This window comes from Paenibacillus sp. FSL M7-1455, from assembly GCF_038004655.1.
In the GTDB taxonomy this organism is placed as follows: domain Bacteria; phylum Bacillota; class Bacilli; order Paenibacillales; family Paenibacillaceae; genus Paenibacillus_AQ; species Paenibacillus_AQ cookii.
On record NZ_JBBORO010000001.1, the window covers coordinates 2601835 to 2659505 of the forward strand.

Consider the following 57671-nt stretch of genomic DNA (forward strand, 5'->3'; position numbering starts at 1 on the left):
CGTACCTGTTCGCGGAGGTCGACGGGCTTGCCGTCGCCGGTCTGGACGGTCAAGTCGCTTCGGTGATGAAGCTGAAAGACGGCCAGGACGTCATCAAAGTGGAAGCGGTCCCCGACCCGAAAGATCCCAACCGGTTCACGGGGTATTTCATAGACAGGGACAGCAGCGTTTACAAGCTGCGGATCGTGATCGAAGAGTCGCGGTTTCCGAAAGCGGAAGGGAAACCCGAGCTGATTCGGACCCGTGCGGCCGATTTTTCGGTATCGCCGGACGGTTCCCGGCTTGCCGTCGCCGAAGAAACCGGGGACCATGCCAATACGCTTGAGCTTGTCGGGACGGGCGCAACCGAAAAGCCGACCCGGCTGACGGAAGGACGGCTCATCAGGCAAATCTCCTGGTCGCCGGACGGCTCCAAGCTGGCCTATTCGATGTTCAACCTGGAGCGGGGCGGCTCGGGCCTTTATGTGATGGACGCGAAGACGGGCCATACGACCCTCGTGTCGTTATACCCGAACCTGCAGAGCATCCTGATTTGGAGCCCTGACGGGGATCGGCTGATGATGAGCCAGGAACATCCCGAGATGAACCTGACGACGGAAAGAACCAAACTGATGACAGAGATATATCGGTTTAAGTGACTAGAGATATGGAAAGGGGCGAAGGGGGTTGAAACGGAAACGCGTTCACCTGCTGCTGGGGATATCCTTGATGATCGCCGTCAGCGGCTGCGGCAGTCCCCAAAAGGTTACGGTTCAAACGCCTGCCGGGCAGCATGAACAACAGCAGCCTCCCGCCGGGGAGGCGGCCGAAACGAAAGAAGACGTGCTGGAACAATTCAAACTGCTGGCATCGCAGGCGAAGGATGCGGAAGAGACGATTCGATTTTTGGACGACAACATGCCGCAAACGACGCCCGAGCAGGCGGATCGGCTTATTTTGGAGCTCGAGCATTTTTATGACCGGTACCTGCCGAGCTTGAACGACAACTTCGATACGATGCTGTCAAAGCCCGAAACGGCGCAAAAAATGAACGAAATCGGTTACCCGATGAACGTAGACAACATCAAAGGCGACGATACGCTTAAGCAATGGCTTTTGGACCAAATGGCGGGAGGGCTGGCCCTCGGCAATACCGAAGGCATGTTTTACTGGAAGGTCGATTACAAAAAGCTGCAACGATACAGCCGTTATGTCTCCGGTGATATCCGAAGCTACCTGGCGTTGAAAGCCATGGACTCGGAGAAAAACTATATCGAAGACGGGGCGATCGCGGTCTCGAGGGAAGAGCTCGGCAACCGGATCCTCAAAGCGGAATATTATTTGGTCGAGCACCCGCAAGGGCTCCGGGCGAAAGAAGTTTTGCAGATGTACAAATCCTATCTGGATACGTATCTGACCGACTTCCGCTATGACGCCGTCGATGACCGGACGTTAAAGCTGCTGCCGGACGTGAAAAAAAGCTACCGAACCTTCGTCAGCGACCATCCCGAGTCCAAGACGGCGATTATCGTGGAAAAGTACCTCGACGCCATAAACCGGAACAACGACGTGATTTACGAACAAGGAACCGGCGGCATGCAGGGACCGCTCAAAAAAGACATCCAGTCCTTCTGGGATTCCATCGATTTGAAAGTCAACAGCTTGTTCGTATCCTGAAACGAAGGCGCGGAAAATGGTCCGCGTCTTTTTGCTTTTGCCTGAAAACCCGCGGATTCGACACGCGCCCCGAAATATGACTTCATCAGGAAATATATGTATAATCGGATTGGGATCATAAAAAGAAAATACACGGATAGGGGAAATCGTCCTATGAAAGAAGGTTATCAAAAGGGAAACTGGAAAGCGTTCGTCCGTTTGGTCCGTGAAACCAAACCTTCCGTTTGGATGCTTTCCGTGGCGGTGCTGCTTAGCGTCATTTCGACTTTGGTCAGCCTCGTGGTTCCGCTGTTTACGAAAGGGCTTGTCGACAGTTTTACGGCCGACAGCATTAAACCGTCCCAGATCGCCATGCTGATCGCCAGCTTCGTCGCTTCCGCCATCTCGGGCGGGATATCGATTTATTTGTTGAACCGGCTTGGACAGGAGGTCGTCGCCAAACTGCGGGAGCGGCTGTGGAAAAAGCTGCTGAAGCTGACGATTCCCTATTACGACAATCACCGCACGGGCGATACGATCAGCCGGATGACCAACGATACGGCCGTGCTCAAAGGGCTGGTGTCCGAGCATGTCACGGGATTTTTTAACGGGGTCATTTCGATGGTCGGGGCGATCGTCATTTTGCTCCTTCTCGATTGGAAAATGACGCTGATCATCCTGGCGGCGATTCCCGTGACCGCGGCCGTGCTCGTGCCGCTTGGACGGGTCATGCTCAATATTTCGCGCCGGCTGCAGGACGAAACGGCCGATTTTACGACGATTCTGAATCAGGTGTTGTCCGAAATCCGCCTCGTCAAAGCTTCGAACGCCGAGGAACGGGAAAACGCCATGGGAGCGAAGGCGATTGCGGGCTTGCTGAAACTCGGGATCCGCGAAGGAAAAATCCAGGCTTTCATCGGGCCGATCATTTCGTTCGTCATGATGGGCCTGATGGTGCTCATCATCGGATACGGGGGAATGAGGGTTTCCAGCGGCGCCCTTTCCGCGGGCGACCTGGTGGCGTTTATTCTGTACCTGGTGCAGATCATCATGCCGATGAACCAGATTACGATGTTTTTCACGCAGCTCCAAAAATCGGTCGGGGCGACGGAACGCATCGTCGGCATTCTCGAAGACCGCCAGGAAAACGTCAAGGTCGGCAAGGCGTTGACCGGCCCGATCCAAACGATTCAGCTGGAGCATGTTTATTTTTCGTACGAAAAAGGCGACACCGTCCTTCATGATATCAGCTTCACGCTGGAGCCGGGGAAGGTGACGGCCGTCGTCGGCCCGAGCGGAGGCGGCAAAACGACGCTGTTTTCGATCATCGAGCGTTTTTATCTCCCGGACAGCGGCATGATCCGCGTCGGCGGGCAGGATGTCAGCGAATTTTCGCTGGAGTCCTGGCGCAAACAGATCGGATACGTTCCCCAGGAAAGTCCGATCGTCGCGGGGACGATCCGCGATAACATATGTTACGGCATGGACCGGGACGTGAGCGATGAGGAGCTTAAACAAGCAGCCCATATGGCTTACGCCGATATTTTTATCGACGAGCTGCCCGAAGGGTACGAAACGGAAGTCGGGGAACGCGGGATCAAATTGTCCGGCGGCCAACGCCAGCGGATTTCCATCGCCCGGGCGCTTTTGCGGAACCCGCAGATTTTGATGCTGGACGAGGCGACGTCAAGCCTGGACAGCCAGTCGGAGGTATTCGTGCAAAAAGCGCTGCAAAACCTGATGAAAGGACGCACGACGCTGGTCATTGCCCACCGGCTGTCGACGGTCGTGGATGCGGACCAGATCCTTTTTATCGAAAAAGGACGCATTACGGGCAGGGGAACGCATCAGGAACTCGTCGAAAGCCATCCGATGTACAGGGAGTTTGCCAACCAGCAGCTCCGGATCGCGGAAACGGTCCTTCAGGAAGAGGTTTGATCATGATTGACTTTTGCCAAGATGGATTTTATAATCGGTCTATACCCCAAAGGGTATGGTTAACGAGCTGAAATATTTCCGCGCAAATGCGGTCTTTCTGCATAAATCGGGCCACCACAGGGACGGCGCCCGGTTTATTTTGACGATGAACATATACGGTAAAAGGAGGAACATGTATCGATGCTGTGGGTATTGTTCGCTGTTCTTGCCGCAGCGTTTGGCTTATGGGCCTTAAGAGAGCTGCGGCCGGTGAACGGATTGACCTTCATCAGTCCCGAAGAACTGCAGGCGCAACGAGAGAACCGGCAGGACCTGCAAATGCTTGACGTGAGAGACGCGGCCGATTATATCAAGCACCATGTTCCCGGATCGATCAACATTTCCATCGGAAGATTGCCTTACGTTCACCATTCGCAATTAACGTCCGATGAACCGGTGCTGATTTTGGCGGAAAACAGCCGCCAGATCAAAAAAGCGGCGCGCATGCTGAAGCGGTACGGCTTTTTGCGGATCTATGCGCCGAGCAACGACAAAGCCGTTTGGAACTGCGGCGTTTGCTGCCGCTCGTAAGGCCGATGCAGATGACCTGGCGTCTCCGCCGGGTTTTTTCTTTGACGTGCCGGACAAGTCGATGCCTTACGCACGCCCGGTTTTATTTTCCATACGGGAGGGAGCATTCCATTGCAAGTTGTCATGATCGGCCCCTTCATGCTGAAATTTTCGCTGCTCATGCTGGCAGCCTCCGCCGTTTTAGGCTATTTGGCGCCTTTTTTGCTCGCCAGACGCGTGGATCCTGCCGTTCGCAAGCCCGTGATGGACGATCTTACGACGGCCCTCCTGATCGGCATCCTGGTCTGGAAGTTCAGCTTCATCGTGTTTGATATCCAAAGCGTCATTCGTTCGCCGTTGTCTCTCCTGTATTACACGGGCGGGACGGAAGGGATGGCGTTGGCCGCGGCGGTCGCCTTCCTCATTCCGGCGTACAAATGCCTGAAATACCGCAGGCCATGGGCGGTTTACGCCAATACCGCATTGGCTTGGCTAGCCGCGGGAGATGGGATATGGAACTTGCTCCGTGTCTTTTCCGGCCGGGGCGGAGCGGTAGACATCGTTTCGGGGGCCGTTGCCGCCCTCATCGTCGCCTACCAGTTCCGGCAGCGGGAACGGTTGTTCAGCGGATATCATTTCATCGTTTCGGTCCTGTGGCTGGCGATCGGCATGTTTGCCGCTTCGCTGCTTGGCGCAGCCCGGGATGAAGCTTTTTGGCTGGGGTTTACCGGTTGGCAGCTGTCGCTGATGTTCATCATGGTCCTTTCCCTTGCCGTTAAAATCATGTTTGACTTCAAAAGCAAATCGAATCGCACTTAAACCCGGATATGATTCTATTTTTCTGCATGAGCCGCGTATGAACGCGGCTTTTTTGGTTCATGCTAGCTATTTTAGGTTCGATTTCATTGACATCGTCCCGGCGGAGTGAATATAATGTGCTTAACAAGTTTAATACATGAACATATGCTCATATTATATTTGCAGATTGGATCGGAGGCATTGCGATGGCTGAAGCAACCGGAAGAGTGAAAAGGGAACTCGTGCTGGACGGCTTGGATTGCGCGAACTGTGCCATGAAAATCGAAGACGGCGTGAAAAAGATGGAGGGAATCGCCTCCTGCTCCGTTAATTTCGTCAAGCAAACGCTGACCTATGAAGCCGACGGCGAAGACGATGAGCTGGCGTCCAAGGTGAAACATAAGATCAAAAAGCTTGAGCCGCACATCAACGTCTTGGATCCCCAAACGAAGCAGGGCGCATCTTCAGGCGTCAGCCGCGGACACGGTCATCCTCACGAACACGGGCACCATCACGCACATGGGCATGACCATGCGGAAGCGCACGGGGAGGAAGGACATTCCCACGGTCACGACCATGGCCGCGGCGGAACCAAGGTCATGGCTGCGCGGTTGCTCGTCGGTGCGGCGCTGACGGCTGCCGGGATGCTGCTGCAGACGAATGCTTATATCGAACTGGCGATTTTTTTGGTCGCCTATGTCGTTGCCGGCGGGGACATCGTCCTTCAAGCGGTGAAAAATATGTTGCGGGGACAGGTATTCGACGAATATTTTCTCATGTCGCTTGCGACGATCGGCGCTTTTGGCGTCGGGCAATATCCCGAAGGCGTCGCCGTCATGCTGTTCTACCAGCTGGGCGAGATGTTCCAAGGGATTGCGGTAAACCGTTCCCGGAAATCGATCAGCGCCATGATGGACCTGCGGCCTGATTATGCGAACGTAAAAACGGGCGGCGATACGAGACGCGTGTCTCCCGAGGAAGTGCAGGTCGGAGATCATATCGTGGTGAAGCCCGGAGAGAAGGTTCCGCTGGACGGGATCGTCGTCGAAGGCAGCTCGATGGTGGATACGTCGGCATTAACCGGGGAATCGGTTCCGCGCGGCGTTGGGGCCGGCCAAGAGGTGCTGAGCGGGTTCATCAACAAAAACGGCGTTTTGACGATTGAAGTCTCCAAGGATTTCGGGGAATCGACGGTTTCGAAAATTTTGGATCTCGTCCAAAACGCGAGCAGCAAAAAGGCGGCTACCGAAAAATTCATCACCAAATTCGCCAGATATTATACGCCCGTGGTCGTCATCGTAGCGCTGCTGCTGGCGCTGGTTCCGCCGCTTTTCATCCAGGGGGCGAGCTTTGCCGAATGGATCTACCGGGCGCTGATTTTTCTGGTCATTTCCTGTCCTTGCGCGCTGGTGGTATCGATTCCCCTCGGCTTTTTCGGCGGCATCGGGGCAGCATCGAAATCCGGCATTTTGGTGAAAGGAAGCAACTATCTCGAGGCGTTGAACGACGTCAAATATGTCGTATTCGATAAAACCGGAACGCTGACCAAAGGGGCGTTCAAGGTAACGAACATCCATCCGGCGCTCGAAGGGCTGGACGAAGCGGCGCTGCTGGAAATAGCGGCGCATGCCGAATACCATTCCACCCATCCGATCGCGGAATCGATCCGTGCGGCGTACGGAAAGGAATTGGATGAGACGCGGATTGAAGGCTACGACGAAATTTCCGGCCATGGCGTTCAAGTGAAGGTCGGCGGCAAGGAAGTATGGGCAGGGAATGCGAAGCTTATGGAGCGGGAAGCCCTTCCCTATGAAAAGCCGGAAACGGCGGGCACGATCGTTCATATCGGCCTAGACGGGCAATATGCCGGGTATATCACGATTTCGGACGAGGTGAAGGAGGACGCGGCGGAGGCGGTCCGTACCTTGAAGGAGATGGGAAAAACGACCGTGATGCTGACGGGAGATGCCCGATCCGTCGGCGATGCCGTCGGCCGTTCGCTTGGCTTGGACGAAATCCATGCCGAACTTTTGCCGCAACATAAGGTCGAAGAGATCGAAAAGCTGGACGCCCGGAAATCCCCGAAAGAAAAAATCGTGTTCGTCGGCGACGGCATCAACGATACGCCGGTGCTCGCCCGCGCGGATATCGGCGTGGCCATGGGCGGCCTCGGCTCGGATGCGGCGATCGAAGCGGCGGACGTCGTGATCATGACGGATGAGCCTTCCAAGGTGGCAGCCGCCATCCGGATTGCCAAACGCACGCGCGCCATCGTATGGCAAAACATCATTTTTGCGTTAGGCGTAAAAGCGATCTTCCTGCTGCTCGGCGCCTTCGGAATCGCAACGATGTGGGAAGCCGTATTTTCCGACGTCGGGGTTACGCTCCTGGCGGTGCTGAACGCGATGCGGGTGCTGAAAACAAAAGCTTAATAGTCAAACAAGGCCGTTTTTAAATCATTCGAAGATCGCAGAAAGGACGCTTCGTCTCTCCAAGGGAGACCGGCGTTCTTTTTTTTACTGTTGCCAAATGCCCCCTTTTATTGATCCGAATCCCCCTATTTTCAGGAAGGGCTTTCATGAATAATAAAGGTGTTCGAATCGCATGAACCTGAAAAAGGAAGATGGGAAAGGGGAACATCGCAATGAACCAAACCGCAAATCCGGAATGGAAGGCCCAGTGGATCTGGGGAAGCGGGGAACCGAGTCCGAGGAATGAATGGCGCTGCTTCCGGCGCGCCTTCAAGGCGCGGCATTCCGTGCAATCCGCCAGCATCCGCATTAGCGCCGATTCCCGATACGTACTGTACATCGACGGCAAGCCGCTTGGACGGGGGCCCGTGCGTTCCTGGCCTTTCGCCTGGTCCTACGACGAATATGAGATCGGTCATCTGCTGGAGCCGGGAAAAGAAACGGTCATCGCCGTGCTGGTCATGCATTACGGCATATCCACGTTCCAATACCTCCGCGGGCGCGGCGGACTTTTGGTCCAACTGGACATTCTGAATGCGGAGTCCGGCTTGGATTCCGGCCTGGATTCCGGCGATCCGCATCCGCAGGAATGGAGCATCGTCACCGATTCCTCTTGGAAAACGGCAATCCACCGGGGGCATGACCCGAATTCCTCGCGCATTTCCTGCCAAATGGCTTTTACGGAAATCATCGATGCCGCAAAATGGGATGATCGGTGGATCACGGCCGCGTATGACGACAGTGACTGGGAGCAGGCTTCGGTCATTGGCCCCGTGGGCATGGAGCCGTGGACGAAGCTGGTGCCGAGGGACATTCCTTATTTAACGGAGGAGCCCGTTCATCCGTCTCGGGTGGAAAGCATGAGCGGCGTGCGTCCGCCCGCTTGGAGCGCGGTCATCGATTTATACGGCATGATGTCGCCGAACAGCGGGGAGCATGCCAACAATGCCGCTTTTTGCGGCTATTTGGCCACACGGGTCATCCTGAACGAAGCGGCTTCCTTTACGATCGGCCTTCCCGATTCGGGCCGCATCGATCCGGTCATTCGCGTCGACGGACAAGTGTACGCCCCGGAGGATTTTACCGGCGAGGCTCCCGAGCGTTATTTGACGATAGCCTTGGAAGCGGGGGAACATCTCCTCCTGATGGACGTTACCGGCGTGAGCCACGGGCATGGCTTCCATCTCGGCTTCGACTGCGCTTCGCCATTTAGGCTTGAGGCCGTAAACGTGCCGAAGGCAGGGAAATCCACGGCAGATCAAAATGCGGGTGAAGCCATGAAGGCCGGGGGAGCAGCGGCCGGAGGATCAGTTGCGCAACCGGAGCTGTCCGAGTTCAGCTTGATCGGCCCGTTTGATGCGGTGGCTATGATCGATCACCGGCCAACGAGACCCTTGAACCGCGAGCATCCGGACTATCAAGCGGTTCGGACGGCCGCGTCCGCTTCCGACCTGCAGACGTACGCAGCCTGGATTCGGCCGGTGGAACCTCCGTTCATAAACCGAAACGACGTTTTTGCTTCTTGCGTATGGAAAAGGGACGAAGCGGTCCAGAGGATGCCTGCTTCGTTGCAGTTCGCCGCGATTGCAGGCCCGGACGCCGCCGTTCTTCCCGTGCTTCCGGGTTGGGATACCGAAATAGTCATCGATTTCGGAAGGGAATTGTCGGGCTACATCTCGTTCGAGCTGGACGCCGCAAGCGGCACCGTGATCGATTTGTACGGTTTCGAGTTCATGAAGGACGGCTGGCGTCAGCACACCTACCAGCTGGATAATACGCTCCGTTACCGCTGCCGCGAAGGCAGGCAGGCTTACACGTCTTTGATCCGCCGGGGGCTGCGTTATCTGGCGCTGACCGTGCGGGGAGCCGGCCGGCCCGTCCGCCTGTTCGAGGTGAAAATGATCCAAAGCAACTATCCGGTGGCGAACATCGGCAGCTTCCGCAGCAGCGATACGCCGCTCAATGAAATATGGAGGATCAGCCGCGATACGACCCGCTTATGCATGGAGGACACGTTCGTGGATTGCCCGGCGTACGAGCAGGCCTATTGGGTCGGGGATGCCCGAAATGAAGCGCTGGTCGGCTACTATGCCTTCGGCGCCAAAGAAATCGTCGAGCGCTGCCTGAAGCTCGTGCCGGGTTCGGAGTTCCAAACGCCGCTGTACGCAGATCAAGTGCCGAGCGGCTGGAACAGCGTCATTCCGAACTGGACCTTTTTTTGGGTGACGGCGTGCCTCGAATATTACCGGTACGATGGCCGTGAGGAATTCCTGCACGGGATCTGGCCTCATGTCAAACTTGCGATGGAGCAATATTTGAAGCATATCGACGGGAACGGGCTGTTTTCGTTTGACGGCTGGAATCTTCTGGACTGGGCGCCGTTCGAGCAGCCGAACGAAGGGGTGGTCGCCCCGCAAAACATGTTTTTGTGCCGGACGTTGAACCATGCGGCCGAAATAGGGGCCGTTGCCGGCGACCAGGAGGGCTCCGCGCGTTTCCGGAAGGAAGCCGACAAGCTGAAAACCTCGATCAATATCCGCCTTTGGGATGAGGCGCGGCAGGCGTATGCCGACTGCATCCGCCGGGATGGCGGCTTCTCCGGGACGTTAAGCGCCCAGACACATGTCGTGGCTTATTTATGCGATATCGCGGATGGGGAAAGGCTGGAAAAAATTTCGTCCCATATCCTGCAGCCGCCGCCGTCCTTCGTCAACATCGGCAGCCCGTTCATGTCTTTCTTTTATTACGAAGCCTTGGCCCGGATGGGACGGCTGGATGTCATGGTCGACGATATGCGCGCGAGTTATGGGATCATGATCGAAAACGGCGCGACGGCATGCTGGGAGATGTACCCGTGGAGCGGATTTTATAAGGATCCGAGAATATTGACCCGGAGCCACTGCCATGCGTGGTCCGCCGGACCGGCCTATTTCCTCGGAGCCTATATCCTTGGCGTTCAAGGCGCGAACCCCGGCTGGTCCACGGTAAGGGTGGCACCGCAGCCATGCGGGCTGGAACGCGCCTCGGGTTCCGTGCCGCTGCCGGATGGCGGGCGCATCGACGTTTCCTGGCGGATCGAAGGAACGGATCGGTTGATTCTTGCCGTTTCGGCGCCGCTGCATATTGAAATCCGGACGGCTGCGCCGGAAGGATACGACATGAAGGTCGAGTTTCGTTGAATCGGGTGTCCGGGGCGGCAAGAGTTGCGTTCTTTTACCGATTCCGCATAGCCGATCCGTCTGATGCATGAAAAAACCGCCTCCCGTTAGCGTCGGGAGGCGGTTTTTTGCCGAGGATATCCGTTTATTTGATGTCGTACGGCAGCTCGAACGTCCAGAGGTCGGTTCCGTTTTCCGGCGAGCCGGGGTCATTGACGCCGAAATCATTATCGTTGACGATGACCAGCTTATGTCCGTCCACGAGGGAGATGCCTTCGATTTTTTCGTTCGGGTACTTGAACTCCACGGCATCCAGCACCGTCCGTTTGACCGGCGTTTGGACGCCCATTTGCCGCAGCTCGGTCAAGCTGAGCTGTTCCAGCGTTTTGCCTGCTTGGGAGGCGTCATCGTATTTGCCCAGAACGTTCGTGGCGTTGCTTAGGTCGATGGCGAAGATTTTTTTCAGCTGGGCGGCGTCCCCGGCGTTTTTGTCGCGTTCGTCGATGAGGAGCGTATGCTCATTGACCGCAACCAGGTCGGAAATGACGATGTCAGATTGCTTCAAATCTTTGAATTGTCCCGCATCCTCCGTGATGTAGGCATATTCGGCGACCGGTTTCAATGTTGCGAGATCGATTTTCAAAATCCGGAGCGTACGCGAATTGTCCACGCTTTTGTCCGGATTGCGGAGCGGACTCTGCATGGCCATGAACATCCATTTCCCGTCCGGCGTAATCCCTACGGCTTCCGCGCCGCGGTTTTGGCGGCGGTTCAAATATACGTCAGGCAGGTTGTCCTTAAGCGGCAGCGCGGCCGTGTTTAATGCCGGGTCGATCCCTTTCGGGGCGATCCGCTGCAGCAGGGTGCCGTCGCGTTTGACCTGCACGAGGTAGGGGCCGTATTCGTCGGAAATCCAAAACGTGCCGTCCTGCGGATTATAAGCCAACCCCTCGACGTCGAGGCCGTACGGATCGTATTGAATGACGTTTTGGGCGGCCTTATCGTACGGTACTTCGTCGCGGGATTTCAAGTTAGGCAGGCCCGTAATTTTGTCCGTTCCGTTCACCGGATCTTTGCCGCTTATTTTCAGCGGAATGGTTTCAAGGATGAGGATCTTCCCTTGCTCCAACTGGATTTTGTAGATGGAAGGCGTGTAATTCGGAAGCGGGAAGGTGCGCCGCGTTTTGCCGTCAACGTCGATTTCGCCGTTTGGGCCGCGGTCGGCCGTGGTGTAAAAGACGTTGTCCGGGTCGCCCGGAATATGGGTCAGTGAGGAGCCGACGCCGAATTTGACGCCTTCCGCCAAATCTTTTTCATGAAGCGTGTATTTCCCCGTCAGTTTCGGTTTATCGGAAAACAAAGCCGTTTTGCTTGCGTCATCCCAATCCACGTATTTCCCAAGCAGATCGGCGACGTGGCGCAAAGGCAGGAAAAGGCGATCGTCCTGCAGAACGGCCGGCGTCGATGGCGTGAAGGTTTGTCCGTTGGCGGAATATTTGATTTCCGGTGCGGCCGCATGGGCGGAAGGAAGCAGCGCCGAACCGACCGCCAAGGCAGCGATGGCGGAAACGAACCATTTTTTTGTCATGAAAGTGACCCCTTTCGAATGATGGCTGAAATATATGTATCATGGTCATTGTATTGAAGTTTTGTTAACGAGGCGTTATCCGGAGATGATCGGAGGGTAAAATGTGACCTGCTCCCATTACGCAGGCATTGCAATTGATTTTTTGATACAATGTAGACATTGAGAAAGATTCTTAATTGGAGAGAGGGAACGCATAGATGAACATTTCTGAGGCCATTCGCACGCGCCAGAGCATCGGGAAAGTCACCGAAGAAGAGATTCCGGTTTCGAAAATCGAGCAAATTTTGGAGGCGGGCACCTGGGCCCCCAACCACAAAATGACCGAACCTTGGCGCTTTTTCGTGCTGAGGGGCGAAGGACGGAAGGTGCTCGGGGAAGCTTTGGCGGACGTGGCGCTCGCAACCGCAGCCGATCCGTCTTCGCCGGAAGCCGCGGCCGCGGCTGAAGCGGCCAGAGCCAAACCGTTTCGGGCGCCGGTGATCATTACCGTAGCCGTGACGCCTGCCGAGCATGAAAAAGTGATCGAGCTGGAAGAATACGGCGCGGTATTCGCCGCCATTCAAAACATGCTGCTTGAAGCCCACGGATTGGGCCTTGGCGCCATCTGGAGAACCGGAGCACCGACATACCACGCCAAGATGAACGAGCATTTCGGGCTTGGCGCGAAAGATAAAGTGCTGGGTTTCATTTATTTGGGAATACCTGCCGAAAAACAGGCGCCACAAGGAAAACGCAAGCCGTTCGGAGAACTCACGGTATGGGTCGACGAGGCCGGTCCGCTTCGAAAGTAACGTGGGAGCATCAAACCCTAAAGCCATAAAAAAAAATCCGCGCCGAAGCGCGGATTTTTGGCGTTTTACCCCAACGGAAGAGGGGCGAATCTTTCTGGAACTCCACGGACCGCACGTCTTTGCAATCGATCCGAAAGATGTCTCCGTCCGAATCGCGTTGCCGTTTGGCGTCGATGATCATGTTCTCCTTCCGCAATCTTCATCCGCTTCATCAGAACAAGCCGACGAGCAAAATGGTTCGGATAAAGCAACGATGGCTGAAAATGTGTAGCAAATGTGAAGACGAAATCCCATCTTTCTACATATTTGCTGGATATACTAGGGAAGAGCATGAAGATGAAGGAGGAGTGTTCGGCATGAACACATTTGCAGCAATCAAAAAAACGTTATTTGCCGGGACGTTCGCCTTGCCGCTGATCCTTGCAGGCTGCTTTGAAGGCAAACAAGCGGACATGCACGGTGCTCACGCTTCCGATCAACCGGCAGCAGGGACGGCGTTGACCCAAGGTGCGGCCGAGACGGTGAAGCCAAGCCCGGCGGACGGACGGGAAGTCACGTTGACGGCGCAGGAAAGCACGCTGGATGCGGGACAGGGCCGCAAGCTGCCGGTATGGACGTTCAACAATTCGGTGCCGGGTCCCCAAATCCGGGTGAAGCAGGGGGAGATGGTCAAGATTACGGTCAAAAATACGCTGAAGGTTCCCGTTTCCCTGCATGTGCACGGATATCCCTTGCCTTTCGAGATGGACGGAATCCCCGGCGTCAGCCAAAATGCCATCGCTCCCGGCAAAAGCTTTACGTACGCCTTTAAAGCGACGGTACCGGGAACCTACTGGTATCATTCGCATCAGAATAGCGTCAAGCAGGTGGATATGGGGCTTTACGGTTCCTTTGTCGTCGAAAGCGAAGAGGATGTCATCGACCGGGATTACACGCTGGTGCTGGATGAATGGATGAGCGGCGGCATGGATGCGGAAAGCGGCGGCCATGAGGCGGAGTCGCCGGGACATGATGAGCGCGGAATGGACATGCCGGGCATGGACATGAACGACCACGATATGCAGGGAATGGACATGGGTGCGGGGAACGAAAGCGGCGCATCGGCGGGACATGACATGAGCGGCGGCCATGATGGCGATGCATCCATGGGACACGACATGAGCATGTACGATTTGTATACGATCAACGGCAAAACGTACCCGGCATCCGAGCCGCTGATCGTCAAGGAAGGCGACATCGTGCGGCTGCGGCTGGTTAACGCCGGTTATATGAGCCATTCCCTGCATCTGCAAGGACATCGTTACCGGATCGTCGCAACCGACGGCAACCGGATAGCGAATCCGGAATGGGTCGAAAACAAACTGCTGGCCATCGCTCCCGGGGAGCGGTACGATATCGAATTCGAAGCGAACCATCCCGGAACGTGGCTGCTCGACGAGCATAGCGATAACCCGGTTGCCAACAACATGAAAATCGCGATCCAATACGAAAACGCGCCATCTTCGCAGAAAGAACAGGAGCAGGACGATTCGGCCCAAATGCTGGAAACGGTCGACATGACGAAATACGGGAAGCCGGAGAAAGGCAAATTTTCGCTAAACGATCAGTACAATCTCGAATATACGATGGACTTGGGCACGAGCCGCCGCAACGGGGAGATGGTGTATACCATCAACGGCAAAGTGTTTCCGGACACCGATCCGGTTAAAGTGAAAACGGGGGATAAGGTCAAGGTCCATTTCGTAAACTCTTCGGCCGGCGAAGACCATCCGATGCATCTGCACGGGCATACGTTCCAGGTGCTGAGCAAAAACGGAACGCCGCTCGGCGGAGCGGCGGAATATAAAGACACGCTGAACGTCAAACCCGGCGAAGATTACGTCGTGGCATTCGAAGCCAACAATCCCGGCGACTGGATGTTCCATTGCCATGACCTGCATCATGCGGCGGCAGGCATGGTGACGGAGCTGAAATACACGGATTTTAACAACACGTTCGAACCGGATCCGAATGCCGGAAATATGCCGGAATAAGACAAAGCAGCCGGGTTCCCGAAAGCGGCGTCGTTCATGCCCCCAAGCCAGGAATCAGGCTGCTTTTTCTTCCAAACCTTGCGGAAAAATATCGCGAAAAATTCAAGATTGCGCCATATCATTTTTACCGATTTCGCTTATAATAGGGCGGAACGGCGCATTTTTTGGCAAAATCTGCAGCAAAAAAAGCCCTCGCCGATCCCGGGAGGGCCTTTCTTTGAAGTTTACCCGTGCTGGGTGTGCTGCAGCGTTTGCACGAAAATTTGTTCGATATGCGTATCGTCAAGCGAATAATAGACGGTTTTCCCCTCTTTGCGGCGTTTAACGATGCGCAAATTTCGCAAATAACGCAGCTGGTGGGATACGGCGGATTGTCCCATGCCGAGCAGCACCGTAAGGTCATGCACGCACAATTCCCGCTGCAGAAGCGCATCGATAAGCTTCACGCGGGTGGGATCGCTAAATGCCTTAAACCAGTCCGCGACCTGCGAGGCGGCCTGATCATCGATCAGTCCTTCCTTGATCCGGTTCAGTTCGGCTTCCGAGCCCATGCAGGTTGCATCGCATTCTTCGATCGGGTTGATGGACGGTTCCATTGGATAATCACCTTTCTATCGGCTTGCGTGTTAAGCTTATGATCCCAATTATAGCAAAAGAAATGCTTAAACGAAATGATTACAATCAAGCGTAATCGCTGCGCCGTCTTTAAAAGGCGGAGATTCCGGTTTCGCGAAAGGCGAAATATGAGCCCGGTTACGAGGTTCAAAGATCGGCTTTTGCGAGAACCAAAAACGAGGAGAGATGATGTTGGGCAAAAAAACACGTATTACCGTTCTTGGCGTCGTCATTTCAAGCATGCTGCTGGCCGGTTGCGGAGCCAAAGAAGCCGAGCCGCAGGATCGTCATGCAGGCGCGCATCAGATCGTGGCCGCAAACGGGGACCTGCAGGAGCAAACGGCGGGATTGGACAAGCTTCCGACGTTTTTGGACCCGCTTGATCCGATGCTGAAAACGGCATACAGCACGGCGGGCGAGGTCAAGGAAATATTGAAGTCGATTCCTTGTTATTGCGGCTGCGGCGACAGCGCCGGGCATCAAAGCAACTTAAACTGTTTTATCAAAGAAGTGAACCCGGACGACGGCAGCGTCGTATGGGACGATCACGGCACCCGTTGCGGGGTATGCGTGGAGACGGCCATGACCGTGTCGGAGCTGAGCAAGCAGGGGAAATCGGTAAAGGAAATCCGTTCGATCATCGACCAAACCTACTCAACGGGTCAATATGCCCCGCCGACGCCAACCCCCGAAGTGATGTAATGGAATCGAGTTGTCATGCGACGCAGGCGAAAAGCCTGCGTTTTTTTGTTAACAATATATTGAATATAACAAATATATATTATATTATAATTCCAAAGTCTGTAAATGGCAGCGCAGAAACGGCGGCAAAAACAGACGGCTATCGAGAGGTAACGGAAATATGCGGGACCGCGGCTGCGGCGGATTAGAAGCGAACCGCAAGCGGTACCCGAGACAGCAGCGCGAAGGGGGGAACGAGGGTCCATCGGGAATCAGGCATATGCACATAATGCAAACGCTTACATATTCTTTTGGCTGGTTCTTTTACCATCAAGAAGAGAGGTGAGGTTCATGAAATCATCTTTGCTTTGGAAAAGGGTATGGCGCCACAAATTGTTTTATCTGTTTATGCTGCCCGGCATCGCTTGGTTTTTCATTTTTTCTTACGTGCCTTTGTACGGGCTTCAAGTCGCGTTCCGGGACTTTACGTTCGTCGGCGGCTTTACGGGCAGTCCCTGGGCGGGACTGAAATATTTCGAGCAGTTTTTCGATTACTACCAATCCGGGGCGATCATTCGGAACACCATCGTCATCAGCTTGCTGAAGCTGCTGGTCGGTTTTCCGATGCCGATCATTTTGGCCCTTCTCCTCAATGAAATCCGCAATTTGAAGTTCAAGAAAACGATCCAAACGCTATCTTACCTCCCTTATTTCGTGTCCTGGATCGTCGTCGTCACGTTGATGCAGCGCCTGCTGTCGATGTACGGGGGACCGGTCAACGATCTTTTAACCTCCATGGGCATGCAGCCCGTGCAATTCATGTATAACACCACCTGGTTTTATCAACTGATCCTAGGCTCCGACATTTGGAAAAACATCGGCTGGAACTCCATCATCTACATGGCCGCCATCGCGGGCATCGACCAGCAGCTATACGAAGCCGCCAAAATCGACGGCGCGGGCCGCTTCCGCCAAATTTGGCACGTCACGCTTCCGGGCATTCGCAACATCGCGGTGATCCTGTTCATTCTCGCGACGGGAAGCTTGATGAGCGCAGGGTTCGAGCAGCTGCTTCTCCTGAACGGACCGGCGACCGCGAATATCGGCAGCGTCCTGGACGTGCATGTCATTACGTCGGGGATTCAGCAGGGAAGATTGAGTTATGCGGCGGCCGTCGGATTGTTCCAGAGCGGCATCGCGCTGGTGCTGATCGTCACCGTCAACTGGATTGCCCGCAAAGTCAGCGACGTCTCGCTGTTTTAAGGAAGGGGGAGCCGTATGCAAACGCATCGTTTTTCCGTATTCAATTTGTTGAATTACATCCTCTTGACCCTGTTCGGTTTTTTGATGATTTATCCGTTTATTTACATCCTCATTTATTCGCTGAACGACGGCAAAGACTCGATGGTGGGCGCATTGTACTTTTTCCCGCGGAAATTCACCCTGGACAACTACGCCCAGGTTTTTGACAACAAGCAAATCTGGCAGGCCTACAAAATCACGATTTTGCGGACGGTGACCGGAACGGTGCTGCACGTGCTTTTATGCACGCTGATGGCCTATGCTTTATCGAAAAAAACGCTGCCGGGACGCACCTTCTTTACTTTCTACATCTTTTTGCCGACCATCTTCAGCGCCGGGTTCATTCCTTATTTCATTACGCTTCAAAAGCTTCACCTGATCAACACGTTCTGGGTGTACGTGATCCCGATGCTGTTCAATTTCATGCATATCGTCATAATCCGGACGTTCCTGCAGGGCATCCCCGAAGAGATCGAGGAGTCGGCGCGGATCGACGGGTTAAACGACTTCCAGATTTTCATGCGCATCATCATTCCTTTGTCCGGTCCCGTCATCGCGACGATATCGCTTTTCATCGGGGTCGCGCACTGGAACGACTGGTTTACGGGAACCTATTACGTTTCGGACAAAAACCTCATTCCGGTGCAAACGCTGCTGCAGCAGATGCTGACCGAAGCCGAGGCGCTGTCTTCCTCGATGCAAAGAGCGGCCCAGCAGGGCGGACAAACCGTCAACGTCAACATGGCCGGCGCGACGCCGGAATCGCTGCGCATGGCGCTGCTCGTCATTACCGTGTTCCCGATTTTATGCGTCTATCCGTTCCTGCAAAAGTACTTCGTCAAAGGCGTCATGATCGGTTCGGTAAAAGGCTGATGCAGGTTCCTTCATGGAACTTGATCATATCAAATCATTTTCAGGGAGGGTCTATATGGCGAAATTTCGTATGAAAACGGTAGGTTCACTGTTGTCGGCCATGATGCTTGCAAGCTTGCTTTACGGATGCGGAGGAGGAGGCGGCGGGGATTCCGCGGACGGGGACGCCGTGTCGCTGACGATCCTGAACAACTGGAACGGTTCGTCCGGACCGGACACCGATACGACGCCCGTCACGAAAGCCATCGAAGAAAAAACGGGGATCAAAATCAAGATCGACTATACGAAAGGCAGCGAGGTGGAGAAGGTCAACCAGATTTTCGCGACGCAGGATTTACCCGACATTTATACCGGACCCGCATGGGGAGGCGAATTGGACGGGATCATCAAAGCCGCCAAGGAAGGACAATTGGTGGATCTGACCGACAAAATCGACAAGTACCCGAACCTCGCCAAGGCGATCGCCAAGGAAAACGTTCCGCCGGCGCTTTACGAAAAAGCGATCGGAGGCATCGACGGCAAAAAATACATGCTGTATCAGAACCATCCGGCGACGGGGGATGACGTCAACGATTGGCTTTACGGCTTTTACGTGCGCAAGGACATCGCGGAAAAGGTCGGGGTCGATCCGCAATCGGTCAAAACGAAAGAGGACTTGTACCAGTTCCTGAAAAAAATCAAGGACGCGAACCTTACCGAAAACGGCATGCCGGTACTGCCGCTGGGCGGCTTCCATGACGGATGGGCCGTGGGCATCGGGAGCACCATGTTTTACGGCACCAGCTACGTCGACAAAGGCGACGGATCGCTCGAAAACGTCTTTTTCACCAAAGCCTATGAAGATTACACGTTGTACTACCGCAAGCTGATCGCCGAAGGCCTGCTCGATCCGGAAGCGTTCACCCAAACGGACCCGATCGCGAACGAAAAAATCAAACAGGGCCGCATCGCGGTATTGGCCGCGCATTATCCTGCCATTCTCGATGCGTCCAAGGATTACGTGAAGTCCCATCCGGGCTCGGATTACGTGCCGGTCGGTCCGCTCGAAAGAGCCGGGGCGGAGCCGAACCGTCCGGTGGATCTTTCGATCCAGGGCAACAACGTGACGGTCATCACGAAAAAGGCCAAAAACGTCGACGCCGCCCTCAAGCTGCTGGACTTCCTGGCTTCGGACGAAGGGTTCATGCTCGTAAGATACGGTGTCGAAGGGGTGCATTGGGAAAAGGTCGACGGCAAACCGGCAGCCAAAAAGGAATGGTTCGACAAGTTTTACGAAGATACGACCGGGAAAGTGAAGAAAAACGAAGGCATCGGCATCGGCCTCGAAAACATGACGGGAATGGACCGCATCAACTCGGTGGGCGGCGGTGACATCTGGGCGGATCAGGAACGCTTGAAAGCGATGGACAACGCGCGTAAAATTTTGCGGCCGAACGGCATCAGCGTCATCTCCGCGTTTAATCCCGGCGACGTCATCACGAAAGCGCCGGGTTGGGAAGCGCTCAAACCTTCCATGGACCAAGTGGGCGACGTGTGGAAGCAGGCGATTTTCGCCAAATCGGACGATGCGGCGCTGAAGGTCATTAACGATCTTCGCGATCAGATCAAAAAAACCGGATATGACGACGCGATGAAGTTCGTGAACGAGGAGCTGAAAGGGAAGGAAGTCGTCAAACTCGCCATGCCGAACTAAGGAGGAAAACGGTGGTGAAACGATCAGCCAAGGCTGCTCCGGAATGGACGGGATTCCAGGAAGCCAGGCCCTACGGGCCGAAATACGACCTGCGGACCGATTTCGTGATGGTGTACGGGATTTCGGACGATTTGCCCGAACGCATCGCCGGCTGGAAGCAAGCCGGATATGCCGTACATTTGATGACGGGCGTGGCTTGGGGCGATTACCAGGATTATTTGTACGGCCGGTTCGACGGACGGAATCATTGGGACGAAGCCCAGACGGACCGCGCCGGGAAGCATCTGCTTCATAACGTGGACGTTCCCTACATGGTGCCGACCGTTTCTTTTGCGGATTATCTGTCCACGCATATCAAAAAGGCGATCGATGCCGGCGTGGAGGCGATCCATATGGAGGAGCCGGAATTTTGGGCGGCGGCCGGCTATTCCGAAGCGTTCAAGCGGGAGTGGCTGAACGTCTACGGGGAAGAATGGATTCCGCCCCATGCCTCCCATGACGCGCAGTACCGGGCTTCCAAGCTGAAAGCGGCGATGTATTACCGGGCGATGGACCGGATTTGCAGCGCCATGAAGGAATACGCGCTTGCGACCTATGGCCGGACCGTGCGCTTTTACATCCCGACGCATAGCCTGATCAACTATGCCCAGTGGAGGATCGTCAGCCCCGAAGCGCTGTTTGTGTCGATGCCGGCCTGCGACGGTTTTATCGCCCAAATCTGGACGGGAACGAGCCGGACGCCGAACGTCTACCGGGGCGTGCGCCGCGAGCGGACGTTTGAAACGGCTTATATGGAATACGGCATGATGCAGGAGCTGACCCGGGGGACGGGACGCGAAATGTGGTTCCTTCATGATCCGATCGAAGACAACCCGCGGCATACGTGGGCCGATTACGAGCAAAATTATTTGGCGACCGTCACGGCTTCGCTGCTGCATCCGGGCGTAAGCCAATACGAGGTTTGCCCCTGGCCGCGCCGCGTGTTCGAAGGAACTTATCCGAAGGAAGACGGCACCGGTAAGGAGCCGATCCCGGGCCGGTATGCGACGAAGCTGCTAAGCGTCATGCACATGCTTGGCGAAATGCATCGATACCCGGCGGACGCGGCCGAACGTCCGGGTACAGGCATTGGGTTATGCCTTGCCAATTCGGCGATGTTTCAGCGGGGCAGCGTGGATGCGAGCCCGGATGGGCAGGAAGTTTCGAATTCGCGTTATGACGGTACCGAAACGGATGACCCGTTAAGCATGGAGGAGCGGAAGCTGCTGGATTGGTCGCCTTTTTACGGGCTTGCGCTCCCGCTGCTTAAATTCGGGGTGCCGGTGAGACCGCTGCAATACGATAATTTGCTTCATTTTCCCGGGTATCTTGATGAGTACAAGGTATTGTTTTTAAGCTATGAATTCATGAAGCCTGAGCATCCCGGCATCCATCAGGTACTGGCGCAGTGGATCCGGGGGGGCGGCGTGCTGATTTATGTCGGGGACGGGAGCGACCCTTACCATCGGGTCCGGGAATGGTGGAACCGGGAAACGCGGCGCGGCGCATATGAACGTCCGGAGGAGCATCTTTTCGAAACGCTTGGGCTTGGGCGCCGCCCGAAAGAAGGACTGCATCCGGCCGGCGCCGGGGCGGTCGTGGTTCGTCGGAAACATCCGGCTGCGTTCGCGGAAACGGCCGAAGGCGCGGACAGCGTCCTGGACAGCCTGAGGGAAGCGCTGGCTTTCCGCGGAGAAGAGGCGGAGTTCAAGGAAAACCGCCTGCTCGACATCCAGCGGGGGCCTTACCGCATCGCCCATCTTCTTGACGAAACCGGCTGTGCGGACCCCGTGGTGCTGGAAGGATCGTTTATTCGGCTGTTCGATGACCGATTGTCGTTGGCAACACGCGTGGAACTGATGCCAAACGGCAATGTGCTGCTTTATGATTTGGATTACGATGCCGGCAATCGGGGGCAGGCGCGGATCTTGGCCGCCTCGTCCAGAATCCGGAAGGAAATCCAATCGGAGCGGGGGCTGCATTGGATGGCGGAATCCCCGGAAGGGATTCGCGTCAGCACCCGGGCCTGGGTGCCGCATCCGCCGCGGCGGGCGTCCGTGGACGGAGAGGACGTCACGTTCGATTATGACGCCGAAACACAGACGGTATTTCTGGAGTTTGAAGGTTCGCCGCAAGGCAAAAACGTTCAAATCGAATGGGCATAGATCTGTGTCCCCTAAAGTCATCGCTTTGATTTTGGGGGACATTTTTTTGCGTTATTTATCTATTCAAATTTGACTAGTGATCAGTTTTGCATTATGATGTATGTGAAATCAATGAAAGGAGCGTTTGGAATGTCAACGGTACGACTGCTTGTGTTAGGCTCCATGTTGCGAAGAGGCGTCAGCCATGGCTACGGAGTGTACAACGACTTGACCACCTGGCGGGCCGAGACGTGGACGAACGTCAAACCCGGATCGATCTACCATGCCTTGGAAAAACTTGAGGCACAAGGGCTGACGCGTGCGGAGGCTTCCGAAATCCACGTCAAGCTCGGGCCCTCGCGCACGGAATACAGCGTCACCGAGCAGGGGAAAGCCGAGTTCGAATCCCTGCTTCGATCGGCGCTGCAAAGCTTCGAAATCCAGACGTTTGCCGTCGGGATCGCTTTTATGGACATGCTGCCGAGGGGGGAGGTCATTCGTCTGCTTTCGGACCGGGCGTCCGCTTTGAAGGAATCGGCTTCCTTTCTGCGCACGCTGCCTACGGAGGAAATGCCGTCCGAACCTTCCAAACATCCGGAGCTGACGGGGCTTTGGGAAAATTATGTAAGCAGCGAGTTGTCCAACACGTTGAATTTGATTACCAAGCTAGAAGCGGGAAAATACAGGTTTCTGGGGGAATAGGCCAATCATGGGGAGGGTTGACAGATGAACGTTGAATTACACGATGGAAGCCGGATCGATGTCGTTATGGAAGGCGAGGGACCGGCTATTTTGCTGCCCGTCAATCCGGTTCCGGTCGAAGGGCCGCAAGCGGACGAAATGCGAAAATGGGGAGCCGATCCGGCGCTCGGACGCACGCTTATAGCGGAACTTAGCCGGAAATATCGCGTCATCGCTTTCGACTACGAGGGGCATGTGCTTCAAGCGCCAAAGCCGGACACGCTAACCCCGGAAAACATCGCCGCCGATTTTCTGCGGATTGCCGATGCGGCGGGAGCGGAGCGTTTTGCTTATTACGGTTATTCCTGGCTGGCGCTCAGCGGTCTGCAGCTTGCGATCCGCACCGGCCGGCTCACGGCACTGGTCATGGGAGGATATCCCCCGATCGATGGCCCTTACTTGGAAATGCTGAAAGTCACGAACGCGACGCATCAAATGTCTTTGTCCACTGCTTCCGCCAACCAACCGAGCGAAACGGCGCAAACGGCCGAATGGGGAGAAACCTCAGAGGAATACGACTGGTCCAGCGTCGAAGTGTCCATGAGCGAAAAACAGACGAGGCAGTTTGTCACGCTTTACGAACATTTGCGGGGGTTCGACGACCGGAAGGCCCAATCCTTGCTGACCTGTCCGCGGCTTTGTTTTGCGGGAAGCAAGGATCGCATCGAATACGGGGAGAAGTGGGGAGACGTCACGGTCGATATCGTATCTCCGCTGGTTCATCGCAAAGGCGAATTGATGCAAGCGGGATGGGACGTGCGGATTTTGGATGGGCTCGATCATACGGGCGCGATGCAAGCGCGGCATGTGCTTCCGGTGTTGCTGCCATGGCTCGACTCCCATTTATCGGGGGAATAACATCTCACGGATGCCCGGGATGAACGCCGAAGACCCTCTGAGCGGTAACTTGCCAGGGGTCTTTTTTTAGGCTGTTCCATGGTTGATTCATAGTCATCGCCCGCCCGATCGATTCGTCAAAACCATATATTATAGATGACATACCCTATGACCAGAACCAATAGGATAACACCGGTGCCTTTCCATCCTAATCCGCCGGTCAAATCGGTTAAACTTCCATGTTCGGCGCGGTTGATTCCGTCTCCAAACGCCCCGAAAGGGTTGTTTTTTCGTTCTTCCTGCCGCAGACGTTCCCTTGTTTCTTCAGGTCTTTCATTCCGGGAATCCATTTCGGACCTCCTCCTAGAAGAAGATTTCAGGCGGCCCCATCCGGAAAAAAACGAGGGAGGGCAGCGGATATAACTGATCATGGTTAATTTTATCAGAGGTTAACAAATTATGTAAGGAGTAATCTGCCGCCGTGTGATAAAGGTTCGTTCCCTATAATCGTATAACGCCAATATATCCTGTGCTTTTCAACCGCGTTTCCGTATTTTGTATGAGAATTCATGCTTGCCAAAAAAATCGGGGTGTGCTATTTTATATGTGTAACCGGTTCCACATTGAGGTGATAAATAGAGATGGCAACGATAAGAGATGTGGCTAAGCATGCCGGGGTTTCGGTAGCGACGGTATCGCGCGTGATCAATGAAACAGGTTATGTCCATGAAGATACCCGCAGGAAGGTTGAAACCGCGATCCGGGAACTGCATTACACGCCGAATGAGGTCGCCAGATCCTTGTATAAACGAAAGTCCAGGCTGATCGGCCTGCTGCTGCCCGACATCACCAACCCCTTTTTTCCCGAGCTTGCGCGCGGGGTGGAGGATGAGATGCAGGCGAACGATTTTCGGATTATCTTTGGGAACAGCGATGAAAATAGGAAAAAAGAAAAAGATTACATTCAGACGTTCGTCCAAAACAACGTGGTCGGCGTCATCGCTTCCACGAACCATCCGGATAACGATACATACCGGAAGCTTGACATTCCGGTGGTGTTCCTCGACCGGACGGCGGACAATCGCCCATCCGTCTATTCGGACGGCAGGGAGGGCGGAAGGATTGCCGCCCAGGAAATGCTTTCCCGCGGCAGCCGCAAAATCACGGTGATCAAGGGGCCGAAGCATATTCGTCCGGCGCAGGACCGCTACCAGGGAGCGATCGATGTGCTGTCGAACGAAGGGATTGCTTTCAACGTCATCCAGACCTCTTCGTATTCCTTTACGGAAGCGGGGACCTGGGCGAAGGAGCTGTTCGAGAAACATCCCGACACCGACGGCGTCATTGCGAGCAACGATATCGTGGCGACGGCGGTTTTGCATGAGGCGCTCAGGCTGGGCAAAAAGGTTCCGGATGACGTGCAGATCATCGGCTTTGACGATATACCGCTGAGCACGCTGCTGACGCCTTCGCTGACGACGATCCGGCAGCCGGCGTACGATATGGGAAGAGCGGCGGCAAGCCTCTTGATTCAATTGATCGAAAATGAAAACGTAGACAATAAAACGATACAAATGCCCGTGACGTTCACGGAGCGGGATACGACGAGAAAGGTGGAGCAGCATGGCTAAAATCATTGTGGTAGGAAGCTCATCGATCGACCTTGTCGTCACATCGTCGAAGCGCCCGGGAGCCGGCGAAACGGTTCTCGGCGAAAGCTTCAAAACGGTTCCCGGCGGCAAAGGCGCCAACCAGGCGGTAGCCGCGGCGCGGCTCGGAGCCGATGTGACGATGATCGGACGCGTAGGAGACGATCATTACGCAGACATCATTTTAAATAACTTTAAAGCGAACCATGTTTCTATCGATCATGTGGAACCGGTTACACATATGGAAAGCGGAACCGCCCACATCGTGCTGGCCGAAGGGGACAACAGCATCGTCGTCGTGAAAGCGGCGAATAACGAAGTGACGCCCGCTTATATCGACCAATCGTTGTCTGCTTTCGACGGAGCCGATATGGTCATGATCCAGCAGGAAATTCCGGAGGAAACGGTGATGCATGTCAGCCGGCTGTGCAAAAAACGGGACATCCCGCTGCTGCTGAATCCCGCGCCTGCCCGTCCGGTGCCGGAGGAGGTCATTGAAAACGCGGCCTACCTTACGCCGAACGAACATGAAGTAACGATTTTGTTCTCCGATTTAAGCGTTTCCGAAGCGCTGCGGAAATATCCGAACAAGCTGTTCATTACGGAAGGCAGCCGCGGCGTCCGTTACTTCGACGGCGAAAAGGAAGTGCTCGTGCCTTCTTATAAAGTGGAGACGGTGGATACGACGGGCGCCGGAGATACGTTTAACGCCGCGTTTGCCGTCGCTCTGGCCGAAGGGAAACCGATTTACGACAGCGTGCGTTTCGCCAACCGGGCCGCTTCCCTGTCGGTCACGAAATTCGGGGCCCAAGGCGGCATGCCTTATCGCGAAGAAGTGGAGGCGCAATTGTAACATGAAAAAGCAAGGCATCTTGAACAGTCACATTTCAAAAATTTTGGCCGATCTGGGCCATACCGACACGATCGTGATCGCCGACGTGGGGCTTCCCGTTCCCGACGGCGTCCCCAAAATCGATCTGGCGCTGACGCTCGGCTCGCCAAGTTTCGAGGAAACCGTCAATGCGGTCGCATCCGACATGGAGATCGAAAAAATCGTCATCGCGGAGGAAATCGGGACCGATAATCCCGAAGCGCTCCATTATATAGAGAACAAATTCGCCGGCTGCGCCATCGAGCACTGCCCGCACGAAGAGTTTAAGGAGCGGACCCGGAAAGCGAAAGCCGTCATCCGGACCGGCGAGGCAAAGCCGTTTGCGAACGTCATTTTGCAGGCAGGCGTTTATTTCGGCTAAAACAGCCCGGAGCTTGGCTTCCGGTCGCGGGGCGTTGCGAAGCTGTTCAGGAAGCCTTGCCCCGCAAAAACTAAGCGAAAGCTTACGAAGCATAATTTTGCTGTGAAGAACAATCCAAGGAGCCTTGCTCCGCAAAATTAAGCCTATGCTTACGAAGCAAGTTTTTGCTCGAAGACTTACAGGACGTATTACTCGCAAAAACTAAGCCTATGCTTACGAAGCAAGTTTTTGCTTCGCAAAAACTAAGCGAAAGCTTACGAAGTCAAATTTTACTGCGAAGAACAATCCAAGGAGCCTTGCTCCGCAAAATTTTTTAGGAGGAGCCCTTATGCAGATCCAAATGAAAGGTATCCATAAAGCCTTCGGCAGCAACCAAGTGCTGTCCGGCGTCGACTTCGACCTGCGCGAAGGCGAGGTTCACGCCCTGATGGGGGAAAACGGCGCCGGCAAATCCACCCTGATGAACATCCTTACCGGGCTGCATGCCAGAGACGAGGGAACGATCCTCATCGACGGCAAGGAGACGTATTTCACGAATCCGAAAGAAGCGGAACGGCAGGGGATCGCTTTTATCCATCAGGAGCTGAACGTTTGGCCGGATATGACGGTGCTTGACAACCTGTTTATCGGCAGGGAAATGTCATCCCCGGTCGGATTTCTAAAATATAAAGAGATGAAGGCGCTTGCCAAGAAGCAGTTTCAAAGACTTGCCGTCGACATTCCGCTCAACGTTGAAGCGGGCGAATGTTCGGTCGGCCAACAGCAAATGATCGAAATCGCCAAGGCGCTGCTTTCCGACGCCAAGGTCATTATCATGGACGAGCCGACGTCCGCGTTGACGGAACGGGAGATCCAGAAGCTGTTCGAAGTGATCGCATCCCTGAAAAAAGATGGTGTTTCCATCGTTTATATTTCGCACCGGATGGAGGAAATATTCACCATCTGCGACCGGATTACGGTCATGCGCGACGGGAAAACGGTGGATACGAAAAATATTCCGGACACGAACTTCGACGAAGTCGTGAAAAAAATGGTCGGCAGAGAGCTGACCGAACGGTTCCCGGCAAGAAATCCGAACCCGGGCGAGGTCGTGCTCGAAGTGGAGCATGCCACGCGCAAAGGATTGTTCCAGGACGTCAGCTTCCAGGTCCGCGAAGGCGAAATCGTCGGCTTCTCGGGACTTATGGGTTCGGGACGAACCGAAATCATGAGGGCATTGTTCGGGCTGGACCGCCTCGACAGCGGCGAAATCCGGATGTTCGGCAAAAAAGCGGTGATCCGCAAACCGGTGGACGCCGTGAAGCTGGGGATCGGTTTTATTACGGAAGACCGCAAGGACGAAGGGCTGGTGCTTGATTTCTCCGTACGCGAAAATATGGTGCTGCCGAGCTTGAGCGGTTTTACGACCAAAGGGCTCATATCCTCGCAAAAAGAGAGCGCCTTCGTGGATGCGCTGATCAAGCGGCTGCAGATCAAAACGCACTCGCGGGAAACGGCAGCAGGAAACCTGTCCGGCGGGAACCAGCAAAAGGTCGTCATCGCCAAATGGGTGGGCATCGGACCGCGGCTCCTTATTTTGGATGAACCGACCCGGGGCGTCGATGTCGGCGCCAAGCGCGAAATTTACCAGTTGATGAATGAACTCACCGGACATGGCGTCGCCATCATCATGGTATCCTCCGAACTGCCGGAAGTGCTCGGCATGAGCGACCGGATCGTGGTGGTTCACGAGGGACATATCACGGGAGAACTGAGCAAAGACGAGGCAACGCAGGAAAAAATTATGACGCTGGCTACAGGGGGACAGTAACATGACAACACTTAATGAAGCAAAAACGGCCAAAGGCTTCCAGTTTTCGCAAATCACGCAAAAGCTCGGGCCGCTGCTGGGCCTGATCATTCTCATCATTATCGTATCGGTTCTGAATCCAAGCTTTTTGGAACCGCTTAACATTCTTAACCTGCTGCGGCAGGTATCGATTAACGCCTTGATTGCATTCGGCATGACGTTCGTCATTTTGACAGGCGGAATCGATTTGTCCGTCGGCTCCATTCTGGCGCTGTCCAGCGCCTTCGTCGCCAATATGCTCGTGGCCGGCTTTGATCCGGTTTTGGCCATCATTATCGGCTGTTTGCTTGGCGGCGTCATGGGCATGATCAACGGCATCATGATCACGAAAGGGAAGATGGCGCCGTTTATCGCCACGCTGGCGACGATGACCATTTTCAGAGGACTTACGCTTGTTTACACGGACGGCAACCCGATCACCGGCCTGGGCGACAGCATGACATTCCAGCTGTTCGGCCGCGGTTACCAATTCGGCATTCCGGTTCCGGCCATTACGATGATCATTACTTTCGCGATTCTGTGGATCGTGCTTCATAAAACGGCTTTCGGCCGCAAAACGTATGCCATCGGCGGCAATGAAAAAGCGGCCATCGTATCCGGCATTAAGGTATCCCGCGTTAAAATCATGATTTACTCTTTGGCAGGCCTGCTTTCGGCTTTGGCGGGCGCGATTTTGACTTCCCGTCTGAATTCGGCGCAGCCGACGGCCGGTACCTCTTACGAACTGGACGCCATCGCGGCGGTCGTTCTGGGCGGGACAAGCCTTTCCGGCGGACGCGGACGCATTGTGGGCACGCTCATCGGCGCGCTCATTATCGGAACATTGAACAACGGTCTGAACCTGCTCGGCGTATCGTCCTTCTATCAGATGGTGGTCAAAGGGATCGTCATCGTGATCGCCGTGCTCATCGACCGGAAGAAATCGGCATAAGGGAGAGAATCATATGAAAAAGCTAACGTTAATCCTGGCGGCGTTTCTGCTGATATTGACCACGGGCTGTTCCCTGGAACCGCCGGGCTGGGCTAAACCCAAAACCGGCGGAGATTTGAAGCATATCAAAATCGGCTTGTCCGTCTCCACGCTCAACAACCCGTTTTTCGTATCCTTGAAGGACGGCGTCGTGGCCGAAGCGAAAAAACACGGCATGGAAACGATCGTCGTCGACGCGCAAAACGACTCGGCGAAACAAAGCAACGACGTGGATGACCTGATGCAAAAAGGCGTCAACGTCCTGCTGATCAACCCGACGGATTCCGCCGCGATCTCGACGGTGGTGCAGTCGGCCAACAGTTTGGGCATTCCGGTCATCACGCTGGACCGTTCCGCGGACAAAGGGGACGTGAAAGCGCTGGTCGCATCGGATAACGTGAAGGGCGGACGGATGGCCGCCGAATTTATCGAAAAAACGGTCGGCAAAGGCGCGAAGGTCGTCGAACTCGAAGGCGTCGCCGGGGCATCCGCGACCCGCGAACGCGGCAAAGGCTTCCATGAAGTCGCGGACAAGGACCTGAACGTGGTCGCCAAACAAACGGCGGACTTTGACCGCACCAAAGGTTTGAACGTCATGGAAAACCTGCTGCAGGCTCATCCTGAAGTGCAGGCGGTATTCGCCCACAACGATGAAATGGCGCTTGGCGCAATCGAAGCGATCCAAAGCTCCGGCAAAAACATCCCGGTCGTCGGCTTCGACGGCAACGAAGATGCGCTGAAATCGATCAAGGACGGCAAACTGACCGCCACGGTGGCGCAGCAGCCGGATCTGATCGGACAGATGGCCGTTCAAGCCGCATACGACGTGCTTCAAGGCAAAACGGTGGAAAAATCCATTCCGGCGCCGCTGAAACTGGTGACGAAGGAATAAACGCCGCATAAAGGTTTGAAGGGGGAGATCGCCCGTAGGGTTGTTTTCCTCCTTTTTCACCATCATGTTTGTAAGCGCATTCCCGGTTGACCTTTGCCTACATATGAGCTAACCTTGAACACGTCCGTGTGGACAGGTTCCAGATCGATTGCAATTGAGAAATCATCGAATTCTAGGGGGAAACAAAATGGCAAAAATTCCTGTGATCCTAAGCACCGATCCGGGCATCGACGATGCGGCGGCGCTCGGAGTGGCCTTTTATCGAAACGAATTGGATATCCGATTGATCACCACGCTGCACGGAAACGTGGATATCGGCAAAACGACGGCAAACACGCTGAAGATCCTTGATTTCTTCGGACAACAAATACCGGTGGCCCGCGGCATGGAAACGCCGCTCGTAATCGCCCCGGTCAGCACCGACGTGCACGGGGAGTCCGGCATGGACGGGTACGATTTTCCCGAAAGCACGCAGCAGGTCGTGCCTGATCATGCCGTCGAAGCGATGCGCTCCTTGCTTGAAGCTTCGGACGAAAAAATGACGCTGGTGTCGATCGGGCCTTTGACCAACGTGGCCGTGCTGCTGCTGATGTATCCTCAGGTAAAAAACAAAATCGAGCGCATCGTGTTCATGGGCGGATCGCTATGCGGCGGGAACGTGACCAGCGCGGCCGAATTCAACATTTGGGCCGATCCGCACGCTGCCAAAATCGTGTTCGAATCGGGACTGGACCTGGTCATGATCGGTTTGGACGTCACCCAAAAAGCGTTGATCGGAGGCAGCGAGCTGGCAAAACACAGCAACAAATCGGCCGAAATGTTCGCCGCCACCTTCGGTCATTACCGGGACGGCGATATGGAACATGGGGTCATGATGCATGACATGTGCGCCATAACCTACATCACGAACCCGGAAATATTCAAGGTCGAGCCGAAATGCGTAAAAGTCGTGACCGAAGGGCCGGCCGTCGGCATGACGATGGAAGTCCATGGCGAGCCGAACCTTCAGGCAGCGACGGGGATTGACCAGGAAGCGTTCCGGAATTGGTTCCTGAAGACGTTGGAGCGCATGATCTGATTACTCATGGAACATCATTTATTCTGGTCCATTTCAAGCAGGACCTCGGGCCGTCCAGCAGATCCATTGGATCATGGACGGCTTTGCTGTTTTGGATGCTTACGCCCTTGCCCAGATCAAATGGATCATGCCGCCCCAATAACGCTCCATGCGTTCGACCCGGAGCCCCGAATCCAGCACCAACCGTTCGATATCCCGGTTCCAGTGGCACCCGGACATTCGGCGGGCTACGGGGTTCACCAGCCGCTGCGCCGATTTTAAGAAGGGGTTGTTTCCAAGCCCGTGTTCCATCAAATAAATCCTGCCGTCAGGTTTACTCCATTTCCTCATCTTCCGCAGAACCTTGGCAGGATCATCGTAACCGCATAACGACAGGGTCGAGACGATGCAGTCAAAAGAATCCGGAGGAAAGTCGAGGGTTTCTATATCGCTTTCCGCCAAATCGACTTCAATGTGCAGCTCTTCCGCAATCCGGCGCGCCCTTTGCAGCATCATCGGACTGAAATCGACGGCCGTCAGCCGCATATGATCCATATCGTAAAACGGAAAATTGGCTCCGGCCCCGACGGCGATTTCCAGCACGTTCCCCGAAACGCCCTGCAGCAGCTTTTTCCGCCATTCGCCCAACATCCGCTTCCGCGTGTTTTGTTCGTACATCGCCGATTGCTTGTCAAACTTGCGGATTAATTTTTGCTTTTCCAAAGCAATGCCTCCTATGTGCCGTCCGTGGCCTTTTTCATTGCCTGAAAGACCCCAGCGGCATATAACGGGCCTTTCATCGAAAGCTTCGTCATGATGAGCGCCAATTCACGCGGCGATTCCTTTTTCCCTTGCGCGAGCCATTCCTGGATGATGCCCAAATGAGCGGAACTGATGTACGCCACGAGATATTCCGTCGGCACGAGGGCGTTTTCCTTTTTGATGAGCGGGACGATGTTTTTTTCGAACAGATATTTCGACATCATGGACCTGACTAGCGAATGGAAGGCCGGATCCCCTTTAGGCCCCAGGATCGTCTTTAAAAAATCGGCCTGGCCGTTCATGTATTCGATCAATTCGACGATTTGGGGGACGGGTTCATCCTTTGCAAGCAGCTCATCCAGATTAAACGGGCGGATCGTTCGAATGATCGCGACCATGCCTTCAATCAGTTCCTGTTCGCTTTGTTCCAGCAGGTCGTATTTGTCCCGGTAGTGGAGATAAAACGTCCCGCGGTTGATGTTCGCCCGGGCCGTGATGTCTTTTACGGTTAACGCTTCGAATCCTTTCTCCTCGATGAGTGCCGTCAGGGCGTCGCGAATGACCGCTTTCGTGCGGACGACCCGCCGGTCCGTCGATTCGTTCAAATCGATTCCCTCCTTTATAATGAACACTTTTAGCGAACCTGCCGTTTAAGGGTCACATTCCGCATTTCTGTTTATTGAGGGTTCGGTATGCCCTGATTATAATAAAGGCGTGCAAGATAATCAACGCGATGTTCATTATCTGAGGGAGGTTCTTCCCCATGAAAACCACAGTAAGTGTACGCCAGGTCAGCAAAAGCTTCGGAAAAAAGACCGTCCTGTCCGAAGTGAACTTGACCATGGAGCAAGGGCAAATTTATGGTCTGATCGGGCCTTCGGGGGCCGGAAAAACGACGCTGATCAAGATGATGGTCGGCATGGATGTGCCGGACGAAGGGGCGGTGAATATCCTCGGGACGAAGATGCCCAACCTTACCATGCTTCAGCATATCGGCTATATGGCTCAATCGGATGCGCTGTACGGCGAACTGACGGGCGAAGAGAACCTGAAGTTTTTTGCCTCGATGTTCAAGATGGGCAAAGCGGAGCAAAAGCAGCGGATAAGCTATGCGGCCGATCTCGTGAACCTGTCCCAAGAGCTCGGCAAAAATGTATCGGCCTATTCCGGCGGGATGAAACGCAGGTTGTCGCTGGCGATAGCCCTGGTTCATGACCCTTCGGTCCTGATCCTGGATGAACCGACCGTAGGGATCGATCCGGAATTGAGACAATCGATTTGGCAGGAGCTGACTCGGCTGAGATCCTCCGAACGGAAGACGATCGTCGTGACGACGCATGCCATGGACGAAGCGGAAAAATGCGATCGGCTGGCGATGGTGCGGAATGGCCGCATTTTGACGGAAGGCACGCCGGAGCAGCTTAAACGGCAGTACAACGCCGCCGGCTTGGAAGACGTGTTTTTGCAGGCAGGAGGTGTCCGTCCATGAGAATCCGCGCGCTTGTCCGCAGAATCTGCGAGCAGCTGCTCCGGGATAAACGGACGCTTGCGCTGTTGTTTTTGGCCCCGTTGCTCGTATTGTCTTTGGTGAATTATTTGTTCCAGCATACCGGGGACGGTTCCGACGTAAAAATCGGCGCGGTCAACGTGGATGCGCAAATCGTCGAATCGATGAAAAATCAGGGCATGGACGTGGTTTTTTATGCTCAGGCCGATAAGGATACGTTGGAAAAAGATAAGCTGGACGCCGTGATAGTGATGAAGGATCGGGCGATCCACCTGATTCTGAAAAATACCGATCCATCCGTTTCCAAAGCGATCCGGATGAAAATCAGTCAGACGGCTGCCTCGCTTGCCGAAGCCGCTTTGCAGAAAGGAAAGGCTGCGGAACCGCATGTAGCCATGACGACGGATTATGTTTATGGCGGCGCGGATACGAACTATTTTGATACGCTCAGTCCCATCCTGATCGGATTTTTTGTCTTCTTTTTTGTGTTTCTCATTGCGGGTATCGGCCTGCTTCGGGAACGCACGTCGGGAACTTTGGAGCGCCTGATGGCCACCCCGGTGCGCCCGGGTGAGGTTATCGCCGGTTATTTGGCTGGATATGGCATGTTTGCGTTTCTGCAAACGGTCATCGTCGTTTTGTTCGGTACGCTGGTGCTTGGCATCCCACTGGCAGGTTCCATCTGGTACGTGCTGCTGGTCAATCTGCTTCTGGCATTCGTGGCGCTTTCGCTTGGCATCTTGCTCTCGGCTTTCGCGGCTTCGGAGTTCCAGATGGTGCAGTTCATTCCGATCGTCATCATCCCGCAGGTTTTCTTTGCAGGCATCTTTCCGCTGGACGGAATGGCCTCGTGGGTTCAAGCCGTTGCTAGGATCATGCCGCTTTATTACGCGGCCGATGCGCTGAAAAGCGTGATGTATAAAGGTCTTGGATTTGGCGAAATCGCGGTGGATGTGGGAGTGCTGCTTCTGTTTGCGGCGTTGTTCATCGGTTTAAACTTGAGGCGGCTAGCGTTCCTATATAGAAAATGACGGCGGGCTGTCCGGCGATTCGAACGCCTGCGGGGGGATTTTGGTCGGAACGGTGGTTCGCGCGCAACGATTTCATCCGTTGACATCAAGGAAGGTTCAAATATATACTGTTGAGGAAATTCCTGGACGATGCGTTCCAGCGGATTTTGAATGGAAAGTTTCTACATTTTGATAGGGGTGGTCTGATGGAGAACACAAGGATTGGGGCAAAATTTATCGCAGGGGATCGCGCCTACTAGCCCAAAAACCAGCGTTTTCCCCTCAATAAAGGGGTACCGAGTTGAATCATCCATTTCTGCAGTCAGACCATGAACTTATGGAAGTCCAGGCCAACGTCCTTTTTAACCACAATGAGGATGGCCGCATGACCACGATAAACGAACCAAGCGCGAAGAGCGCGCCCCGTTTTTTCATGGGGATCACCAAGCAAGGCCATGTTGTAAGGTACCATGAAACACTGGTTGATGACGTTAAAAACGAACTGGAACGGTTTGTCGAAAAAGCGCCTTGGTTGGATGCTCCAAATCGGGTTAATATAGCTGATATTATACGTATTTTAAGTAAGGACGGACCCGTGGAACATGTCTACCTGGGACCGGCTTACGTATTCCCTGACATGAGAGGGCGTTCCTCGCAAGCCATAAAAATCACGCAGATGAATATCGAACTTTTAGAACCGTATTTTTCTGATTTCGTCAATGATGTGATCCTTGGACAGCCCGCTTACGCGGTTGTACAAAATCAATCTGTCGTATCTTTGTGCAGCAGTGCCAGAAGCTCAGCGATTGCTGCGGAAGCGAGTCTGCACACCGCACCGGACTTCCGCGGCAGAGGCTACGGAATGGAGGTGACGGCAGCTTGGGCTGCCGAGATCCAAAATCAGGGGCGGATGGCTTTATACAGCACGGCATGGAATAATTTTGCCTCACAGGCGGTAGCCAAAAAGTTGAAGCTGAGACAGTACGGTATGGATTTGAATTTTAGCTAGGATGTTTATAACGATAATATCCCGGTTCCTTCAATGCGGAGGAGTGCCCGGCGTTATCAAGAAAACGAGTTGCATTCATACGATTTATTATTATCATTTAATCATGGGAACAAATCACTGATTCCAAATTCAATCGTAAAAAGGAGAATGCCCTCGTTGGATCGAAACCGATTTTCAAATATTGCCCACAGAAACCATGCATTCAGTAACCCCGTCAACGAAACGAAGATGATGAACATCATACGAATGGTACCGCTGAATCCACAAGATAAGGTGCTGGACATTGGGGCAGGGAAGTGTGAACTGCTAATCCGTTTGGTGGAAAATTACAAAATTTCAGGGGTTGCTATTGAATTATACGATGGAGCTATTGACGAAGCAAAAAAGAAAGCGAGCAGCAGAATACCTGATGGCAGCATAGAGTTCATTGTAGATGACGCCAGTGCAGCCGTCGGAAATTGTGAACAAGAAGAATTTAAATTAGCCGTTTGCATCGGTTCTACGCATGCCTTGGGCGGACTGGAATCCACTCTGCAACACATGAAACGTCTTGTGAAAAAAGACGGGTACATCTTCATCGGTGAGGGATACTGGAAACAGCGTCCAAGTGAGGAGTATCTGCAAGCGCTGGGTGGAGTATCGGAAACGGATTTAAAAAGCCATGCAGACAATGTAAAGGTTGCCGAGGAATTGGGATTCGTTCCGCTTTGGTCGTATGTGGCGGACGAAAATGATTGGGATGAATACGAATGGCTCTATTCCTCATCGATCGAAAATTATTGCCATGAACACCCGGATGATCCTGACCGGGATGCCATGCTGGAACGGATCCGGTCATGGAGGAGAACCTACTTGCAATGGGGACGGGATACCCTGGGCTTTGGATTATACTTATTCCGAAAATAGGGTTCCATCTAGACATACTCAAACAAAACAGCTGAAGTTTTTTCACTTCGTATGATGGGAGTGGCTTCTTGCGTTTTGGCGAAATACCACAAGCTGTGTGAGGTTCTCCTTCAATGAAATCGCGGCGCCTCTTTCGAGCATAATTTCCCATTGCCCGGAAAAAATAAGCTTGAAAATGAAGAAGGAGGATGCAGCAACATGCCTTTAGTTCCTTACGAGCCCTTCCGCCATCTCGATCAAATGAGACGGGAGATGGACCATTTTTTGAATGCGGATTTCCCGGCCTACCGGAACATGCGCCAAAACCTGGGCAATTTGAGCGTCGACGTGTACGAAACCGGCAGCGAGGTCGTAGCGGTGTGCGATATTCCGGGTCTTGAAAAGAAAGAAGACGTGGACATCGACATCGAACGGAATATGCTGTCGATCAGCGGTACGATCAACCGGACGAACGAAATCAAGGAAGAGCATATGCACCGCCAAGAACGTTACGTAGGCCGTTTTCACCGCATGGTGACGCTGCCGACGAACGTTTCCTCCGACGACGTCAAAGCTTCCTACAAAAACGGAGTGCTGGAAATCCACATGAAAAAACAAGGGGATGCCCGCAAAAAGATCGACGTCGAGTTTCACTGATGCTTTCAAAATGACGGCGGGCGCATGGCGCCCATGCTGTTAGAAAGGTACAATCCGATTCAGGATTGTGCCTTTTTTGTTGGAACATAAAAAATCGGAATCAGTGGCCGACGAAAAAGGGCGGCTTCAAAAAAACCTCGGTGCAAACGGCTCCGGAGAAGGTGATCATTATTTGTTTTCGTCCAGCTACGAACCGTTTGAATCGATCCCGGAATCGGTTATCGTCAAACCATATATTTACCGGAACGGGGAGAAGCAGTACATTTCTGAACTGGAGTTTAGGATTCCGGTGAAGTAAAGGCAGTGATTTTGGCAAAGAACCCACTCCATGGAGTGGGTTCTTCTTCGTTAGTATCTGAAGTTTAAAGTTACGAAGACTTCAATTGGGATTTATAAGGAAATAGATACAACCAGGTTGCAGGAGATCATCTTTTCCCAGAGACAGCTCTGCAGAAACCACACAGAATGCCAAAAAAATTACACCCCAAGCCATTTTCATATATAATGAAAAAAAGAGAACAAATATTCTGTGAAATGGTGATGTATGGTTTCATGAATTCAAATCAAAAGCCTTTGGATTTTGCGGAAATCGATTTGAGCGCGCCTGCGAATGGGGAGAACGGCCCTTTGCGCGAGTTGGGCATTCCGGAGCGGAAGGAGCGGCCGGCGGAAGAGAAGCTCCCTTTTGTGGCGGCTCTATCGAAGGAAAAACGTTTTGTGCAGCAGGCTCAAGCGATGGCGGAGCGGACGGAGGAGCAGGCGCCTTTTGTCCCGTTCATGAGCTACTGGCCGACGTACGAGCAGATGAACGAATCGCAGCGGCGCTGGTATTTTTACTGGAGGAGCGAAGTCCGCAGCGGACGTTTTCCTTTCACCGACCTCTCCTATATTTTCGTCTGCCTGTACGAGCTGATTCATGGCGTCGGATGGGAGCGGCCGCGGCAGGGATATGAGCAGATGATGAACCTTTGGGATGCCTATGGAAACCGATATCCGAAGCTGAATCAGTATCTGGCCGAGTGGGTATGCGACTTCGTGCTGGTGCATCGGCTGGACGTCCCGCTGATCGACATTCTCGCAAGGTCCGGTCAGGCTTGGGCGGGAGAACTGTTTGACCTGGAACTGGAAAGGATGATGGGCGAAAATCCCGCTTTACTGACGTTGAACCAGATTTTGACGCTGTCGGATTACGATGCGCGGCGAAGCAAATTTTATGCGGAAGAGGGCTGCGGATTGTTGGAGGAATACGCGCCTCAGGTCATCGCGCTGGTCCACTCCTATCTGCAAAAAACGACGGGAAAAGGCCTCGTGGACACCTTTTATAAGGGGACGGGCAAAAAGATCGAGCGGTATTTGTTCCGCAGCAGCGTGTATGACGCCGAAACGTACGGAAGGACATTTCCAATGCGGATCCTTGAAATCCGAAAATGCCCGCCGTTACGCTATTACGTCACGCAGCTGGTTCGGTGCGCCGAAAACAAGCTGCGGGAGCTGACGGGTTTTAAAGGACGCTTGCGGGGAGTCACGTTAAAAAGCGAAACAGAGACGTTGATCCGGCGGTTTTTGGACAAGGAATTTGCCGCCAAAAAGCTTTCCGTCCCGGCCGTATCCATTGATCCGCAGAAACTGGCCATGCTGCAAAAAGACAGCGAAGAAGTGCGGAGCATGCTGACGATCGAGGAATGGGACGAACCGGCGCATGAACGGAATGAGGAAGGGAATATTCCCGTGCCGCCAACGGATCTTGCTGAACATGATCATGCCGAACATAGCGGGCCAGAGGAAGGTTTGGAACGGAAAAGCTGCAGCGAACGAGCCCCCGAGAGACCTGCAATGGAACAACAACGATTTGCGTGGGATACGTCCTTATTGGACGAGGAATGGACCTCATTTGCGGAGCAACTGGGACCCGCCCATTCGGAGGTCTTATATGCATTAAAATCCCGAATGCCACACAGCGAGCTGGAGCGGATCGCCGAAAAACACGGATCGATGCCGGCGCTGCTGATCGACGAAATAAACCAAGCCGCGATGGAAACGATCGGCGATCTGATGATCGACGGCGACGACGTTGCGGAAGAATATAGCGGATATCTGGAAGCGTTGAAGAAAGCGTAATTGTTTAAGGGGTGGAAACATGACGGATTTGAAAATACCAAAAAGGCTGACGACCGCGCTCGTCAATTCCTTGACGGCGGGCGTCGTGCCGCGGGTCGGGCTGGAGCATATCGCGGTGGGAAGGAAGCCGGAAGTAGAGGCGCTGCTGCGGGATATGGACAACATTGCCGAAGGCGGCGCCGCCATGAAGCTGATTACCGGGCGTTACGGGAGCGGGAAAAGCTTTTTGCTGCAAACGATCCGCAACTACGCGCTGGACCGGGAATTCGTGACGGCGGACGCGGATTTGTCTCCGGAACGCAGACTCGTCGGCACGAAAGGGCAAGGGCTTGCAACGTACCGCGAGCTGATGACCCACTTGTCCACGAAGACCCGGCCGGACGGCGGGGCGCTCGAAGCGATACTCCAAAAATGGATTTTGGCGATTCAGCAGGAGGCGATGCAGGCCGGCGGTTTGCGCGCGGACGATCCGGCGCTTGCCCATGAGGTGGAGCAGCGGATTTTTGCGGTGACGTCACAAATGCACAATTTGGTGCACGGTTTCGATTTTGCCAAAGTGCTTGCGGCTTATTGGAACGGATACAAGCTTGGGGAGGACGAGAAAAAGCAGGCGGCGCTGCGCTGGCTTCGCGGAGAGTACCCGAACAAGACCGAGGCTCGAAAAGAACTCGACGTGGCGGTCATCATCGATGACGACAGCTGGTACGATTATATCAAGCTGTGGTCGGAATTCGTGGCAAAAATCGGCTACAAAGGGCTGCTGCTGTTCATTGACGAAGGCGTCAATCTCTATAAAATATCGAACAGCGTGTCCCGGACAAGCAATTATGAGAAGCTGCTGACGATGTTTAATGACACGATGCAGGGCAAAGCCGAGCATTTGGGCATCTTCCTGGGAGGGACGCCGCAATTCGTCGAGGACGAACGCCGCGGATTATTCAGTTATGAGGCGCTGCGTTCGCGCTTGGTGGAAGGAAGGTTTGCCGGAAACGGATACCGGAACTACACCGGTCCGATTTTGAAGCTGGAAATGCTGTCGCATGAAGAGATTTTGATTTTGCTGCAAAAGCTGCTGCGAATTCACGGGCTGCATTTCGGTTATGCTCCGGTTTTGACCGACGCGGATTTGATTCAATTCATGGAAACGGCCGTGGGGCGGCTGGGGGCGGACGAGCTGCTGACCCCGCGCGAAGTGGTGCGCGACTTCATGGATTTGCTGCATACGCTGCATCAAAATCCGGATGCTTCGTTCGGCCGGCTGCTGGGCGAGCGGATGGCCGCGCCTGCGGCGGCGTGCCGGGAACAAGACGATTTGGACGATTTTCTGGCGGAGTTCGAATTATGAGCGGCGGCGCGAGCCATGTCTTTTACCGTTTGGCTCCGTTCATTCAGGAGTTCATCTACCGGAAACGATGGGAGACGCTGCGTCCTGCGCAGGTCGAAGCTCTTAACATCTGCATGAATTCCGACCATCATATGCTGATCGCCGCCGGGACGGCGTCCGGCAAAACGGAAGCGGCTTTTTTTCCGGCTTTGACCGAGCTGCACGAACGCCCGTCCGTTTCCGTCGGGATTTTGTACATAGGTCCCCTCAAAGCGCTGATCAACGACCAGTTTGAACGGATCAAGGAGCTGCTTAGGGACGGCAACATTCCGGTATGGCATTGGCACGGCGACGTGTCGCAGACGGAGAAAACCAAGCTGATGCGGAATCCTTCCGGAGTGCTGCAAATTACGCCCGAATCGCTTGAAGGATTGCTGATGAACCGACCGAACGCGATCCCGGCGCTGTTCCATGATCTCAGGTATATCATCATTGACGAGGTTCATGCTTTTATGGGAGCGGACCGCGGGATCCAGGTGCTCAGCCAAATCGCCCGGATCGAAAAAATGACAAGCTGCTCGCCAAGGCGCGTAGGCTTGTCCGCGACGTTAAGCGACTACGAGGCGGCGAAAGCATGGCTTGGCGCAGGCGGCAGCCGGCCCGTGGAGGCCGTTTCGGTGCCTGGCGGACGCAAGGTTAGGCTGCGCGTGGAGCATTTTTCGTTTCCGGACGCCAGGGACGAGGAGCAGGCGGAGCACTTGCAAAACGCGCGCAAAGCCTACTATAACTTCGTATACGACAGCACCCATTTGAAAAAAGCGCTCATTTTTACCAACAGCCGATCGGATGCCGAACTCACGACGCTGGAGCTGCGAAGGGTGGCAGTCCAGCGCCATCAGCCGGACGTCTTCCACGTGCATCACGGCAGCATCTCCGCCATGCTGCGCGAGGAGGCGGAAGCCGCGCTGAAAAACGGGCCCGGTCCGGCCGTGGCCGCTGCCACGCTGACGTTGGAGCTGGGCATCGACCTTGGCGAGCTCGAGCGCGTCGTGCAGCTTGGCGCCCCTTACAGCGCTTCGAGCTTCGTGCAGCGGCTGGGGCGTTCCGGCCGTCGGAACGACGCGCCGTCGGAGATGCTGTTTGTATGCCCGGAAGAGGAAGACGAAGACGCTCCGCTGCCGGCGCGAATGCCTTGGACGCTGCTGCGCGCCATCGCCGTGATCGAGCTGTACGTCCGCGACCGGTGGGTGGAGCCGCTGGACATCCGGAAAATGCCGATCGGGCTTTTATACCACCAGACGATGAGCATCCTGAAAAGCATGGGGGAAGCAACGCCGGCCGAACTGGCGGCATACGTGCTTTCGCTGCCATCGTTCAAGCAAATTCCGGCCGCTGCGTATAAAACGTTTTTGAATTATTTGCTGCAAACCGACCATGTGCAGTGGACGGAACAGCAAAGTTTGATCATCGGCCTGACGGGAGAAAAAATCGTCAACAATTTCCGTTTTTACGCCGTATTCAAGGATGACGAGGAGCATGCGGTCTACAACGGCACGGAGGAAATCGGCTCGATTACGACGGTGCCGCCGCCCGGGTATTGTTTTTCATTGGCGGGAAAATTGTGGAAAGTAACGGAAGTCGATACGAAGCATAAAGCCGTCTATGTCAAAGCGGCGCTGGGCAAAGTCGATACGTTGTGGCTTGGCGGCGGAGGGGATATTCATACGCTGGTCGTGCGGAAAATGCGCGAAGTGCTGATGGACACCGCCATTTATTCGTACCTGTCGCCGCAGGCCGTAAACCGGTTGGAACGGGCGCGCAGGCTGGCGAAAGAAAGCGGGCTGCTGAAGTCGCCCGTCATCCCGGCCGGCGGCGACTCGCTGTTCGTATTGCCGTGGATCGGGAGCAAGCAGTTCCGGACGCTCGAACGGCTGCTTAAACATAATCTTGCCGAGCGCCTGTCGCTGCGTTCGATCGTGCCGATGGAGCCATATTATTTTGTCGTTGCCGGCCAAGCGGACAGCCGGACGTTATTGGAGCAAATCCTTCAGGAATGCGCGTCCTGCACGGATCCGTTAATGCTGCTCGGGCCTGATGAAGCGCCCTATTTGGGGAAGTACGACGAATTCGTTTCGCCGGAGCTGGTGCGCATGGCTTTTGCGGTCGACGGTCTTGACGTCGAAGGACTCAAGCAAGGCTTGAGTGAAGTGTTGGAGCGATAAAGAAGCGTCAGTCATGCATCCATGGGAAAGTCGAACAAGCCGGGTTTTGGATCCGAGCGGGCCAAAGGTTGTGTACCTAACCGCTTTCGGATACAATGACTTTAATTAAGTTGAAAGGAGGCCAAAAGCGATGAGATCTGTATTCGTACCGGCTTGGATCGGTTTATCCGTAAAAAAATCGGGAAATTTGCATTCGACGGGATACGTCTGCCCATTTTTAAGCTGCGCTGCAATTAAATCTGCGAATACGGTGTCTGTACGTTTTTATGCCTCTCTCGTGTTAACTGATGCGTGAATTCAAGCTGCGGCTGGTTCATGTGCAGTGATGGGCTGATAACATTAAACGTAAGATGGGCACCGGAATTCCGGTGTCTTTTTTTTGCGACTTTTTGGCGTGAAAATGAAGGTTTGCAAGTTTTTGTTTGAAACAACGGGTTCATGGTGAACCAAGGGGAAGGGGTGAGAAACATTGACGAAGGAAGCAGTGGATGCGGCCTCCTAAAAAACATAAATCATTTTTTAGGAGGCAATCCAATGGTTAGAAACAACTCAAATGAAGCACTTATCCCACGACTCAGCCAAGGAAAAATAACACTCATCGTCATGACATTGGCATTATCCGTTCTTGTGGCGGCGATTACGGTGGATATGGTAAATCCCGTGCTCCCGCTTATCGGCGAACAACTGGGAGCTTCAAAAGCCCGCATTAGCTGGGTGGTCAGCGGCGTCGCGCTTATTCTGGCGATCGGGGTTCCTTTGTACGGAAGAATGTCGGATTTTTTCGATTTGAAAAAGCTATTTATCATTGCGGTCGGCATTCTGTCGTCCGGGAGCCTGATTTGCGCTCTCGCCCCGAATCTAATCGTTCTTGTTGCGGGGAGAATGATCCAGGGAGCCGGGATGGCGGCAATTCCCGTCCTTTCGGTCGTCGCCGTTTCGAAGGTGCTGCCGCCGGGCAAGAAAAGCGGCGACCGTTTGATGTTCTTGGCGGCGCGCTGCTGGGGCTGACCGCCGGGCTTCTGCTTTTTGGCGTGACTCAAGGGGAAGCAGCCGGGTTTGCTTCAGTGTCGTCGCTCGGAAGTTTTGCAGGTTCGGTTGCGGCTTTGATCTGCTTCGTCTGGCGTATCCATGCCGCGGATGATCCGTTCGTCCCGCCCGTTCTGTTTGCGAACCGAGTTTATGTATGCGCACTGATCGTTTCAATGTGCTCGATGTTTGCCTATTTCGCCGTGCTTGTATTCGTTCCGCTGCTGGTCGTGGAGGCGAACGGGCTTTCCCCCGGCCAGGCAGGGCTGGTGTTGCTGCCGGGAGGAGCGGCCGTCGCGGCCTTTTCTCCGGTCATTGGCCGCCTGTCGGATCGGGTAGGGACGAAACGGTTGATCGTTGCGGGTGCAAGCATGATGGGCATATCCACATTCTTTTTGTCGACCTATGCTGCAGGAAACTCTCCTGTCCTTGTTTCGGTAGGCGTATTAGGGGCGGGAATTGCTTTTGCGCTGTTGAACTCCCCGGCGAATAGCGCAGCCGTCAGCGCTGTGGCGAAAGATCAGGTCGGCGTGGGAGTCGGGATCTTCCAAGGCTCGCTCTACCTTGGCGCCGGAACGGGAGCGGGGTTGATCGGGGCCGTTTTATCGGCGCGGCGGGACGCGGCGCATCCCTTTAATCCTTGGTACGGGGAGGGGGCCGGAGCTTATTCCGACGCGTTTTTCATCACGACTGCGGTCGCGGCCGTCGCCTGGATCGCGGCATGGGGGTTGCGAAACGATGGCATGAAATGATTGGATTGGTTAATGATCAACGTTTCGGTATGTGCATTCACGAAAACAGGGACATCCGTTCTCCCGGGTGTCCCTGTTTTTACTCATATGCCACGATCAAGTTGCGTACGGGTTGCGGGTACAGTAAAGCGGAAAAAGTGTTTACATATGCACCATAAAAATAATCATAAACTTGGTCAAACTTTAATGCTTTCATTATCGTCTGTAATTTTAGAAAACATGAGGCAATAAGGATGGTGACGGTTTTTGAATAAATGGCTTGTTCTATTTCTTTTCACCATTATTTTATTGGTTGGTTGCACGAGTATGGATGATGAACATTTTCAATCCCAACCCACGCAAGCCACAAGTCAACCAACAAAAACGCCGACTCAAAGCCCTGATCGAGCCCCTTCATCCACGGATTCAGACTCTATCGTGTATACAAATAAACAATACGGGTTTCAGTTTTCTTTACCCGAAAGCTGGAAAGGTTATTCTATTGTAAATAGTCATTGGGAAGGCAACGCAATGGACAAAAACGTAAGTAAACAGACTTCAGAAACCGGTCCAATCCTTTCTATTCGAGATCCTCGGTGGACCGAGCAAAAGCCAAGGCAGGATATACCCATTATGGTATTTACGATCAATCAGTGGGAATCTCTTCTACGAGAAGAATTTTTTATTGGTGCAGCAGCGATCCAACCGAGCGAATTGGGTCAAAACGATAAATACGTTTTTGCAATTCCTTCACGTTACAATTTCGCCTACCCGCCTGGATACGAGGAAGTGGATAAGATTTTACAAAGCGGACCGCTTAAACCTTTTAATTCACTGTTAGCCCATCCGCAATTGAAAAACGAATGAGCAAAAGGGCACGATCATTCAATAAAATGGGGCGCGACAGGAGAATCTCTCCGCTTGTTGTTGCGCCATGTTATCCTATGATTAGGTGAAAAATACAATACTTTGAATTTCTGTGAATCCGAGGTGAGAAGCAGTTATGAAAAATAGAAACGTAACAGGTATGGTCGTGGCCGTCATTTATAGCATTGTTCTTTATGGTTTTTTAATTGAAGCACCCCCTGGTGAAATTCCGAACCATCCGCGATGGGCGTATTTAATGATTCCCCTTGGAGCAATTGCAATTATGGCTCTCTTCGATTTTGTGATCAAGCACGATTTCTTCAAAGACAAGAAATAGAAAGTGAACGGACCGATGATTACTCGATTGAGAATCCGGCTAGAGCAGGCAAACCTGTTAAAAAAACAACATATGAAAAATTCACAAAAGAAAAACCGACACATACCTAGTTCATATCCACCGTACTCTTCATTTCTGCGGATTTAGTTTGAATAAAGCAACTGCTAAAAAACTTACCGCCCTTTTGCAAGCGGCATTTTATTGCCCGGAGCGCCTGTCTTTAAAGGGAAGTTTTGAATCGGACATCTCCGTTTTTTCTTCATCGTTCTATACAAAAGCGGCTCGGGACGCTAGACTGATCATGAGGATCGTATATCCATATCAAAAAAGGTGGTCTTTCATGAAGCTTGAGCGTCTCATTTCCATGATCTACATGCTGCTTAATCACGAAATCTTGTCGGCTTCGGCCCTTGCGGAAAAATACAACGTGTCCCAACGGACGATCTACCGCGACATCGAAACCATCTGCGCGGCGGGCATTCCGGTGGTTTCCTATCAAGGCGTGAACGGCGGTTACGGGATCATGGAAGAATATAAAATGGACAAAAGCCTGCTCGGCTCCTACGACGTGAACTCGCTCGTGACTCTTTTGCGCAGCATGTCCACGGTATTTGAGGATGAGAAAGCCGAGGAGACGATCCATAAGCTCCAAACCGTCCACCAGGAAGCCAAAAAACCAAGCATGTCGCTCGATATCGGCAGCTGGCGCCCATATAACGAGACGCTTCGGATGATTCATGACGCGATTCGGAGGCGGCTTGTGGTAAAGTTCGAATATGTGAGCACCAAAGGGGAGCGGATCCAGCGGGCCGTCGAACCGGTTAATCTTTTGTACAAATACGACTCCTGGTACTTGTACGGTTATTGCCGGCTCCGCAGCGACTATCGGGAATTCAAGCTGCCTCGCATCGTTTCCATGGCTGTTACGGGAGAACATTTCCAGCATCACCGCCATGAACCGAAGATCGAATCCGGAAGGGGAAAAAGCGGGCCGGCCGATGCGGACGTATTCGATGTCGTGCTCCGAATCGCGCCGCCCGCCATGGCGAGGGCGCTCGATTTTTTCGTCGGCGCGGAAAAGCGCTTTGGAGAAGACGGATGCCTGGACATCATTTTGACGAACCAGCATCGCAGCAGCCTGCGTTGGCTTATTCCGATCATGCTGAGCTTCGGGGTTGGGGCGGAAGTCGTCAGTCCGCCGGAAATCCGAAAAGCGGTGAAGGAGCAGTTGCAAAACATGCTCGAAAAATATCGGGAAGTATGACACGCCGTTGTCATACTTCTTTTTGTATGCTCTATTCAGGCCAAGAACGAAACCGTAATAGAAAAGAAGGAGTGGTACTGAATATGAAGCAACAAGGAAAAAACAGGCTGCCGGTCGTCATCGCTGCTTTACTGCTCGGCATTCTCATGGCATCGATGGACAATTCGATCGTGGCGACGGCGATGGGCAGCATCGTGGGCGAAATCGGAGGGATGGACAAGTTCGTTTGGGTCACGTCGGCCTACATGGTGGCGGAAATGGCCGGCATGCCGATTTTCGGGAAGCTGTCCGACATGTATGGGCGAAAGAGGTTTTTTGTGTTCGGGATCATTTTGTTTATGATCGGATCGGCCCTGTGCGGCACGGCCCAGTCCATTACCCAATTGGCGCTGTACCGGGCCGTTCAAGGCATTGGCGGCGGGGCGCTTGTGCCTATCGCTTTTACCATCATGTATGATGCCGTCCCGCTGGAGAAAAGAGGGAAGCTCGGCGGATTGTTCGGGGCCGTGTTCGGCATCTCCAGCATCTTCGGCCCATTGGTCGGGGCTTATATTACCGAATATATCGCGTGGCAGTGGAATTTCTACATCAATTTGCCGCTAGGTTTGGCGGCGCTGCTGATGATCGCGTTATGTTACAAGGAATCCCATGAGCATTCCAAGCAGCCGATCGATTGGGCCGGCGCGTTCACCTTCCTGGGAGCCGTCGTTTGCCTCATGTTTGCGCTGGAGCTCGGCGGCAAGCAGCTGGCATGGAATTCGCCCGAGATGTTAAGCCTGCTTGGAGGGTTCGTGCTTCTGTCGGCGGCGTTCCTGTTCGTGGAAACGAAGGCGAAGGAACCGATCATCACGTTCGGCTTGTTCAAAAATCGGATCTATACGTCCGGCATCCTGACCGGATTTTTTAGCGGCGCGGCGTTTATTGCCGCCTCTGTCTACATCCCGATATTCATTCAGGGGGTGCTCGGCGGTTCGGCCACCAGCTCCGGCATGGTGCTGCTCCCGATGATGGTATCGTCGGTCATTACGGCTACATTGGGCGGCAGCTTGATGAACCGGATTTCCTACCGTTCGATCATGGTCTCCTCGCTGCTGGTGTTAACGGTCGGCACGGCGCTGCTGACGACGCTCGGCCCGGATTCGTCCCGGCTTCAAGTCACGTTTTACATGATCCTGGTAGGCCTGGGCATCGGCGCTTCATTTTCGGTGCTGAGCAACGCGTGCATCCACGGTTTGTCGTACCGCCAGCGGGGATCGGCCAGCTCCACGTTTAATTTTCTCCGTTCCTTGGGCATGACGCTGGGCATCACGACGTTCGGGATGATCCAGACCCATGCGTTTTCGGCGAAGATGGGGCAGATGTTCGGCGGAGGCGCACAGGTTCCCGATGCGCTTTCCGTCAACGATCCGCACGTGCTGCTGTCGGAGCAGACGCGTGCCGGCATCCCGGCCGCGCTTTTGGATTCGGTATCGGAGGCGTTGTCCTCGTCGATCGCTGCCACCTTTGGTTGGGCGCTGCTCCCGGTGCTCCTGGCATGCGCAGCCTCGCTGCTGATGGGCAAAGCCAAGCTTGATGCAAGCGCCGCGCCGGAGGTTCAAGCCGAACCGGATCGTAAGGAAGAGAAAAAAGACTACGGCTATTCGACCGTGTCCTAAACCGGTGCTCCTCTGCCGCCGGATAAATTTTAAGGTGTCCCAAAAAGAAAGAGCCCATGGCGATGGCCATAGGCTTCCTCTTTTTGGAGCAGGGTCTATTTGTTCCCGATCACGCGATGGATAAAATCGATGATTCCATCTTCGACGTCGTCCCGGATGTCGCGATAGTTGTGGATTTCATGGCGATAACCCGAATATACCTTGGTTTCCACGCGATGACCCGTTTCCGCGAGCCAGTTCGAAACGGCGTAGACCCCTTCCCCGTATTGGCCGACAGGATCCTGATCCCCGGCGATATTGTAAACGGGAATGGATGCCGGCACTTTTTCCGCCCACTGCGTACCTTTGATCGTTTCCATCATCATCACAAAATAATACAACGAACGGATATTGGGCGGCGTCGTAAAGTTGTTGAACGGATCATGGGCATGGTCGGCAACGACGTCCGGATCGCCGCAGATCCAGTCATTCGGGGTGGAGGCATTTTCGCAGCGCTCCGTCATCCAGCCCAGAAGCTTTTGCAAGTAAGATGGATCGATTTCTTCTCCATTGCCCCGGTCCATCTGTTCCTTCAACGCCTTCGCAAGTTCGCCCGCATTCGGAAACACGCCCGAAGTCCCGCAAAGAATCAAACCGTCGATCCCTTCTCCGTAAGCGGCGGCATAACATCTGGCGATCATGGAACCCATGCTGTGGCCAAACATGAAATAGGGCAGGCCGGGATATTTCTCCTGTACCCGTTGACGGAGCGAGTGTTCATCTTCCGCCATCGTCATGTAGCCGTGTGCGCCCCAATCGCTCCAGTTGCCTGAATCGTATGCCGTCTTGCCGTGTCCCACATGATCGTCCGCCGCAACCACGAAGCCTTCTTCATTCAGCTTCAAAATCATGTGGAGATACCGGCGCGAATGCTCGCCGAAACCATGCACCAGCTGAACGATTCCGCGCGGTTTGCGGATGGGGGTGTAGATCCAGGCTCGAATGTCGTCCTTTTGATTAAATGATTTGAAACTCAGTTCATGAATGGCCATGATCGATCACCTCGTATTTGGATTGGTTGAAGAATTTATGCCGATGGAAGAAACAAAAAAAGACGCACAAAATACCTTTTGAAAAACAAAAGCATTTCGTGGTCTCCGCGTCTCTTCACATCGTATTAACTTTGAATTCAATATAAATCCTAATGAAAACGTTGTCAAGAAGTGGATCGGGATCAAAAACAAAAGGACCCTCCATCGAAGGTCCTTTTATGTTTTAGGCTCGGATATGATGCCGTTTGCGGATTACAGGATCCAAGCGCCGATCAAACCGCTGACGATGCCGGCAACCACGACCGACACGGAGACGAAGGCCAGCACTTTTTTCGGAAAAGCCTTCCATGCGATCAGCACCGACGGCAGACTGATGGCCGGCAGGGTCACGAGAAGCGCCGCCGCAGGTCCGGTACCCATGCCCAATGCCAGAAAGGATTGGATGATCGGAATTTCCGCCGCCGTCGGAATGACGAACAGCGTGCCGACGACCGCAAACACGATAACGGCCGCGATGCCGCCGCCGACCCAGACCGGAAACATCGTGGACTGAAAGGCGCCGAGCAGCAGCACGGCGATCAGATAAGCCGGAACGACGCTGACGAGCATCATGCCGAGGCTTTTGAGCCAGCGGACAAGGAACGGAGCCTGATCCCCCTTGTCTTCGGGCAGGGCCGCCATCGATTCGGGCATCTTGGCTTCACCCGCGAACCGGTTGGCAAAATAGCTGACGCCGAACGTAAGCAGGATTCCGAACACGATGCGCATGAGCATGAATTTCCAGGACAGGACGAATGCCATAAAAATCAGCGTCGCCGGGTTAAGCAGCGGATTCCCGAGCCAAAAGGCCAGCGCGGCTCCGACCGATACGTTGCGTTTGCGAAGGCCGGTGGCGATCGGTGCGGCGCAGCAGGTGCACATCATGCCGGGCAGGGACGATACGCCCGCGATCAGCGTGCTTTTGAATCCCGCTTTCCCAAGCTTTTCGTAGAGCCAACCGGTAGGCAGCAGCACCTGTACGAGGGAACCGAGCAAAATGCCGAGCACCGCCGCTTTCCATACGGATTTGAAATAAGCTTGCGCGTATTGCAAGGCGGAGCCCCAGGATGGCCCGTTCCCTTCCATATTTAAGATCGAAGAGCCGATGGAATGCTTGTCGGCAGCCGAAAACGCCTTGTGATAATAAGGCCACCATTTGACGTAAAGCAATCCGATGACGGCTATGAGTACGAACAGGCCCACCATCCAAACCGTTTTTTTGTTTGAAGGGCGTCCCGGAATCGAACGAATCGGTGACATCTTATTTCCTCCATTCTTGAAGTGGACAATTATATATTGTATTCCTCCCGCTGCATCGTGACAAGGAAAATCTATCATTTTCATGAAAGATTCAATTTGAATTTTCATAGACAAGCTTTTTCGAGCGCGCTGCAACAATTCCGGATTAAAATCCATCTAAGAGTGATAGGACACCCCCTCTCTCCCATATAATGGCATTAATCACCGGATGAAAGGAGGCTTGCGGATTCTGCGTACTTATCACCGCTCATTCGCAGCAATCATTCTTATCATGTTACTGGGTTGGATCATCCCCCCGCCTGTGCAAGCGGACGCACAAAGTGCGGGTAACGATCTGATCATCGTCAACAAAAAAACGAATAAACTGGCATTTTTCCAAAACGGTTCCCTCGTCAGGGAATTTCGCGTAGCCACCGGCAAAACGGCATCGCTTACGCCGGAAGGGCGTTTTGAAATCGTGAACAAAATCAAAAACCGTCCGTATTACAAAGAAAAAATTCCGGGAGGAGATCCAAGAAATCCGCTCGGCGACCGCTGGATCGGGCTGGACGTCAACGGAACGCGAGGAACGACATACGCGATCCATGGAAACAACAACAAAAATTCCATCGGAAAGTATGTCAGCGCGGGATGCATCCGCATGTATAACGACGATATTCACTGGCTGTTTCCCAAAGTACAACTCCACACCATGGCCATTATCACATCGTCTAAGCTTTCGTTTGAGGAGATCGCTCGAAACTCAGGTTACCGCTTAGGCGAGCAGAAATTTGAGGGGAGGCTGTTGATCGACAACAAGGAAGCGGATTTGCGTAACGATATGATCCTGTACGATTCCCGGATTTATATTCCGCTCAGGGCTTGCATCGAATTGTTAGGCGGGGAGGTGCTCTGGAACAACCAAACGAAAACGGCGACCCTTCGAATCGGCAGCCGCACGATCGTGCATCAGGCGCTGTCGGGTCAAGCAACGGTCAACGGGAAAACCGTCAAGATAACCGCCTCAAGGTACAGGGATAACTCCCTGATGCTTCCGCTGAGAAATTTTTCGGAACTATCGGGTTATTCCGTCCAATGGGACGGTACGACCAATACGGTTTCCATCCGATCGCCGAAATGAGGATCGGGTATGCCCCAATTCATCCGCGTTTTTCGCGGATTTTTTTATTTTATGCCTAGCCATGCCCAAGATCCGATCCGTTTATGAAACTTTTTTTCAACCTGCAGCCTGCTGCGGGATTTTTTTTGCTGAGGCCGGCCTTTTTCTGTTGACGTATCTCAGGCGTCCCTTATAAAATAGGGGAGTTGCGTTTTTGAACATTTGAAAATTTCGGATATTGATCAAGGGAAGGCAGTTCCATGAATAGAAAACTCGCAGACATTTTTTTGCTTATCATCGGTTCATTCATTTTTGCGCTCGACATCAATCTGTTCGTCATTCCTCACGACCTGTCCGAAGGCGGCGTCACGGGGATCACGATCATTCTTTACTATTTGTTCAAATGGTCTCCGGGCCTGGTGAATTTGATATTAAACGCGATCCTGCTGATCGTCGGCTATAAATTTTTGGACAAGCAAACGACGGTATACACCATCATCGCCATCGTGTGCAACTCCTTGTTCCTGCATTTGACGGAAGGATGGACGCTTCAATCGGACGACGTGCTTCTTAACGCCATTTTCGGCGGCGTATTTGCGGGCGTGGGCATCGGACTCATCGTGCGCGCGGGCGGCACGACGGCAGGCAGCGTCATTTTGGCGCGGATCGCCCATAAATATTGGGATTGGAATATCAGCTACGCGCTGCTCTTTTTTGACCTGATCGTGGCGTTTTCGTCCTATTTCATCATCGGGGCGCAGAGCCTCATGCTTACCATCGTAATGTTGTTCGTCGGCACGAAAGTGATGGAATTCATCATCGAAGGTTTGAACCCGCGGAAAGCGATCACGATTATCTCCAAGGAATACGACCATATCGCGCAGGAGATCAATACCGTGATGGAGCGCGGCGTGACGGTGTTTCCCGGATACGGCTACTATACGAAACAGCCGAAGGAAGTGCTGTACGTCGTCATTAACAAACAGGAGGTCCCGACGTTGAAAAAAATCGTCAAGTCCGTCGACAAGGATGCCTTCATCACCATTCACGACGTCAGGGACGTGTTCGGCGAAGGTTTTATCGACTTGGCGAAATAAAAAATAAATCAGGCACGTACAAGGGAAAGAGCTGCGGCAGGCAGTCCTTTTTTGTTTTTATTCGGCAATGATTGCGCATTTCCGCGGGTTGCCTCTAAAATAGATTCATGAACGTTGACGTAAAGGAGGCGGGAAGGCATGGGCAATATGGTGATCGAGCCGCTGGGCGAAACTGCGCTGCTGATCCAATTCGGCGAAACGATCGAGGAAGGCGTGAACCGTCAGGTTCAAGCGGCAGTGTCCCTGCTGGAGGCAGGTCCGTTTCCCGGATTCGTGGAATGCATTCCTTCGTTTGCGGCGGTTGCGGTTTATTATGACCCGTTCAGGTTAGACCGCTCCCCGGGAGAGGGAACGGCATTCGAGCATGTCAGATCCCTCGTTCAGAGCCGGTTGAAACAGATCGGCGTTCATGCGGAGCGGAAGCGGGACGTGATCGACATTCCGGTCTGTTACGGCGGCGAACACGGGCCGGATTTGGCCTATGTGGCGGAATTGAACGGGCTCGATGAAGCCGAGGTCGTCAGCATCCATTCGGGCCGGGACTATTTGGTGTATGCGCTCGGTTTTGCCCCGGGTTTCCCGTACTTGGGCGGCATGCCGGCAAGCATATCCGCACCGCGGAAAGGAACGCCCCGGTTGTCCATTCCTGCCGGGTCGGTAGGGATCGCCGGAACCCAGACCGGCATCTATCCGTTGGACACGCCCGGCGGCTGGCAAATCATCGGCAGAACGCCGCTCGCCTTGTTTCGGCCCGGGCAGAACCCGCCTGTTTTGTTGAACAGCGGGCAGTATATCCGTTTTCGGCCGATCGGCGTTTCCGAATACGACAGACTGGCAGGTGAACGGGGATGAGCATCGAGGTATTGAAACCGGGGTTACTCGTTACCGTGCAGGATCTAGGACGGACAGGTTACGGCAAATACGGCCTCGGCCGGTCCGGGGCGATGGACGGGTTTGCCCACCGGGTCGCCAACTGGCTTGTCGGCAATGCCGAGAGTGAGGCGGCGCTCGAAGTCACCTGGTCCGGTTTTTCGGTGCGTTTCCGTCAAAGCATGCTTGTTTCGATCACGGGCGCCGATTTATCGCCGGAATCCGGCGGTACGCCCGTTCCGATGTGGCGGCCGGTATGGTTTCGTCAGGGAAGCGAGCTGGCGTTCAAACGCCCCGTATCCGGGTGCCGCGCTTATGTTGCGGTTGCCGGCGGCGTGGATTCGCCTCAAGTTCTCGGCAGCCGCAGCTCGCATTTGCGAGCCGGCATCGGCGGCCTGAACGGAAGGGCGTTGCAGGCGGGAGATGTCCTGCATAACAAAGATTCGGGCCGATTCGGTAGTCCCGCCGCGAGTTCCCGCGATTTCGCGGAGCATGTTTTTTTTCGGGCGGCGCGTTGGTCGACGGCTCCCCGGCCAGGTTATATCCGCGGGAATCAAGCCGTTCGGGTCACGAGGGGGCGGCAATACGATGATTTTCGGGCAGCGGATCTTCGGCGTTTCTTCGAAGATTCCTACCGCGTCAAGCCGGAGTCCGACCGGATGGGCTACCGGTTGTCGGGACCCCGGCTCGAGCTGCGGACTCCCCGGGAGTATCTGTCCGAAGGCGTTGCCGACGGCACGGTACAGGTGCCGGCCGACGGGCAGCCGATCATCCTCATGGCCGACAGGCAAACGCTTGGCGGCTATCCGAAAATCGCGCAGGTCGTTTCCGCCGATTTGCCTAAAGTCGCGCAGTTGTCCCCGGGCGACGCGATCCGCTTCCGCGAGGTTTCCCTTGACGAGGCGGAACAGTTGTACCTGGCACGGGAACGCGGCCTGCGGCGGCTCAAAACCATGATCGACGTCAGATTGGAGGGAATGTTCGGATGTTAAGCGTGGACCTGAATTGCGATATGGGAGAAAGCTTCGGGCGTTATGCTTTAGGCACCGATGCCGAAATGATGGAGTATATTACGTCCGCCAACATCGCTTGCGGTTTTCACGCCGGCGATCCGTCGGTGATGCGGCGTACCGTCCGGATGGCCGTCCAAAGCGGCGTTTCCATCGGCGCTCACCCGGGGCTGCCCGACTTGGCGGGATTCGGCAGACGGCCCATGGAGGTGTCGGCCGAGGAAGTTTACGACATGGTGACATACCAGGTTGGCGCGCTCCAAGCTTTTGTTAAGCAGGAAGGCGGCACGCTGAAACATGTTAAGGCGCATGGGGCCTTATATAATATGGCCGCAGCCGATCGGCGGCTGGCCGACGCGGTCGCCCGGGCGGTGCACGAAACGGATTCATCCTTGATCCTGTACGGGCTGGCCGGCAGCGCGTTGATTGCCGCGGGCAGGGCGATGGGGCTGCGCACGGCATCGGAGGTCTTTGCGGACCGGACTTACCGGGACGACGGGACGTTAACGCCGAGAAACATGCCGGGTTCATTGATTGCCGATCCGGACCGGGCGGTAGATCAAGTGCTGCAAATGGTTAGAGAAGGCGCCGTTTCGGCTGCGAGCGGCCGGACCATTCCGATCGAGGCGGACACGGTCTGCATCCACGGCGACGGCGAACATGCCTTGTCTTTTGCCGGCAGTCTGCGGGCCGCGCTGGAACGGGAAGGGATAAGAGTCTCGGCCTTATAACAACTTACATACAGGGGGAAACATCCATGAAAATACTCGTGACGGCGTTCGAGCCGTTCGGTGGCGATTCGGTCAACCCGACGGAAAAACTGCTGGAGGACATTGGGAAGGAACGGTTCGACGGGGCGGAAATCCATACCCGGCTGCTGCCGGTCGTATTTGACGAATGCGCCGACAAGTTATTGGAAACCGTGGAAGCGATCCGGCCGGACGCGGTCATTTGCTGCGGTTTGGCTTCCGGGCGAACGTCCATTACGCCGGAGCAAATCGCGATCAATCTGAAGGAGGTGCCCAAGGAATCTTCCGTCGGGGACAATAAAGGGAACCGTCCATACGACGAACGCGTGAACCCGGAAGGCCCGGACGGCTTGTTCAGCCTGCTGCCGGTCCGCGAGATGGTGGAGAAGATGAAGGAGCAGGGAATTCCGGCCTCGATTTCGTATTCGGCGGGCACTTTCATTTGCAACAATACGATGTATGCGCTTCTCGATTATATCCGGACGAACCGGCTATCCATGATCGGCGGTTTTGTCCATTTCCCCGCATCGGAAGAAATGGCCGCAAGCAAGCCGAGTTTGCCATCCCTCTCGCATGATACGATGCTGAAGGGTTTGAAGACGATGATTCAGACGCTATTGAATTAATTCATTTTATTCTTCGGCCGACGCGGGACTTGCTGCTCGCAGGTTCATGCTACATTCGAATACCCAAAAAGCCTGATTCCTTGGAATCAGGCTTTTCCTTTTTTGCGGAATTGATGGGGGGAGATGTTTTTGTACTGGCGGAATTGCTGGATGAAATAGCTTGAGCTGGAAAAGCCGACCTCGAGCGCAATATCCGTCATGCTCATATCGGTCGTGAGCAGCAGCTTTTCGGCTTCGGTGATCCGGATGTAGCTGAGGTAATTGGTGAAAGTTTTGCCCATGATCGCTTTGAAGCGCCGCGAAAAGTAACTATAGCTCATATTGCATAGTTTGGCCGCCGTTTGGGCGTTGATGTCGTTCATATAGTTGTAGTCGATGTATTCGAAAACCTGCTGCAGCATCCGGTAGTCGCTGTCATTCAGCGAGCGCGAAACCTCCCACCCCCAATGCTGGGGATGCGTGCGGCGCAGAAACCATAGAAAAACGCGGCAGATCAGCGTACGGACGGCCAGCTCGAAGCCGAACCCTTTGGAGGTGAATTCCTCATAGATTTCCCGGATCAGGCCGGGAATGGGCGTGTCGTGGATTTCGGCCGCCGTAAACACCCGCTGTCCTCCGGCATCCGCAAGCGTAAAAGGGAGGATGTATTTCGATTCCAGGAAGGTGCGCGAGGTCGAGTACAAAATTTCGGGATCGAATTTCACGACGATGTATGAAACGGGCTCCTCCGTCGAATAAATCGAATGGGTTTCGTGCGAGTGGATCAGAACCAGATCGCCGGTTTCGAGCCGATGGCTTTTCCCGCCCAGGAACACCTTGGCTTTGCCGGAAAGGAAGTACAGTATTTCGATATAAATATGCCAGTGGGGATCCACGACGATGCTTCCGTTTTGGCTGGAATGGATCATGCTTTCGTAAGGATATTGGACAGACCCGTCTTGGGAACGGTTGGATTCGAAA

51 protein-coding genes and 1 pseudogene (2 of these 52 only partly in view) are annotated in these 57671 nt (G+C 54.2%); 44 read left to right on the forward strand and 8 right to left on the reverse strand.

Annotated features, from left to right (window positions below):
- The 7 genes from NYE48_RS11965 to NYE48_RS11995 form a co-directional block, all read left to right on the forward strand.
- Window positions 1–638: the 3' portion of a TolB family protein gene (locus NYE48_RS11965; RefSeq protein ID WP_340998814.1), read on the forward strand. The gene continues 475 nt to the left of window position 1, outside the view; 638 of the gene's 1113 nt are visible here — the last part of the coding sequence; the start codon falls outside the window, past its left edge; the stop codon is at window positions 636–638.
- Between the two features lie 28 nt (window positions 639–666).
- The gene (locus tag NYE48_RS11970; protein WP_340998817.1) at window positions 667–1656 is read left to right on the forward strand and encodes a hypothetical protein; all 990 of its coding nucleotides are present in this window, start codon (window positions 667–669) and stop codon (window positions 1654–1656) included.
- A gap of 153 nt (window positions 1657–1809) precedes the next feature.
- Entirely contained in the window at window positions 1810–3573 is a 1764-nt protein-coding gene (locus NYE48_RS11975) for an ABC transporter ATP-binding protein (protein WP_340998819.1), read from the forward strand.
- 180 nt (window positions 3574–3753) lie between these two features.
- Window positions 3754–4143 (forward strand): rhodanese-like domain-containing protein, encoded by a 390-nt coding sequence (locus NYE48_RS11980; RefSeq protein WP_340998821.1) that lies wholly within the window; start codon window positions 3754–3756, stop codon window positions 4141–4143.
- 111 nt (window positions 4144–4254) lie between these two features.
- Window positions 4255–4941, forward strand: coding sequence for a hypothetical protein (locus NYE48_RS11985; protein WP_340998824.1), 687 nt, complete (start codon window positions 4255–4257; stop codon window positions 4939–4941).
- Window positions 4942–5126: 185 nt separating this feature from the next.
- The gene (locus NYE48_RS11990; RefSeq protein WP_340998826.1) at window positions 5127–7352 is read left to right on the forward strand and encodes a heavy metal translocating P-type ATPase; all 2226 of its coding nucleotides are present in this window, start codon (window positions 5127–5129) and stop codon (window positions 7350–7352) included.
- A 212-nt stretch (window positions 7353–7564) separates the two neighbouring features.
- Window positions 7565–10570, forward strand: a complete 3006-nt coding sequence (locus NYE48_RS11995) for a family 78 glycoside hydrolase catalytic domain (RefSeq protein ID WP_340998827.1) — start codon at window positions 7565–7567, stop codon at window positions 10568–10570.
- A gap of 124 nt (window positions 10571–10694) precedes the next feature.
- Here the strand turns inward: NYE48_RS11995 and NYE48_RS12000 are convergent, their stop codons facing one another.
- Complete coding sequence (locus tag NYE48_RS12000; RefSeq protein WP_340998830.1) at window positions 10695–12137, reverse strand: esterase-like activity of phytase family protein; 1443 nt, start codon at window positions 12135–12137, stop codon at window positions 10695–10697.
- 197 nt (window positions 12138–12334) lie between these two features.
- On the opposite strand from NYE48_RS12000, the gene NYE48_RS12005 reads away from it, so the two are divergent.
- The 3 genes from NYE48_RS12005 to NYE48_RS12015 all read left to right on the forward strand — a co-directional run bounded on the left by NYE48_RS12005 (window position 12335) and on the right by NYE48_RS12015 (window position 14961).
- The gene (locus NYE48_RS12005; RefSeq protein WP_340998832.1) at window positions 12335–12928 is read left to right on the forward strand and encodes a nitroreductase family protein; all 594 of its coding nucleotides are present in this window, start codon (window positions 12335–12337) and stop codon (window positions 12926–12928) included.
- A 1-nt stretch (window position 12929) separates the two neighbouring features.
- The gene (locus tag NYE48_RS12010) at window positions 12930–13199 is read left to right on the forward strand and encodes a hypothetical protein (protein WP_340998834.1); all 270 of its coding nucleotides are present in this window, start codon (window positions 12930–12932) and stop codon (window positions 13197–13199) included.
- Between the two features lie 85 nt (window positions 13200–13284).
- Window positions 13285–14961: a multicopper oxidase family protein gene (locus NYE48_RS12015; RefSeq protein ID WP_340998836.1), complete on the forward strand. Its 1677-nt coding sequence runs from the start codon at window positions 13285–13287 to the stop codon at window positions 14959–14961.
- A 224-nt stretch (window positions 14962–15185) separates the two neighbouring features.
- Here NYE48_RS12015 and NYE48_RS12020 read toward each other — a convergent pair whose 3' ends face one another.
- On the reverse strand, window positions 15186–15557 hold the full coding sequence (locus NYE48_RS12020; RefSeq protein ID WP_036709280.1) for an ArsR/SmtB family transcription factor: 372 nt from the start codon (window positions 15555–15557) through the stop codon (window positions 15186–15188).
- A 205-nt stretch (window positions 15558–15762) separates the two neighbouring features.
- On the opposite strand from NYE48_RS12020, the gene NYE48_RS12025 reads away from it, so the two are divergent.
- From NYE48_RS12025 to NYE48_RS12055, 7 genes are all read left to right on the forward strand, one after another.
- Entirely contained in the window at window positions 15763–16278 is a 516-nt protein-coding gene (locus NYE48_RS12025; protein WP_339320912.1) for a PCYCGC motif-containing (lipo)protein, read from the forward strand.
- A 330-nt stretch (window positions 16279–16608) separates the two neighbouring features.
- A complete protein-coding gene (locus NYE48_RS12030; RefSeq protein ID WP_212947592.1) occupies window positions 16609–17520 on the forward strand; it encodes an ABC transporter permease in 912 nt (303 codons plus the stop codon).
- A 15-nt stretch (window positions 17521–17535) separates the two neighbouring features.
- A complete protein-coding gene (locus NYE48_RS12035) occupies window positions 17536–18432 on the forward strand; it encodes a carbohydrate ABC transporter permease (RefSeq protein ID WP_340998840.1) in 897 nt (298 codons plus the stop codon).
- Between the two features lie 55 nt (window positions 18433–18487).
- Complete coding sequence (locus NYE48_RS12040; protein WP_340998842.1) at window positions 18488–20125, forward strand: extracellular solute-binding protein; 1638 nt, start codon at window positions 18488–18490, stop codon at window positions 20123–20125.
- 11 nt (window positions 20126–20136) lie between these two features.
- Window positions 20137–22329, forward strand: coding sequence for a hypothetical protein (locus NYE48_RS12045; protein ID WP_340998844.1), 2193 nt, complete (start codon window positions 20137–20139; stop codon window positions 22327–22329).
- A gap of 129 nt (window positions 22330–22458) precedes the next feature.
- Window positions 22459–23010, forward strand: coding sequence for a PadR family transcriptional regulator (locus tag NYE48_RS12050; RefSeq protein WP_036709289.1), 552 nt, complete (start codon window positions 22459–22461; stop codon window positions 23008–23010).
- Between the two features lie 24 nt (window positions 23011–23034).
- The gene (locus NYE48_RS12055) at window positions 23035–23907 is read left to right on the forward strand and encodes an alpha/beta fold hydrolase (RefSeq protein ID WP_212947584.1); all 873 of its coding nucleotides are present in this window, start codon (window positions 23035–23037) and stop codon (window positions 23905–23907) included.
- 116 nt (window positions 23908–24023) lie between these two features.
- Here NYE48_RS12055 and NYE48_RS12060 read toward each other — a convergent pair whose 3' ends face one another.
- The gene (locus NYE48_RS12060; RefSeq protein WP_212947582.1) at window positions 24024–24236 is read right to left on the reverse strand and encodes a DUF6366 family protein; all 213 of its coding nucleotides are present in this window, start codon (window positions 24234–24236) and stop codon (window positions 24024–24026) included.
- A 291-nt stretch (window positions 24237–24527) separates the two neighbouring features.
- Here NYE48_RS12060 and NYE48_RS12065 point away from each other — a divergent pair, with 291 nt between their 5' ends.
- The 7 genes from NYE48_RS12065 (at window position 24528) to NYE48_RS12095 (ending at window position 31577) form a co-directional block, all read left to right on the forward strand.
- Window positions 24528–25517, forward strand: a complete 990-nt coding sequence (locus NYE48_RS12065; RefSeq protein ID WP_036709294.1) for a LacI family DNA-binding transcriptional regulator — start codon at window positions 24528–24530, stop codon at window positions 25515–25517.
- On the forward strand, window positions 25510–26388 hold the full coding sequence (rbsK, locus tag NYE48_RS12070; RefSeq protein ID WP_036709297.1) for a ribokinase: 879 nt from the start codon (window positions 25510–25512) through the stop codon (window positions 26386–26388). The genes NYE48_RS12065 and rbsK overlap by 8 nt, the downstream gene beginning before the upstream one ends.
- 1 nt (window position 26389) lies before the next feature.
- Window positions 26390–26788 (forward strand): D-ribose pyranase, encoded by a 399-nt coding sequence (rbsD, locus tag NYE48_RS12075; RefSeq protein WP_036709301.1) that lies wholly within the window; start codon window positions 26390–26392, stop codon window positions 26786–26788.
- A gap of 328 nt (window positions 26789–27116) precedes the next feature.
- Window positions 27117–28598 (forward strand): sugar ABC transporter ATP-binding protein, encoded by a 1482-nt coding sequence (locus tag NYE48_RS12080; RefSeq protein ID WP_212947580.1) that lies wholly within the window; start codon window positions 27117–27119, stop codon window positions 28596–28598.
- Window position 28599: 1 nt separating this feature from the next.
- On the forward strand, window positions 28600–29568 hold the full coding sequence (gene rbsC, locus NYE48_RS12085) for a ribose ABC transporter permease RbsC (RefSeq protein WP_036709305.1): 969 nt from the start codon (window positions 28600–28602) through the stop codon (window positions 29566–29568).
- Between the two features lie 13 nt (window positions 29569–29581).
- Complete coding sequence (gene rbsB, locus NYE48_RS12090) at window positions 29582–30499, forward strand: ribose ABC transporter substrate-binding protein RbsB (protein WP_036709308.1); 918 nt, start codon at window positions 29582–29584, stop codon at window positions 30497–30499.
- A gap of 187 nt (window positions 30500–30686) precedes the next feature.
- The gene (locus NYE48_RS12095) at window positions 30687–31577 is read left to right on the forward strand and encodes a nucleoside hydrolase (RefSeq protein WP_212947579.1); all 891 of its coding nucleotides are present in this window, start codon (window positions 30687–30689) and stop codon (window positions 31575–31577) included.
- Between the two features lie 99 nt (window positions 31578–31676).
- On the opposite strand, the gene NYE48_RS12100 is transcribed toward NYE48_RS12095, so the two are convergent.
- Together NYE48_RS12100 and NYE48_RS12105 are read right to left on the reverse strand one after the other, a co-directional pair.
- Window positions 31677–32279, reverse strand: a complete 603-nt coding sequence (locus NYE48_RS12100) for a class I SAM-dependent methyltransferase (RefSeq protein WP_036709313.1) — start codon at window positions 32277–32279, stop codon at window positions 31677–31679.
- Between the two features lie 11 nt (window positions 32280–32290).
- Window positions 32291–32923, reverse strand: a complete 633-nt coding sequence (locus tag NYE48_RS12105; protein ID WP_212947577.1) for a TetR/AcrR family transcriptional regulator — start codon at window positions 32921–32923, stop codon at window positions 32291–32293.
- Between the two features lie 158 nt (window positions 32924–33081).
- Here NYE48_RS12105 and NYE48_RS12110 point away from each other — a divergent pair, with 158 nt between their 5' ends.
- The 14 genes and pseudogenes from NYE48_RS12110 (at window position 33082) to NYE48_RS12175 (ending at window position 48930) form a co-directional block, all read left to right on the forward strand.
- Entirely contained in the window at window positions 33082–33807 is a 726-nt protein-coding gene (locus NYE48_RS12110) for an ABC transporter ATP-binding protein (RefSeq protein WP_340998855.1), read from the forward strand.
- Window positions 33804–34856, forward strand: a complete 1053-nt coding sequence (locus tag NYE48_RS12115; RefSeq protein WP_340998858.1) for an ABC transporter permease — start codon at window positions 33804–33806, stop codon at window positions 34854–34856. Before NYE48_RS12110 ends, NYE48_RS12115 begins: the two co-directional genes overlap by 4 nt.
- Window positions 34857–35136: 280 nt before the next feature.
- Complete coding sequence (locus NYE48_RS12120; RefSeq protein WP_340998861.1) at window positions 35137–35844, forward strand: GNAT family N-acetyltransferase; 708 nt, start codon at window positions 35137–35139, stop codon at window positions 35842–35844.
- Window positions 35845–36000: 156 nt separating this feature from the next.
- Complete coding sequence (locus tag NYE48_RS12125) at window positions 36001–36750, forward strand: SAM-dependent methyltransferase (RefSeq protein WP_340998863.1); 750 nt, start codon at window positions 36001–36003, stop codon at window positions 36748–36750.
- Between the two features lie 198 nt (window positions 36751–36948).
- Window positions 36949–37386: an Hsp20/alpha crystallin family protein gene (locus tag NYE48_RS12130; protein ID WP_340998866.1), complete on the forward strand. Its 438-nt coding sequence runs from the start codon at window positions 36949–36951 to the stop codon at window positions 37384–37386.
- A 76-nt stretch (window positions 37387–37462) separates the two neighbouring features.
- Complete coding sequence (locus NYE48_RS12135; RefSeq protein WP_340998868.1) at window positions 37463–37684, forward strand: DUF5643 domain-containing protein; 222 nt, start codon at window positions 37463–37465, stop codon at window positions 37682–37684.
- A 254-nt stretch (window positions 37685–37938) separates the two neighbouring features.
- On the forward strand, window positions 37939–39504 hold the full coding sequence (locus NYE48_RS12140; RefSeq protein ID WP_340998870.1) for a TerB N-terminal domain-containing protein: 1566 nt from the start codon (window positions 37939–37941) through the stop codon (window positions 39502–39504).
- Window positions 39505–39523: 19 nt separating this feature from the next.
- On the forward strand, window positions 39524–40849 hold the full coding sequence (locus NYE48_RS12145) for an ATP-binding protein (RefSeq protein WP_340998871.1): 1326 nt from the start codon (window positions 39524–39526) through the stop codon (window positions 40847–40849).
- Entirely contained in the window at window positions 40846–43050 is a 2205-nt protein-coding gene (locus tag NYE48_RS12150; protein WP_340998872.1) for a DEAD/DEAH box helicase, read from the forward strand. Before NYE48_RS12145 ends, NYE48_RS12150 begins: the two co-directional genes overlap by 4 nt.
- Window positions 43051–43584: 534 nt before the next feature.
- Window positions 43585–44828, forward strand: a pseudogene (locus tag NYE48_RS12155) (MFS transporter).
- 246 nt (window positions 44829–45074) lie between these two features.
- Window positions 45075–45674 (forward strand): hypothetical protein, encoded by a 600-nt coding sequence (locus tag NYE48_RS12160; protein WP_156124554.1) that lies wholly within the window; start codon window positions 45075–45077, stop codon window positions 45672–45674.
- Between the two features lie 136 nt (window positions 45675–45810).
- Window positions 45811–46011, forward strand: a complete 201-nt coding sequence (locus NYE48_RS12165; RefSeq protein WP_036709334.1) for a hypothetical protein — start codon at window positions 45811–45813, stop codon at window positions 46009–46011.
- A gap of 340 nt (window positions 46012–46351) precedes the next feature.
- Window positions 46352–47275 carry a helix-turn-helix transcriptional regulator gene (locus tag NYE48_RS12170; protein WP_212947558.1) on the forward strand — a complete coding sequence of 308 codons (924 nt, stop codon included), beginning with the start codon at window positions 46352–46354 and terminating at the stop codon, window positions 47273–47275.
- A gap of 83 nt (window positions 47276–47358) precedes the next feature.
- A complete protein-coding gene (locus tag NYE48_RS12175) occupies window positions 47359–48930 on the forward strand; it encodes an MFS transporter (protein WP_340998874.1) in 1572 nt (523 codons plus the stop codon).
- 95 nt (window positions 48931–49025) lie between these two features.
- Here the strand turns inward: NYE48_RS12175 and NYE48_RS12180 are convergent, their stop codons facing one another.
- Window positions 49026–49961 carry an alpha/beta fold hydrolase gene (locus NYE48_RS12180; RefSeq protein ID WP_212947550.1) on the reverse strand — a complete coding sequence of 312 codons (936 nt, stop codon included), beginning with the start codon at window positions 49959–49961 and terminating at the stop codon, window positions 49026–49028.
- Between the two features lie 252 nt (window positions 49962–50213).
- Window positions 50214–51260, reverse strand: a complete 1047-nt coding sequence (locus NYE48_RS12185; RefSeq protein ID WP_036709337.1) for a permease — start codon at window positions 51258–51260, stop codon at window positions 50214–50216.
- Between the two features lie 271 nt (window positions 51261–51531).
- Between NYE48_RS12185 and NYE48_RS12190 the strand changes: the two genes are divergently transcribed.
- From NYE48_RS12190 to pcp, 6 genes are all read left to right on the forward strand, one after another.
- Window positions 51532–52380 (forward strand): L,D-transpeptidase family protein, encoded by an 849-nt coding sequence (locus tag NYE48_RS12190; protein WP_081992325.1) that lies wholly within the window; start codon window positions 51532–51534, stop codon window positions 52378–52380.
- Between the two features lie 239 nt (window positions 52381–52619).
- On the forward strand, window positions 52620–53456 hold the full coding sequence (locus NYE48_RS12195; RefSeq protein ID WP_212947546.1) for a YitT family protein: 837 nt from the start codon (window positions 52620–52622) through the stop codon (window positions 53454–53456).
- Window positions 53457–53594: 138 nt separating this feature from the next.
- Window positions 53595–54308 carry a 5-oxoprolinase subunit PxpB gene (gene pxpB / locus NYE48_RS12200; RefSeq protein ID WP_340998875.1) on the forward strand — a complete coding sequence of 238 codons (714 nt, stop codon included), beginning with the start codon at window positions 53595–53597 and terminating at the stop codon, window positions 54306–54308.
- A complete protein-coding gene (locus NYE48_RS12205) occupies window positions 54305–55318 on the forward strand; it encodes a 5-oxoprolinase subunit C family protein (RefSeq protein ID WP_340998876.1) in 1014 nt (337 codons plus the stop codon). The genes pxpB and NYE48_RS12205 overlap by 4 nt, the downstream gene beginning before the upstream one ends.
- Window positions 55312–56067 carry a LamB/YcsF family protein gene (locus NYE48_RS12210; RefSeq protein WP_340998877.1) on the forward strand — a complete coding sequence of 252 codons (756 nt, stop codon included), beginning with the start codon at window positions 55312–55314 and terminating at the stop codon, window positions 56065–56067. Before NYE48_RS12205 ends, NYE48_RS12210 begins: the two co-directional genes overlap by 7 nt.
- 26 nt (window positions 56068–56093) lie before the next feature.
- Window positions 56094–56711: a pyroglutamyl-peptidase I gene (gene pcp, locus NYE48_RS12215; RefSeq protein ID WP_212947543.1), complete on the forward strand. Its 618-nt coding sequence runs from the start codon at window positions 56094–56096 to the stop codon at window positions 56709–56711.
- Between the two features lie 86 nt (window positions 56712–56797).
- On the opposite strand, the gene NYE48_RS12220 is transcribed toward pcp, so the two are convergent.
- Window positions 56798–57671, reverse strand: partial view of an AraC family transcriptional regulator gene (locus tag NYE48_RS12220; RefSeq protein WP_052146942.1) — the 3' portion only. The gene runs 14 nt beyond the window's last position; 874 of the gene's 888 nt are visible here — the last part of the coding sequence; its start codon lies beyond the right edge, outside the window; the stop codon is at window positions 56798–56800.

Excerpts from the sequence above, each read along its gene's own strand:
- NYE48_RS12005 (WP_340998832.1), top strand. The coding sequence starts at position 12,335 with ATGAACATTTCTGAGGCCATTCGCACGCGCCAGAGCATCGGGAAAGTC.
- NYE48_RS12115 (WP_340998858.1), top strand. The coding sequence starts at position 33,804 with ATGAGAATCCGCGCGCTTGTCCGCAGAATCTGCGAGCAGCTGCTCCGG.
- NYE48_RS12195 (WP_212947546.1), top strand. The coding sequence starts at position 52,620 with ATGAATAGAAAACTCGCAGACATTTTTTTGCTTATCATCGGTTCATTC.
- rbsD (WP_036709301.1), top strand. The coding sequence starts at position 26,390 with ATGAAAAAGCAAGGCATCTTGAACAGTCACATTTCAAAAATTTTGGCC.
- NYE48_RS12080 (WP_212947580.1), top strand. The coding sequence starts at position 27,117 with ATGCAGATCCAAATGAAAGGTATCCATAAAGCCTTCGGCAGCAACCAA.
- NYE48_RS11975 (WP_340998819.1), top strand. The coding sequence starts at position 1,810 with ATGAAAGAAGGTTATCAAAAGGGAAACTGGAAAGCGTTCGTCCGTTTG.
- NYE48_RS12015 (WP_340998836.1), top strand. The coding sequence starts at position 13,285 with ATGAACACATTTGCAGCAATCAAAAAAACGTTATTTGCCGGGACGTTC.
- NYE48_RS11990 (WP_340998826.1), top strand. The coding sequence starts at position 5,127 with ATGGCTGAAGCAACCGGAAGAGTGAAAAGGGAACTCGTGCTGGACGGC.
- NYE48_RS12020 (WP_036709280.1), bottom strand. The coding sequence starts at position 15,557 with ATGGAACCGTCCATCAACCCGATCGAAGAATGCGATGCAACCTGCATG.
- NYE48_RS12035 (WP_340998840.1), top strand. The coding sequence starts at position 17,536 with ATGCAAACGCATCGTTTTTCCGTATTCAATTTGTTGAATTACATCCTC.
- NYE48_RS12180 (WP_212947550.1), bottom strand. The coding sequence starts at position 49,961 with ATGGCCATTCATGAACTGAGTTTCAAATCATTTAATCAAAAGGACGAC.
- NYE48_RS12140 (WP_340998870.1), top strand. The coding sequence starts at position 37,939 with ATGAATTCAAATCAAAAGCCTTTGGATTTTGCGGAAATCGATTTGAGC.
- NYE48_RS12185 (WP_036709337.1), bottom strand. The coding sequence starts at position 51,260 with ATGTCACCGATTCGTTCGATTCCGGGACGCCCTTCAAACAAAAAAACG.
- NYE48_RS12055 (WP_212947584.1), top strand. The coding sequence starts at position 23,035 with ATGAACGTTGAATTACACGATGGAAGCCGGATCGATGTCGTTATGGAA.
- pxpB (WP_340998875.1), top strand. The coding sequence starts at position 53,595 with ATGGGCAATATGGTGATCGAGCCGCTGGGCGAAACTGCGCTGCTGATC.
- NYE48_RS12150 (WP_340998872.1), top strand. The coding sequence starts at position 40,846 with ATGAGCGGCGGCGCGAGCCATGTCTTTTACCGTTTGGCTCCGTTCATT.
- NYE48_RS12095 (WP_212947579.1), top strand. The coding sequence starts at position 30,687 with ATGGCAAAAATTCCTGTGATCCTAAGCACCGATCCGGGCATCGACGAT.
- NYE48_RS12040 (WP_340998842.1), top strand. The coding sequence starts at position 18,488 with ATGGCGAAATTTCGTATGAAAACGGTAGGTTCACTGTTGTCGGCCATG.
- NYE48_RS12165 (WP_036709334.1), top strand. The coding sequence starts at position 45,811 with ATGAAAAATAGAAACGTAACAGGTATGGTCGTGGCCGTCATTTATAGC.
- NYE48_RS12175 (WP_340998874.1), top strand. The coding sequence starts at position 47,359 with ATGAAGCAACAAGGAAAAAACAGGCTGCCGGTCGTCATCGCTGCTTTA.
- NYE48_RS12065 (WP_036709294.1), top strand. The coding sequence starts at position 24,528 with ATGGCAACGATAAGAGATGTGGCTAAGCATGCCGGGGTTTCGGTAGCG.
- pcp (WP_212947543.1), top strand. The coding sequence starts at position 56,094 with ATGAAAATACTCGTGACGGCGTTCGAGCCGTTCGGTGGCGATTCGGTC.
- NYE48_RS12030 (WP_212947592.1), top strand. The coding sequence starts at position 16,609 with ATGAAATCATCTTTGCTTTGGAAAAGGGTATGGCGCCACAAATTGTTT.
- NYE48_RS12000 (WP_340998830.1), bottom strand. The coding sequence starts at position 12,137 with ATGACAAAAAAATGGTTCGTTTCCGCCATCGCTGCCTTGGCGGTCGGT.
- NYE48_RS12050 (WP_036709289.1), top strand. The coding sequence starts at position 22,459 with ATGTCAACGGTACGACTGCTTGTGTTAGGCTCCATGTTGCGAAGAGGC.
- rbsK (WP_036709297.1), top strand. The coding sequence starts at position 25,510 with ATGGCTAAAATCATTGTGGTAGGAAGCTCATCGATCGACCTTGTCGTC.
- NYE48_RS12205 (WP_340998876.1), top strand. The coding sequence starts at position 54,305 with ATGAGCATCGAGGTATTGAAACCGGGGTTACTCGTTACCGTGCAGGAT.
- NYE48_RS12060 (WP_212947582.1), bottom strand. The coding sequence starts at position 24,236 with ATGGATTCCCGGAATGAAAGACCTGAAGAAACAAGGGAACGTCTGCGG.
- NYE48_RS12190 (WP_081992325.1), top strand. The coding sequence starts at position 51,532 with ATGTTACTGGGTTGGATCATCCCCCCGCCTGTGCAAGCGGACGCACAA.
- NYE48_RS12110 (WP_340998855.1), top strand. The coding sequence starts at position 33,082 with ATGAAAACCACAGTAAGTGTACGCCAGGTCAGCAAAAGCTTCGGAAAA.
- NYE48_RS12130 (WP_340998866.1), top strand. The coding sequence starts at position 36,949 with ATGCCTTTAGTTCCTTACGAGCCCTTCCGCCATCTCGATCAAATGAGA.
- NYE48_RS11995 (WP_340998827.1), top strand. The coding sequence starts at position 7,565 with ATGAACCAAACCGCAAATCCGGAATGGAAGGCCCAGTGGATCTGGGGA.
- NYE48_RS12170 (WP_212947558.1), top strand. The coding sequence starts at position 46,352 with ATGAAGCTTGAGCGTCTCATTTCCATGATCTACATGCTGCTTAATCAC.
- NYE48_RS11980 (WP_340998821.1), top strand. The coding sequence starts at position 3,754 with ATGCTGTGGGTATTGTTCGCTGTTCTTGCCGCAGCGTTTGGCTTATGG.
- NYE48_RS12145 (WP_340998871.1), top strand. The coding sequence starts at position 39,524 with ATGACGGATTTGAAAATACCAAAAAGGCTGACGACCGCGCTCGTCAAT.
- rbsC (WP_036709305.1), top strand. The coding sequence starts at position 28,600 with ATGACAACACTTAATGAAGCAAAAACGGCCAAAGGCTTCCAGTTTTCG.
- NYE48_RS12210 (WP_340998877.1), top strand. The coding sequence starts at position 55,312 with ATGTTAAGCGTGGACCTGAATTGCGATATGGGAGAAAGCTTCGGGCGT.
- NYE48_RS12025 (WP_339320912.1), top strand. The coding sequence starts at position 15,763 with ATGATGTTGGGCAAAAAAACACGTATTACCGTTCTTGGCGTCGTCATT.
- rbsB (WP_036709308.1), top strand. The coding sequence starts at position 29,582 with ATGAAAAAGCTAACGTTAATCCTGGCGGCGTTTCTGCTGATATTGACC.